Below are 57,671 nucleotides of genomic sequence, written 5' to 3'. Positions count from 1 at the left end.
ATACAGACTTAGGGATGGGGTGGCGCACAGGGGAGGTTGCTGGGTGGAAACGGATTGAATCTGACGAACATTTCTATGGTTTTGGTGAACCGACTGGTTTACTAGATCAGCGATCAAAAGTGAAAACCAACTGGGCATCAGATGCGATCGATTACGGCATCATGACAGACAGTATGTATCAGGCCATTCCTTTTTTCATCGCCTTGCGTCCTGGATTGGGATACGGACTTTTTTTTAATACTACTTATTGGAGCCGATTTGATCTGGGCGCACAGCAGCCTGGAGTCTGGCAGATGGAAACTCAGGGAAGTGAACTAGATTACTACATTATTTATGGGCCTGAACCTGCGAAAATTATCCAGACTTACACCCAGCTAACTGGACGGATGCCTTTGCCACCTCGATGGTCATTAGGTTATCACCAATGTCGCTGGAGTTATGAGTCACAAGATATAGTAGGAAAACTAGCTGATGAATTTCGTCAGCGTCGCATTCCTTGTGATGTTATTCATTTAGATATTGACTATATGAATAGCTATAGGGTTTTTACCTGGAGTCCCAAGCGATTTGCTGACCCTCAAAAATTAATCCACAATCTCAAACAAGATGGATTTAAAGTAGTGACGATTGTTGATCCGGGAGTCAAATACGAGCCAGAAGCAGATTACAAAGTCTTTGACGAGGGATTAAACAACAACTATTTCATCCGAAAAACTAATGGTCAATTGTTCCACGGCTATGTTTGGCCAGACAAGGCTGTCTTTCCTGATTACCTACGTCCTGAAGTTAGAGATTGGTGGGGAAATTGGCAAAAAAGTTTGACTGATATTGGTGTTGCCGGCATCTGGAACGACATGAATGAACCCGCACTTGATGACCGTCCATTCGGCGACCCTGGTAACAAAATTTCCTTTCCCCTTGATGCACCACAGGGGCCAATTAAGGAAATAACCACCCACAAGGAAGTTCACAATCTTTATGGGCTAATGATGGCACAGGCATCTTATCAAGGAGCGAAAATATCTCGTCCGACTGAACGCTCTTTTATATTGACGCGCTCTGGATATGCCGGCATTCAACGCTGGTCAGCTATCTGGACAGGAGACAATCAATCTCTGTGGGAACACTTGGAAATGTCCATACCAATGCTTTGTAACCTGGGTCTATCGGGCATTCCCTTTGTTGGTAGTGATATTGGGGGGTTTGCGGGGAATGCTACGGCTGAACTATATGCGCGTTGGATGCAGCTAGGAATGCTTTACCCCTTGATGCGTGGGCATTCAGCATTAACTACTGCACAGCATGAGCCTTGGGTATTTGGCGATCGCATCGAAAAAATTTGCCGCGAGTATATTGAACTCCGTTATCAGCTACTACCTTATATTTACAGTCTTTTTTGGTTAGCTGCAACTACTGGCGCACCAATTCTTCGCCCACTTCTGTATGATTTCCCCAATGACCCAAAAACCTTTTCTCTTGCCGATCAAGTAATGCTTGGCCCCTCGTTACTCGCAGCACCAATTTACCGTCCAGGCGTTGAACATCGTGCTGTGTACTTGCCTGAAGGTTGTTGGTATGATTGGTGGAGCGGGGAGACATTCACAGGGCCAACTCACATTCTTGCTTATGCGCCACTGGAGAAAATGCCGTTATATGTTCGTGCTGGCTCGATTATTGCGATCGCACCAGTAATGCAATATGTAGATGAACATCCCATAAACCAAATGAGACTGCGGATTTGGAAGGGCGTTGGTGAGTTTACCCTTTATGAAGATGATGGTCATACTTTTGAGTACAAAACAGGAGCCTTTTGCACCACAACTTACCGTGTTTATTCCGAGCAGCAAAGAACCATTGTTGAGATTGCAGCCAGAGAAGGTGAGTTCTCACCTATAACGCGTGAAACCACTGTGGAATTAGTCGGCGTTGGTGAACAGACTTTTGTGGATAATGGTACTGCACATCGGTTGGAATTTTCTACTTAGACAGATCCATAAAATTGATTCTGAAATTTGCATTTAGAATTCAGTAATATTCGTGAAATGGTATTACTCAAAGAAAGAATAATCCCTAATGAAGTCAAGTCGCTTCTCTACGAGACGCTACCGCGAACGCTCCAATTAAAAATTATTAATTAAAAATTGCAATCAGTCGGGGCTTTTACCCACCACTGATTGTAGACCAATGAATCAAAAATTCAGTGGGGGCTTGTACCCCAAATTAAAAAATATTATCCTCCTTAATTTTTAACTTTTAATTTTTAATTTTTAATTTTTAATTAAAAAAAGGTCAATCCCAACAACTTTTGGTCTCATCAACAGTCTTAATTGATTTATCTGTTGCTTCCAAAATAAAGATAGCCACTAAAGTAGCCAGGATAGCCAGCAAAGAAGCACTCACAAGCATAAAAGGAGAAGAAATAGGCTCTTGAGGAACTTGAGCTTCGGATAGGATAATTGCATTACCTAAGTTTTGATTTTCCGCTAAACGGCTTTCTTCTAGCTTTTGTTGCAAAAGTAAATAAGTAGATTGTGCGACTTGTGCTTTACGTTCTAACTGGCGTTGTTGTTGTTCTAATCTCGGAAGATAACTCAAACGTTGTTTGTAGCTAGCTTGTAAGTTAGATAAAGCAGCAGCTTGGCTTTCTAAACCTAGATGGGTTGACTCTAATTCTATAAGCTTCGCTGAGAGTTGCTGTTGTAGCTCTCCTAATTCATAGTTTTGATTTAGTTGTAGTTTATGCGTTCCTGTAACTTTTTTTATGCGTTGTTGCAGTAGCTCTTTTAAAGACTTTAACTTGTCTTCTAAATCTAGAATTTGCGGATGGGTGTCTTTTACAACAGTTCGCCTGAGTGTAAGTTGCGACTCTAATTGTTGAATTTCTTTAAGAATATCTTGTACACCTGAAATTTGGCTAAGGGAAGTCTTAATCATTGCCTGCCGAGAGTTCATACCCAATTGTTCGCGGATTTCTTTAGACTGTGCATCGACATCGGCAATTCTTGATTGAGCTTCACCAAATTTCTTTTGTAAATCTGCAATGTTTTCTACTGCCTTACTTGCTTCTTCTGGCAGGGAAACACTTCTATAGTTTTCTTTAAACTTTGCTATCTCGGCTTCTGCTTTTAGAACAGTTAATTCTGCATTCGGCATCTGTTTTTCTAAAAATTTGCGCGCAGCCGTAGTTTGATTCCTCTGAGCTGATATATTATATTCTAAATAAGCATCCATCAATTTATTAACAACTTCTGTTGCAATTTCCGGATTAGTATCTTGATAAGATACTAATAAAATATCAGTTCCATTAATATTATTCACAGTCAATTTTTTAAGAAAAGCCTGGAGTTTTATAAGCTCTCCTTTGTCGTCCTTCAAGTTAAGTTTTTTTATAGCTTTTTGCGCTATAGGTATAGAGCGTATAACTTCTGCTTCTGTATTTAAAGGATTAGTTTGATCCTGAGATACTGATTCTAGCTTGTTTATTTCTGCTCCTACTCCCGTTAGGGAAGAAGTTATATTTGTTTTGTGAAACAGCAGCTTTCCCTCTGCCATATACTTAGGTTGCCTTAATAGCAAAGGTAGCAATGAAATTAGCAAAGCTGGGAAAAATATTACTATAAAAGACAACCATCGGCGCTTCAAAATTTGCAAATATGTATTAAATGTAATAATGCTTTCTGTTTGAGATTCCATAAATTTCAATTGAATTTTTGATGATTGATGTAATTAAGCTTGAATGACTCAATATTACAAACAAGCAAAACAAATAAGATAGATAATTTGTCAAACCAATCTACTGATTAGATAAAGACATATAAGTATGAGTTTTAGAACTATTATGGCGAACTGCTAGAATTTCACTAATCACTTGCTCCAAATTTTCGTCTGTGAGATTAGATCCCGAAGGTAGGCAAAGACCGTGTGTAAATAAATCTTTAGCTACTGTATCTCCAATATATTCACACTCAGCAAACACAGGCTGAAGATGCAAAGGCTTCCATACAGGACGAGTTTCAATTTGCTGTGCGGCAAGTGCGATGCGGACTTGTTCTCGATCTGCTCCAAAAGTTGCTGGATCGATTGTTAAACAGGTTAACCAGCGAGTAGCACGGCCAAAAATAGCTTCCGGCATAAATTCTATGCCTGGAAGATTTCCTAAAACCTGTTGGTAAATCTTAAAGTTGCGTCTTCTAGCTGCCACTCGCTCACTCAAAAGATGTAATTGACCGCGACCAATACCAGCTAAAACATTGCTAAGGCGGTAGTTGTAACCAATTTCCGAGTGTTGGTAATGGGGAGATGAATCACGTGCTTGGGTTGCTAAGAAACGGGCTTTTGCTACCAATTGTGGATCGTCGGAAACCAACATCCCGCCGCCGGAGGTAGTGATGATTTTATTGCCATTGAAGGAGTAAATGCCAATGCGCCCAAAAGTTCCGGGGGAACGCTCTTTGTAGCTAGCACCTAAAGCTTCAGCTGCGTCTTCAATTAAAGGAACATCATATTGATTGCAAGCTTTCAGGATGGGATCGATATCTGCACTTTGACCATACAGATGCACAAGTACCACTGCTTTAGGCAATCTGCCAAAACGTGCGCGGTTCTCTAGGGCTTCCTGCAATAAGTCAGGATTCATATTCCAAGAAGTGCGATCGCTATCAATAAATACTGGTTTTGCTCCTAAGTAAGCAATTGGATTGGCGGTAGCTATAAATGTCAGGGTAGAGCAAAAAACTTCATCTCCAGACTGGACACCTACTAACCGTAAAGCCAAATGCAGAGCTGCTGTACCAGAACTAACAGCCGCCGCATACCCAGCCCCAGTTTCTTGACAAAATTCTTGCTCAAAAGCATTTACGTGTGGGCCTACTGGTGCAATCCAGTTAGTATCAAAAGCTTCTTTGATGAGTTCTAGCTCGCGATCGCCCATGTGTGGAGTCGAGAGCAAGATTGGTTTAGTCATGATTATTTTCAGTAGTTTGGATTATCTGATAAGTCTGCAACAATTCAGATTTTTTCATGAGAAATTATTCAAAGTATTCCTGATGATCTTAAAAACTTTTACACTTACTTGTTATTTAACATTTTGTAATTTATGAAATTGCAGATAAAATATACTTTTCACATTTTGAAGTAACTTCTGTTTTATCAGCTTATTAAATAAAAAATGGAATATACTACTTGGATCTGATAAAAAATATTTAACATTTGTATCAGATAAACTATATTCTAAAGAGCCGTTAAAAGCATCTTGAATAAACCTATGGAATTTAGCATAATATTTTTCTTCATAGGAAATTCTCTCAAAACTGATGTTATTTGATAGTAAATATAAAATATACGGAAAGTTTACACCAACTGAGAGAGAACCCATTAGAGATTGCCAAAACCGTGGATTGATTTCAATAACATTAATTTGTCCTGTCTGAGAATTATATCTTAAATCTAAATTAGCAACACCGCTCCATTTAAGTACATTCATAGTTTTTGTGACTATATCAATAACAGCAGAATCATGAACAAACTTCAATTTGTCAATTTTGGGAGTAAATCCTTCTGTTAATCCTAATTGCTGTTGTATTGTGTAAGCAAGAACTTGCCCATCCTGACAAAGAACACTACAACCTATGTCATGACCAGGTACATATTTTTGAACAATATATGCATCGTTGGGATAGTTACAAATAGCCTGAAAATTTTCTTCTTCTAAAGAATCAAATTTTTGTATATTTTTTCCACCACTTCCATCAACTGGTTTGAGTATTACAGGATAATTAAATTGGCTAATATTCTCAATCTCTTTAAGCAAAACTGTTTCAGGTGTTGGAATATTATGCTTTTGCAATAAAAGGTACAACTTCCATTTGTCAAATGCTGCATCTAAATTTTCTTCACTTGGTAATGCCACTATTCTACAAAATTTTGACAATTCATATCTATATTGTGAAACAAACTTAAAGCCTTCTTCGGAAGCAGGAAATATAAGATTTATTCCTTGAGTTTCGATTATCCTAATTACCTCATCTAAATACTCTAGTGAATTCATGCTATTTTCCGAAACAACTAAATTATCAATATATGCCGAATACTTGTAAAAATATAACCATTCATTGTGATCTAATATTTGGCCAGAGGAAACAATCACATTTATATTAAATTCACTATTAGCTTGTTTAAGACAGCGTATTGCATAGTACGCAAGAGGATTGTTGCATGGATCGGGAATTAAAACGGATGGTTGTTGAATTTTCATTGACTATGATTTATGTAAATTTTCAAAACTTAAATACTAGAAGCATTATCAAGCTTAATTGCTTAACCAATATGAGAGATGAAAAGCATAATTTTCCGAGCGTGGTCATTCAATGTGAACGATAAGCAGGAAAAAAGTCTGATTCCAATAATTCTGATGCTGTTTTACCTATAACTTTCGCTCTTAAGTTCACCAATTTATAATATTTTTCCTCATCAATTATTAAGCGTAATGTTAAAAACTTGTGAGTTAGTTGAGAGAAACCCGCTTTAAAAATATATAAACTATCCTCAGTTGAACTACCAACTCCACCCCCCAAATGCAAAAATTCATTCCCGCGTTCCTGTGCCCAATATCTTGCATAGTCGGTTTCTAAACTACCTGGTGATAAATGAACAAACTGATTTCTTGTTCCCCCAAGTGTGCTTTGCACAATTCCACAACATTCTGTATATAAACCAACACAAGCTATCTGATGTTCGTGTTCAACAATGCATAGATGAAGACTAACACCTAACAAATCATTCATTTGAGTAAAATATTCGGAATTAAAAGAGTAGTATCCTGTCGTTGCATTGACACGTTTCATGGTTTCTTCATAGATTGCAACAAATTCGTCCAAATAATCTTGGAATGGAACCATCTTGGCAATCATTCCGAGGCGCTTACACTTGTTAATTGTGCTACGATGACCCTTTCTGGTGTGAGTCCACAAGTTAGAAAGCCTCAAATCAACTGAGACTGTTTCGCCTGTAAGTTTCAAAGTTTCCGGTTGAGAGACTTTGGTGAAACTCTCATTGAGAATTGGATGTAAACGAAAGAAAGCGCAGCATATCCCCCTAGAGTGAAATTCCTGCTTCATGATATCTAGAGCAGCATCTAGAAATCCTGGTGTGTTAAGAGCTGCTTCACTGAGCAAGATTCCCGGATAGCCATAGGGGGAAACAACATCAAAAATATCTGCTGATTGTAGTCCTTCAAAGAGGATATCATTACATTTCCTGAGCAAATAAGGCACAAAAAACTTTTTTTCACCTTCAGTTATTAATATAGCTTCGGGGATAGTATCAGTTCTTTTAGACTCTAAATAGCTGTACTCAGGCAAATGGTAAAAATCATGGCGGATTTCTCGCAATGTTTTTAACCATAAATCATTTGTTAATTCAATTATTTGTACTTGCAAATTCATGTAATTTTCCCAATTTATTTGGCTATATTTGAGTATTTGCTATCTATCTTTTGCTGACCACAAAACAGGAAATATTGCTGGATCACTATAATCTGGATTGCCATTTGGCAGTTTGCGACAAATACTGTCAAGGAAGTGATGAATGCGTTTACCTGGGGGATTCCAAAAAGCTTGATAGCGGTTGTCATCATCTTGGAGATGTACAGCTATTGCTAAACGAAATAAATCGCTGTAATTAGGATAGCTGCCATGAATAGTTCTACAGTTATGAAAACTCATTTGCCCTTTTTCTAAAATCATAGGAACTTCGATAATCTTGCGTCCTGTTTGGGCAAATTTTTGTTCTATATCTTTAAGATTTTGCTGGTTGAAGTAGCGTAAATGTTCGTTACCAGACCATTTGTGACTACCATCAATGACAACTAGCGGCGCTCTAGACTCATCGCAGTCATGAAAAGGAATCCAAGCCGCGAGTAGCTTATCTGAAGTACAGGTAGAGCAGTAAGCACTGTCTGTATGCCAGCCAACTACCCCTTTACCATTTTGACTGTGTGGAGCTTTATAAACTAACTGGTCTTCAAATAAGCGAATACCTTTGCTTTTAGTTAGCCTAGCAGCAATTGCTCCAATAATTGGCTGAAGTGCGAACTCTCGGAGGACATTATTTTGCAAAGAAACGAATTCGTTATTACGAATAGCATTCTCATCTCCTAGCTTCCAGTTGCTATAACCTGTACTAGAAGGAAGCTTTGCATCTCGCTCTCCAAGATAGAATTTTTCGCTAGCTAAAATGGCTGCATCAATCATTTCATCAGGAATGACTTTTTTGGAGATATACCAACCGTGTTCTTCGTAAAAAGCAACATCTTGAGCAGTTGGTAAAAGTTCTAGTTGCGCTCGATCTAGATGTGGGCTGAAAATTTTAATCATTTAATTTTCCTTAAGTTAACCTTTAAATTCTTCAGAGGAGATGTGACCTTTTTGGTCGATTCCATTTTGTTCTAATACTTTGAACACCGTAAGAAAAAAAATCTTCACGTCCAACCACAAACTCCAATTATCGATATACCAGACATCAAGGTTAAACTTTTTTTCCCAACCAATAGCGTTGCGGCCTTTAATTTGTGCTAAACCTGTGATGCCTGGTTTCACTTGATGACGGCGTGCTTGTTCAGGTGTGTAACGGTCAAGATAGCTAACCAATAAAGGGCGAGGCCCCACAAAACTCATGTCACCTTTGAGAATATTCCACAACTGAGGGAGTTCGTCTAAACTGGTTTGACGAAGAAATTCACCAAAAGGCGTGAGGCGTTTCTCATCAGGGAGAAGATTGCCTTTGGCATCACATTCATCCGTCATAGTGCGGAACTTGTAAAAATTGAAAATACGAGCATTTTTACCGGGACGGGGTTGGATAAAAATAACTGGATAACCCATGCGGAAATAAATAGCGATCGCAATTATCAATATCACCGGAAAAAGAGCTAAAAGGGCGATTGCTGCTACAAATCTATCTAATATAGACTTGATTAATCTGCTGTTTTTTATAAAAAAATGTTTTTGTAAATAGTTGCTGTTCATAGCTGTAGTTTTCATTTTTTTAAAGATGAAAATCAGGAATCAATATCTATCAGTTTCATCGCGGAAATTGAGCGTAGATACTTTAGTTTTCCCTTTTCAATACTTTGTTGCTAGGAATTTTGAAGATATGTACGCCAAGTGGTTGAAATTCGGCATTTAATACTCCATCTTTAAGCGAAACTTTCTTGTTTTCAAATAGAACAGTTGCTTTAGTGGATGTATTAGACAGACCAGTAAAACTAACAGAAACAGGTTCATTTGCTGAGTTGACGGCAATAATGTAAGTAAATTGATTCCAAACAGTTGTCAGCAAATTAATAGAGGGAAAGCTGAGTGGATGCTCCATGCCATAGGTGTAAAACTCCTCTGTCCTTGCTGGGCCAGCGACAATCTTAAAGCTCACATTATCTAGCCTCGTGCCATACAAAATAGCCGAGCCCAATTGCTCTGGCCCTACGATCTCTCCAGCAGCCTTATGATATGTCTGCAAAACACTTTCTAGACTTGGATGGTCACGCTCATGCCAGTAAGAAAAAATTAGAATCCCTCTAGCACCAGACACAATAGACTGCCAAAAGTCGTGGTATGCCCCTTTGTTTGTGGCGATCGCATTGCCAGATTCGTGAAAAAGTTCCAGAATTGCTACAGGAGTTTTTTCTCCATTCAGATAATCTGGGCCTATCGTGGCTTGTGCTAGCTTGATCGCCTTTAGTGTGGTTTCCATCCGCCATCGCACCCATGCATGTGGCACCCCTATATAGTTTGTGTAAACGCTGGAGGGAATGATATCCAAATAAGGTACATACTGCTGGACACTTGTAGCATCATAGTGACCGGGGATGTACATATAATTTGGTCGCTTTTTTGGGTCATATTTGCGTGTCCAACTCGCATAATTGGTGACTATCGCCATTTCTCCATCTCTCCAATAGCGCCGTTCTTCAGGAAATTCCCACCACGCTACTCGATCGCTCTTAGCAAGAGCAGTTATCTTCTTTGCCGCTTGCACTTCTGGTATCGGCTCAGATTTACCTGGCAGGCTGGCAAGAGCAAGCATCTTACCCTTAGCTACAGTCTCAAGAAAAGAAGGGGTAAAATGATATGTCTGGGCGATTTTCCATCCGAATTGCCGCACTCTCTGCATATCTTGTGCTTCGTGTATGGAGTATAGTCCTAGCGGAAATTGCTTACTCTTAGGGTATATATCTTGTCCAACAACTTCTGTATTTGTTGCCGTAAAGACGAGGGATGCAACAACAATTCCAACGGCTGCTAGTAACTTATCAGCACAACGTAAGAATTTTATTTTCGACCAATGTTTCCACTTTTTAAATGCCAGAATGCGTTTCATTTAAAACCTTCTGAAAAACATTTGCTAGTTTCTTGTACAAAATATCCCGATCAAATACTGTGTCTGCAAGTTTTCTTGCAGCAGCCTGAGCGCTTTGCAAGCACTCAGAGCTATTTAAAAATTTTGCAAGTTGAATTGCAGCAACTTTTGGATCGTTGCTAGAAATGCTAATACCAGCACCAGACTGTTCGAGAATTTCTTTTTGCCAACCGCCATAGTTAATTACGACTGGGCGACCTGCTGCTAGCGCATCAAAGAATTTATTAGCTGAATTATGCTCCATCTCAGGAATCGGCTTAAACAAGGAGGTGGCAACGGTACATGCAGAAAGGAGTGCTGGCATTTCAGCTTTAGGAATAGGTGGCCACATCCAGAAGTTTTTTTCCAAAATCCCTAATTGACTACTAGCTTCTCTGACTTCACTTTCACAGGCACCTGAACCAACCACCAGAAATTTAGCTTCAGGTATGATATTTCTCATGTGACTTGCTAAATAAGCCAAGTAGTTGACTCCATTTATATGCCCGAATGTACCAGTGTAAACAATCAAAGGCCCGCCAGATAATTCGGGATGCTGACGGAGAAACTCTAATCCAATTGTTTCTGAAATGTTAAAACGTACATTATCGCAAGCATTAGGAATCACTTCTACTTTCTCAGCAGGAATACCCTGTTTGACGATGCCTTCTTTCATGCCAGGAGAAAGCGCCACAATATGAGAAGCATTTTGATAAGCTATCAGTTCTAATTGCCGAGCCAAAAATATAGCTAGTGGTGAGCGTACAGCTTTCATAGCTATTGGCATTTCTGGCCAGAGGTCTCTGACTTCAAAAACATAAGGAGTGCCATGCAACCATTTTCGCAATAAAGCTGGTATTGCAATAGTAAGCGGTGTACTAGTAGCAAAAGTGAGGTCAGCTTTTTCTTCTCGCAGGACTTGTAAAGAAGACCGAACAGCAAAACTCAAAAATGCCAAAATTCTCCGCGAGAAGCTCATGTAATTACTGTACTTCAAAGGAATAACATTTAATTTAAAACTAACATTTTTGGTGTTGAACAATTTCAGGATATTAACGGCGGGAATTCCATGAATTTCCGAGTCACCGCAAAACATACAAACTTGCCATTTATCTTGGACAAGACGAGTCGAAAACTCCCAGGATCTTGTGCCTCCAGAAACTGTGGGAATAGAAAAATATTGATGTAAATAAATTAAGGTACGAGTATCCATCAACGTTGAACCTCTAGAGAATTATTTGACTTAACACTTACATCTGTAATTTTGTAATTTGGATGCAATAAGTTGAAATATTCTCGAAGTGACTGCTTGCCAATCTGGTTCCAGGAATATTTTTCTTCTACTAAATTTTGTGCCGCCTGTCCTCTTTTTGGGAATTCTAATCGCGCGGCTAAAACATCTTGCATCCGTTTAGCGATCGCTGCTGGAGTATCTTCCACAGACCATCCAGCCCCAGCCGCTTCCACTTCACCTGCAATATTAGTACCAAGTGTGAGTAGACAAGGTATTCCATAAGATAAAGCCTCTAATACTGCTATTGGATGTCCTTCAAAACGGAAGGTATGTATCAACAAATCAAATTCATACATAAAATTGATTCTCTCCTGTTCAAACTATAGATTTGAATCTTTATTAGACCCTTTGATTTTTTGTAGCTATAGTAGGAACTTGGTTTTGTATCAAAATTGGTAGTGCTAATATTAGGCTTATAATTGAATAGTTGTCATATAATGTTCCAGACAATAGAGAACCTATATAAATTGGTGAACAAATTATAGTTATAATTTTCCAGTTTCTATTTAATTTACCTTTCCATAAAAGTATTCCATACATTGCAGTAAATCCTATAAGAATAACACAGGGTAAAAAGCCGCCATTATATAGCAGGTCTAGATAAATATTGTGAGGATAGGAATATATATATTGGCTTCCTTCTCCGAATAAAAAATTATCTTTTATAAAAAAAGATGTCAAATTTTGCCAATATCCTTCCCTGACTGCAATAGAACTAGAGGAGGCACCACGGTCATAAAACCAAAATACTCTAGAATCAATAATAGATTTAGAAAAACTTGAATTTATAGCGAGTACAAAAGGAGAAAATATTATAGCTATACTAGCAAACTTTAGCCAATTCAATCTGATATGTAGTACTGTGTAAAGAAAAGATAATGTCATAAAAACTCCTACTACTGTTGCACCTCTAGAACCTGTTTTAACCATTAGAGATAATGCAATGGTTAAACAAAAGATTGTAGTTATTAAGCTAAGAATTGAAACTTTTTCTTTCTTACTAGAGTAATTTTCATGAACCAATACGAGATTTAGCAAGAAAATAGTTCCAATAATTCTGTAGTAAATATTGGGCCCAAATATAAAGGATTGTCTTGGCTCGTTTCCAGAAAACTGTTGAGATAATACTCCAAGAAAAATTAGTGTAATGGCAGGTAGCCATCGAACTATCTTACAACCTGGACTATTACTGAGCAATCGCTCGATTACATGAGTGCCAAAAACAAGACTATTAACATATAGAATTCCTGATATAGCGCCAAAATAATAGTCAAAATTATATTGATAAAATTGAATAAAAATAGGTAAGAGAGCGAGAAAAATGAATATTTGAGCCGAAATTTCTGCTGGGCTTAAAATAAAGTTTCTTCTCAGGACAAAAATTATTGTCCAAAAAACAAAAAATAAAGGAATTTCATACACCGTTTTATTTTCTCCAGGAAATGTCGAACAAAAAATCAAAATTAAGTCAATAGGTAAAAGAATTACGTTATTCCAAAAATCCTGATTTAATGTTTTTTTAATGATCACATTTGACATTAATTTGTACCAATATTATGAGTTTGAGAACACACAAGGTAGTCCTGCTGCGTACTCGTGTTAGATACGTTTGGAATTAGGAGCGTACAACCAGGATTGTGACGGATGAGAACATAGAATAACCTTGCTACCAAGGGCACGGATTTCTTCATCGTAAGGGCCGGGCTGGGCTGTGTTAACCAGAAAATACATCTGGAAGCGATCGCGATCAATGTGCCGCAAAATGTACATTAGCCAGGTTTCGATTCCACCCTTGTTCATCCCTGCAACAATATGGAGGATACGTATTGAATGCTCATCGACCTTCTGGATATCTCTAGAGTTTGTGTAGTGCATAGAAGATAACTCCTAAACTAAAAATTGTTTGGACAATAGTTGCAATAACTAGTGCGATCGCTGCCCCTAACAATCCCAAACTGGGTAGCAGCCATAGACAGGTTATCGTTGAGATAGTTAGTACAATCACAAACAAAGGCATTTGGATGCGAAAGTACTGACATGCCGTCATTCCATAGCTCAGGAAAGACGATACATAGTTAATTCCAGCTGCAACCATCAACCAGACAAACAAATTTGTTTGCTCGGCATATTCAGGTCGATACAGAAGAGTCAGGATCTGACGTCCAGCTACAACAGCTATGAAAACACCTGTTCCGCCCAATAAGGCAGCGATTCCTACCAGCTTGAGTAGGAGTGTATGGAAAGCAATAGCATCTTTAGCCGCGTAATACTTAGCTAGCCTAGAAATGCTTGACTCTCCTAGGGCATTTACTACTATGTTTCCTGCCACCATCAGGTAGGCAATGGCTGCAAAAATCCCCAATTCACGCTCACCTAAATATCGCTCAATAAAGTAGCGGGGAATATTGGTATTGAGTGAAATTAGCATCATCACCAACCCCAGAGGCAAACAGAGCCATACCAGCTTTACTAGGGTTTTTCGATGCCAACGCGGTTGCAATTGTGACCTGTGTAGCATCAAGATACCACTACGAATGTCGTAACTTAGCAACACCACTGCCCAAGCAAAGACTAACCCAAGTACACCCCACAGAATATGGCCAGACATATATACTCCAATGCCCAGTAGTAGCAGTGATAGAGGGCCTTTAATGATCAACGATATTGCAATCCGATCCATGCGTTCGTGCTGCTGAATCAGTCCATGAAATATGTCGCTAATAGACTCGAATGCCTTTGCCAAACCCATCAAGAAGATAACTAGAGATGTTTCCCATCGAAAGCCGCCTAACAAACTAATAACCGTAATGATCGCAAGTGCTAAAGCTGTCGAGATTAGTCTTAGCCCCAAGTAATCGCTAAAAGAATACTGTTTTCTGGCATCTGTTGCTTGGACAATTCGCAACTGAAGATTTGTAAACATGATTATAGGTGCTGTTATCGCCAGCCCTAAGGTAAACTTTCCTACCATCTCTGGACTGCCAAATTTAGCCAGTATCACCAACATTCCCCACTGGCAAGCTGCATAAACTAAATTACCGACGAAAGTCCAAGAAAAGTTGCCGCGCAGTGTTAGTGGCTTATGTTGTTGCATCTGCTTTAGTCATTAACCTCATCCAATTTTGCAGTTTGATACCAAACACAACAAATATTTTCTGTAGAAACGAAATCCAAAAGAGATTGGCCTGTATAAATTCCAATTGACCATTTAGTTTGTCTTTTTACCAAAGTTATTGCTAGTTCCTTGAAAAAGGAAAAGTATCTCTTTTTTAAGGTAAATACTCTATTTATTTTTCGTAATAAGCCGTGAAAGCCATAGATCGTTTCCATGTTGATTATCTAAATTAAATGTAGAGTTATTTGATGAATGAGCCATCGACTTAGAGTCCAAATTATCTATTTTATTTAGCTCCTCCCGATTCCACTTTCGCAAGTTTGTTTTTATTTAAATATGTGATTACAGCACTACTCTTTAGACTGTTTCTTCGTTCATTATTTTCTAAATACTTAGGTTTGTATCCTGACACCAGTTGTTCCAGTAATAACATGATGCATTTAATATCATTTTTACCTGCTGCGGCACACAATTTTTCTACAGTCATGGTGAGATTTTCTGAAACAATCCGACTGCCATTTTTCACTACTATCAATTTCTCATGTTGAGTTTGTTCGTACTCTTCTCCCTCGATAAACAGTTCTTCAAATAACTTTTCCCCAGGTCTTAAGCCTGTAAATAAGATGTCAATATCTTTATTTACTTCATATCCCGAAAGGCGAATTAATTCTTTAGCCAAGTCAACAATTTTTACAGGTTCGCCCATATTCAGCATTAAGACTTCACCACCACGACTCAATACCGCAGCTTGTAAAACAAGTTGCACTGCTTCTGGGATGGTCATGAAATAACGACAGATATCGGGATGGGTAACGGTTACTGGGCCACCTGAAGCAATTTGTTTTTTGAAAGTTGGAACTACACTACCGCGACTACCCAAAACATTACCAAAACGCACAACAACATAAGGTTTACCGCTTTCTTTTGCAGCTTGCAGAACTAACATTTCGGCAACTCTCTTACTAGCACCCATGACACTAGTGGGATTAACAGCTTTATCTGTGGAAATCATCACAAAATTTTGAACATTGTATTGCAGCGCCATATCCAATAAGTTTTTTGTTCCAAGCACATTGTTAGTGATTGCTTCTGATGAATTTAATTCCATCAGAGGAACGTGCTTATGAGCAGCCGCATGAAAAATCACGTTAGGTTGAAATTGTTCAAAAGCTTGTTTTAGGCGAACGCTATAACGAATATCGCCAATGAAAGTATAAATACGAGGGGTATATCGCTGTACTTTCCCATCATTTTTGAGTATTTGGATCAGTTTTTCTAACTCTTGTTGGATATTAAATATAGAATTCTCCCCGTGTCCCATAAGTATCATTTCCGCAGGATGACACTTGAAAATTTGACGGCAAAGTTCACTACCAATTGATCCTCCTGCACCTGTAATCAGTACTGTCTTACCTTTGATAAATTTATGCACTTGCTCAACATCAGTCTGTATGGGTTCTCGCCTGAGCAAATCTTCAATCCTGACATCTCGAATGCTATCTACCCGTACACGATCGTTGAGGATTTCATATATTCCAGGTAAAGTACTAGTTTGTATTCCAGTTGATTTGCAAATATCTACGATTTCTCGAATAACATGGCCAGCAACCGTAGGCATGGCGATGATAACTTTGTGGATTTGGAGAGATTTCAAAGTATCAGGAATTTGGTGGCGATTGCCTACGACTGGGAGACCACGAATTTGAACATTTAATTTCCGTGGATCGTCGTCAATGAAGGCAACAGCATGAAAGCCTAGTTTAGGTTTGCTTTGCATATCTTGCACAAGGGAAACTCCGGCATTACCAGCACCAATAATTAGCACCCGCTCTCGTGGATTAAATACTCCTTGACGTTGGATAAATCTTTCTACAACTCGAAAACTGAAACGTAACGTTCCTATGAAAATACATGACAGTAATCCATCAATAAATGGCAGCGATCGCGGCAGGTTATCTGTTACAAAAGGCAATATGTGATTAAGAAGATTAAATGTCATGCTTTGGATGACTATTGCACCTACCATCAACATAGCTATATATGTCAGTTCCTCAACACTGGCATAGCGCCAGTATCGCCTATAAAAACCAAAACTCCAAAATACAATTAGTTTAACTAATAAAAATAGTAAAGTTGCGATTCCTAGTTGTGATATGTTTGCTTGAATATCGAGATAGCCGTCTAAACGGATAAGCAGCGCTAATAAAGGAGTAATTGAAAAAATAATGATATCAAAAATTAACAAGTGCGTATTTTTTAGCTCTAGCAGCTTTTGTAATAAATTGGCACCAAATTTTGGAAAGATTCTAAGTAAGAGTTTCATACTTCAAAAAGCCTCCTGAGCAAGCTACAGAATCATCCGTTTTGTACATAAATATTATCCGTTCAGAGAATATTGAATATCGCCAAATAACTTGAAAAATGATGTTTGTTGCCTGGAACGTCTTGTTAAATAATCATTTCTAGAGAATTGACATAGGTAAGTGTTTTGTCCATTTGATAATTTATAAATGAACAAAAATTTAATTTTTAAATCAATTCCTAATTTACTAATTTCTGATTTTTACATCCATATTAGAGTTGGCTTGTCTAGAAATGGATATAGCTAATAATCAAAAAAATGCCCATGCACATTTCTACTGGTCTTTGCCCAGTTTACTGGAATATGCTTTATTCATGGCTCTTAATAGTGCTGTATCTACTTGTTTACAGCTTATATCCTAAGAGCTTTTATGACTAGACCTCTTGCAAAAAAGTTTTGTGGTAAATTAAAGGGTTAAACAAATTGTCAAAAAGTTAACTAGCATTTTGAAGGTCATAGTTATAAATACTTGCAATTAAGTTATGCTTGAGTTGTCTTCAGCAATTGTTCAATTGTTATAATCTACCTTGATAATTTTAGACAAGTTATGTTCTGAAAAACCGGATATTTAAAGTAATATTTTCTTGTATATATTACTACAGGTTACTTCTGTTTGATTTTTTTTGTAATTTAGTGGCGTTGCTATCTTTATGCAAAGAGTGAATATCATCTCTAAAATTTACACCTAATAACATCACATTGCTAATTGATCGGAGTTAAAATTAGCGTAACCTAAAAATTAAATTTAGTAATAATTACGTTGTATTTAGCTAAATGTAACTATTGTTATTACTATATTGAACTATAAAATCTATACCAAATTTTAGTTCTATGTGTCATGCCAATTTGGCACAAGTTTTTTTGTAACTGGGAGTTTAGACCAGCGCGAACGTATCTTAGGTGATTTCTAAGAAGGAATTTACCAATATAAAATTCAGGAAGTTACCCTCCTGACTTAGAGGTTGTTTTAAAAGTAGTTGGCTGTGATTTTAGGCACTTATTGATCCCCCCTAACCCCACTTAAAAAGGGGGGAAATGGAATCAAAGTCCCCCTTTATAAGGGGGATTTAGGGGGATCTAAAAGGATTTGATACATCACTAAGAACTTTTCAAACATCCTCTTAGGCATCCACATAGCAATTACATTAGAGCAGTTAGCTACGTTGGGGAGTTGAACTATTGTGGAAGTTTTTAAAGATGCACTTAAAACTTGACAAATTAATTACCAAAAACGTCTTTGATTTTTCATCTACTTTTACTTGTCTCAACACTAATTTATTTGTAGTCGCCCAAGCGCTTACCATTATAATTGCGCTTTGGTTACTACTTGTATCATAAGAACCGCGTAAAGTTTTCCCATCAATTACAACCACTTCCTTAGAAGTTATCTTCTGTATTGATTTTATCCAATCTAGAAAACATGACTGAAACTGTTGGGGATTTATCTGTGCAAATACTCGTGCGAATGTATCATGTCACGAGATACCATTTGGTAGGTCTAGAAATGTTTTTAATCACTCATACTTGGCACATCCATAAGTCTCTATTGCCACCCAACCATCTGCCCCAAAAATCACAGCACACACGGCAATCGTTATGATATCCATTAAGTTGTGTCGCTTTGTTCGATCTATTCGTGGATCTTCTATTCTCAAAAAATGGTCAGCAATTGTTATTTTTGGCTTCAGCTTCATAGAGAGGAGAATCAGAATGAAATTCTTTTTTAGAGCAACTGTTAAAATACCATGTTCTTTAACTACTCCCTCTATAATGATTATCATTACTATATAGGTGAATATTTAATTTCCTCAAAGCCTTATTTGATTAGGGTTTTCCTAAATTCTACTCTGATTCAGGCTCGTCAATATTTAGATGCGTTTGCCCTGTTAGTAAGTGCAAAGCGGCGCTATGATCCTGATAATTTGCTAACTCCAAGTCCAGGGATTCTTGAAGCATCAGCACCCAAGCAAGAAACGATTACTTGAGATTTAATACAAACCATTGAAATTAGTTTTTTGACCGTTACAAACTATGCCTAATATATTCAACCGATAAATTTTCAGGTTATCTAAAGCTATTTTTAGTATTGAAGAATTTGTTTTGTGAATTCGAACTACTATCAAGAGTCCATCAGTGTGGGGTGCTATCAGGCTAGCATCAGCTAATCCCACTAGGGGAGGTGCATCATAAATCACTAAGTCAAAATTCTTCTGAAAATCTGTCATTAATTGCTTCATTTTTGAAGATGAGAGCAACTTTGCGGGATCGGATGGTACTGGTCCAGCTGTGATTACAGATAGTTTGCTCATAGAAGGTAGTTGTCGAATTACTTCTCCCACTGGCAAGTTTGTAGAAATTAAATTGCTTAATCCCCAGAGATTATTTAAATGTGAGAGATTGTGAATTGTGGGTTTACGAAGATCAGCGTCTACAAGTAAGACTCGTTGCCCCATTGCTGTAGCTATCTGAGCTAGATGAAGGGCTATGGTAGACTTGCCATCACCAGGCATAGCTGAACTAATAACTATGGAACGAAACGGGCTATCAGAACTGAGTAGTTTAATATTTGTATAAACTACCCTTAAAGCTTCGGAAAAGTTGGAAGAATACTCACCATGTTCTTCCTTTGGTAAAACACTCAGTTTAGCAGTCTCCTTAGAAAGAAAATTTGGTATCCTTAATAAAGAAAAAATTTGCTGAGAAGTGTGGTTTTGCTGAGTTTGAATTTGCTGTTCAAAAGGAATATTTCCTAACAATGGCTGCTTAACTTTTCTTTTCAGATCATCGACAGTATGATAGGCATTATCTAGCTTTTCCATTAGTAAGACAATACCAACTCCTGAGATGATACTTGCAACTAATACTAATACAAAACTGCGTAGGGTATCAGAAGAAGAAATAGGAATGTCCGGTGTAGTTGGTACTTGAAGTAATTGCCAGCCCAGCTCTGTTTGGGATATTTGAATTTGGAGATTCTCGCGGGTTGATAAAAACCGATTCAAACTCTCATTTGCAAATTGCAATTTACGCTGTAATTCAGTGTACTGTCTTGTTAGAATTGGCAGTTGGTTGCGTCGCTGTGCAAGTTTCTGTTCTATTTTGGTAAGTTCTTGACTTTGCACTTCTAATTTCTGAAGTTGCATCTCTACTTCTGCAAATTTTACACCCAATAATTGCTGTGCCTGTTTACCTAGCAAAGGTAAAAGACTAGCTCGTTTCTCTTTCAATGTTTGAATGGTTGGGTTTTTGTCCTGTAAACGAGTTGATTCAGTTGCAATCTGAATATCAAATTGACGTATTTGAGTAATTAACTGCTGATATAAAGGAGCATTATTCAGCATTGCTGTTGCGCCATTTTTTTCTTTTAGACTTGTTAAATTAGCACGAGCTTGAGCTAACTGTAGATCAATCTCTTGTCTTTTTTGAGATAATTCAACCGTTTGTGATGAGATTTGCTCTGCTTGGGATTCTGGATTGTCAAAATTGTAGTTTTGTCTAAAAAATTGCAACTCTTTTTGGAGTTGATCTACCCGATTTTGTGTTAAAGGTAATTGGTATTCAACAAACTGAAGTCCTTGACGTAATTTGGTTTGCCTCCTGATTTTGCTGTAGTCTAAGTAATCTTTAGCGAGCCTCTGTAGTACGGCTTGAGTTTGATCTTGATTGTTACTGTGATAGCTAACTAATATAATCTTGGTTTCACCTAATCGAGTAATTTTTAGAGAATCGATCAGAGAATAATAGTTTAATTCTGGATAAGAAGCTTGTAGCCGTTTAAGAGTATCTCTCATCAGTTCAGGACTTTTAAGAACCTGAATTTGGCTTTCATAATCTAAACTAGACATCTGTGAGTTAGAGTCTTTGACAACATCCACATCTGTGGAGTCATCATTCACAGGTTCCACTAACAGTTGAAAATTGCCTTCATATTCTGGGGGTTTCTGCTTTAGCACTAAGCTAATAACTGCAATTGTCATAACAGTAATAGTTACACCTGTCATAACTAGCGCTCTTCGCCGTAAAACACCCAGAAATTTTTGCACACTCCATTCTTCTTCCTCTTCAACCCACGGAACAAGTTGATTTTGTTGATTTTGAAGAGATGGAGATACAGAATTATTACTGCTATCAGAACTGGAAGGTTGGGAAGGATAATTTTCTATCATATTCTTAAATATTTGGTAATAAGTTAGACAGAATTTAGTAGAAAGAGTTTTATAAGCTTCTGTGAGATAAATTTCGATACGACCAACAATCTATACTATATTTGATATTTACTTAATAAACTTATGATGAAATTACAAGTCTGTATTCTTTAATCCATTACACAAATAACGCAAGCTGCTAGTTAGGCTCGTTAAATAGTATGAAATAATACAAGCAATTTAGTTTAAGTATAAGAAAGTACAAAATTTTAAATTTTCTACTTAATAAACGTGAATTTTGCTAATGATATCCAAATTATTCTCTCATAAAAACAATTTATTTTTGGATTCAGTGGAAACACAGGCAATAGTTAAGTGCTTAAGTTAATAATTAAGGGATATAAATTATTGATGCTTGGCATCAAGTGGAGTTTTCGCCATACTTTTACTACGGCTGTGGCAGCTTGTAAATGCTGATTTCTACCAAATTCTAAGTAAATGCACCGAATAATTAATTCCTCGGTCGATCTCTTTCTTTGCATACTTTGCAGTTCATTAAATAAACATTAAGTATGTTTTAATACAAACGCAGTACGACCTTATTTATTATACTTTTATTTTCCCAGTATATTATCTAAGTCCTGTTCAACAATCAAACAGGAGTCCCGATAGCCCATAAAACTATTATTTTATAAAGTTTTAGATTAGATATACTTTAAAAATATAAATTTTTAATGAAGTAAATGATTCGATATGGAAACATGATATTGTGAAATTCTCAGTGTTGCATATAAAAAGTAATAAAGCCTAAAAGCTTTAGTTATAAAGTTATATGTAACTAGAGAAGCTCAAACAAAAACTAAACACTACTCAAAACAAAACATTCTAGAATCAAATTGTGAATAGTAATCATAAATCCAAATATCTCAGTTGACTGAATGTTACTCAAACAATAGAGACTGCCACCAACTATTAAATCTCTTTTTAGAAGTTTAAGTAAGTACCTGCTCAACCTGTCAAGGACTTGCTTTACCACATAAAAATATTACCTTCTCTCTAAAATAATTTGTTCTCGGCTAGAAGTATTTTCATCATTTTTGTGTTCTCGTATCTGTTAGAGAAGTGTGTATATAAACTAGAAAGAGTGTTCTGTTAGTTAGCCTTAATAGGTTATAAGATAATGCCTAAATGTGCAAGGTTCAGAGGTCTTTTAAGCTATTGTGGGGTGACGAACTATACTCTACTTGGGAGCGTGAACTAAACAAACTACAAGGTTTTCAGTTTAGTTAGGGTATGCCAAGCTGTGGCTAACGTGCCGAAACAAAACTAGTCTTGATAGTAGTTTATATCAATGAATTAGTTTTACGAAAATTGTAGTTTGTTGAGTCAAGCTTTCTTAGTGAATATTAAGCCAGATTTGTAAATTCTTACAATATAGTCTAGATGTGTTTTCTAGATTATTTCGAGTTTATACGGGTTTTGGATAACAGTTTTTTCTATTTCAGACGAGGCCATAGACTATGAGACTTAATCAATGGATTAATCAAAATTTTTTGAAATCCATTTCTACTCCTTTAGATGCAAAAAAAGATACAAAAAACAAGCCTTCTGTAAAAGCTCAACAATCAATTAAGTTATCTGTAGTTACCCAATTTTTCCCTCCGGATTATGCCGCTACAGGGCAGTTGATTGAAGAATTGGTGAAACAGTTAGGGCAGCAAGGAGTGGATATTGAAATTTTTACAAGTCAGCCAGGATATGCATTTCGTTCTGATACGGCCCCAGCAGTTGAATGGGCTGACCAAATCCGAATTCAGCGATCGCGTACTGCTCAACTCTGGCCGGGAAGAATTCGTGGCAAAGCCATTAATGGTGTGCTATACACCTTGCGGGCGACGCTCTATTTGCTGAGAGGTTCGCGTCGCAACAATGTATTATTGCTAACTACAGCGCCCCCATTTTTGCCAGTGATCGGATATCTAGCCTATATCTTATTCAAGTTACCTTATGTATGCGTATTGTACGATTTGTACCCTGATATTGCGATCGCGCTAGGTGTAATTTCAAAGAGTAACTGGCTGGTGCGATTGTGGCGTGCAATCAATAAACAGGTTTGGTTAAAAGCCAAGGGGATCATAGTACTTAGCCCAGCGATGAAACAACAGGTAGTTGCACATTGTCCCCAAGTAGCTGATAAAGTTTCTGTAATTCACAGTTGGGCTAACCCAGAAGCGATCATACCGATTGCTAAGAAAGAAAACTGGTTTGCCTGGAAGTATAACCTAGTTAACAAATTTACCGTACTCTATTCTGGCAATATGGGTCGTTGCCATGATATTGACACCATGTTGGAAGCTGCAAAGCAATTGCAAGATGAGCCAATTCAGTTTATCTGCATTGGTGGTGGTGCCAAACGCCAAGAATTAATTATGGAAGTGGAGCGGTTAGGACTGACCAATTTTACATTTCTACCTTATCAAGATAAGCAGGTATTACCTTATTCTCTAACAGCTTGCGATCTATCAATAGTCAGTGTAGATGCAGCTACAGAGGGTTTAGTTGTTCCCAGCAAACTTTACTCAGCTTTAGCCTCTGGTCGACCAATAGCAGTAATTTGCTCCAAGACTTCATATTTGAGACAACTCGTAGCTGATGCTAGTTGTGGTAGCACATTTGACAATGGAGATGGTCAAGGTCTAGCGCAATTTATTCGCTTTCTGAATCGAGATCCCCAAATAGGAGAGCAGATGGGCAAAGCCGGTCGTCAGTATTTGCGATCGCACTTCACACCTAAAGTGATCTCTAAACAATACTTGCATGTTTTACAGCAGGCAGTATTTGATGAAATAATCACCATGTCTCGAAGCGATGTAAAGTAATCATATTTAGGTTTATTAAATTTCTATGATTTTGATAAACCTTAAACAATTCGATCCACAAATTTTTGGTTGCATGGTATAAGACTATTAGGAGAAAAATAGAGCATTAAAATCTTTTAATCTAGTCAAAAACTAACTCTTTGCAAAATCATTTTTTTCAATTGCAGAGGAAGTAAATTAATTAAAAAACAAGGTAAAATAAAAACAAAATCATCATTTATTATTGAATATTTTTGCAATATTTTTTAGGAGTAGGGCTTTGATGGTCTTATTGATCTCAGTCCCTCCAACATAGCCTTCCTTGCTCATGGTTTTTGTCTATACAGGAGGTGAAATTACAGATGAGGTGTGACCGAAATCGGAAACGTTCCAAGCGAAGAGCAATTTACTGCCCGATTCATAGTTGCTATATAGATAGCGTCAGTCAAAAATATAAAATGTTTGCTGACCAAGCAGGTCAATTACAGCAACGAGGTATGAGTCGACGGAATGCTTTGATGTTAGTAGCGAACCAAACCACAGTTCCTATAGAAGGGGAATGGTTAGAAGCTTTCTGGTGTGAAGGATGTCAGCAAACAACTTGGTATCACATTCGTAAGTGTGATGATAGTAATTATGAAATTTTGGTAGCACCACAAGAACTATGGCGGCAAGTCACAGGAGTGATTGATTCTCTAGGGAACCCTTCCGTTGGTGAGTTTACTCGTAAAAGCGCCAGGCAATTTGGTTATCAAGGTCTTAGAGGTTTCCAGTTCGTAAGTTAAGAATTATTAGTTTCATTTAGTTAAAAATATTAATCTTCAATCAAGAACTATGAATAGTCCAAAAATTGTCTCCCAACAGGAGTTAGTGATTGAAGCTGGACGTACAGAGCAGCAATATTGGAAAGATATATGGCGCTATAGAGAATTATTCTATTTTCTTGCTTGGCGTGACATTCTGGTGCGGTATAAGCAAACAGTGATTGGTATGCTCTGGGCACTCATTCGACCATTTTTGACGATGATCGTGTTCAGCGTCATCTTCGGAAGTTTGGCAAAATTACCTTCAGAGGGGTCAGCACCGTATCCAATACTGGTATTTGCTGCTTTGTTACCCTGGCAATTTTTTTCCAATGCTCTAAGTGAGTGTAGTAACAGCCTAATTAGTAATGCCAATTTGATTTCTAAAGTCTACTTTCCGCGCTTAATTGTGCCTGCCAGCTCAGTAATTGTCAGCTTTGTGGACTTTCTAGTTTCTGCAATGATTCTCTTAGGGCTAATGGCCTGGTATAATTTTGTTCCCACTTGGCGGATATTATCATTACCGCTATTTATTGGCATTGCCTTTGCTGCTTCATTAGGAGTAGGACTGTGGTTGGCAGCTTTAAATGTGGAATATCGAGACTTCCGGTACATTGTGCCGTTTATTGTGCAGTTTGGTCTATATGTATCACCCGTCGGTTTTAGTAGCAGCATTGTACCAGAGCAATGGCGTTTGCTCTACTATTTGAACCCAATGGTAGGCGTGATTGATGGTTTTCGCTGGGCAATTTTAGGGGGAGAATCCAAACTTTACTGGACTGGATTCACGTTATCTCTAGGACTAGTTGCTTTGTTACTGGTAAGTGGCATTTGGTACTTCCGAAAAATGGAACGGACATTTGCTGATGTGATTTAGGAGGGATTTGAAATATTTGATCATAACCACATCAATTAGTTAGTCTACTACCCACTCTAAAGATTTTGTACTTCAACTTTTTTATATTAACTAACGTGTTAAGAAAATTAAATTTCTGAACAGCAATGACTCAGCAAAACGATTTCGATAAAATACTTTTAGCCCAATCTCAGACCACCTCGCAAACTTTATTTACAACTCAGGTTCCTGGGTTTGAATGGAGTGATGGCGTATCCTATGAACTTGGAATGAAGTTCCAAAGTGCCAAGAGTGGTCAAATTACCGCAATCCGCCATTGGAAAGCGGTCAATGAGACTGGCAATCATATAGGCAGAATTTGGTCGGCAACAGGATCTATACTAGGAAGTGTTACTTTCTCGAATGAAACTTCTTCGGGTTGGCAGCAACAGGATCTCAGCACACCTGTAAATATATTAGCCAATAGCACCTATATAGTGACTGTCAGTTGTAATAGCTATTTTGGTGTAACTAATAACGCATTAGCTAGCCCAGTTGTAAATGGCGATCTCAGTTCAGTTGCTGATGGCAACAATTCAGTCTTTGGTAGTCTGAATTCTTTCCCAACTAATTCCTATCAGAACAGTAACTATTTCCGCGACATAGTATTTGTGGTTGGTAACAGTCTGACTAAAGTAAGCGGCGATAATCAAACTGGTACGGCAGGTTCTGCCTTAGCGAACCCGTTCGTTGTGAAAGCTACAGATAGTAATGGGAATCCTCAGTCAGGAGTGACAGTCGACTTTGCTATCACCAGTGGTGGAGGTTCGGTTTCATCCGCTAGTGCGGTAACTGGTAACGATGGTCAAGCCAGCACAGTGCTAACTCTAGGGACAACAGCTGGCATAACAAACACTGTGAGTGCAACAGCTTCTGACATAGGCAGCGTGACCTTCAGTGCCAGGGCTAACCCAGCAAACACTAATGCGATTTATTTAGAAAACCAAAAACCTGGTACTACAGATTGGCGGATTCCCCAAGTAGGTCAATCGGATATTGCTGGCTATGCGACAGCAACTAGTGTAAACAAGGGCGGCTCGTTGCCAATCAAAGTTTCTCTAGCACAGGCCGGAAATTACACGATTGATGTGTACCGCTTAGGTTACTACGGAGGACAAGGCGGTCGGCTAATACTGAGTAGCGGTCAGCTTAACGGAATTACCCAGCCCGCATGTAATTTCGACAGTTCTACCCGCACAGTCTCATGTGAAAACTGGTCAACTTCCTACACGCTACAAGTTGGCAATGACTGGACTAGTGGTTTGTATATTGCCAAGCTAACTGACCAGAGAAGTGGGAGTAAGTCCCAGGTAGTGTTTGTTGTTCGTAATGACAGTGAAAGGTCTGACATATTATTCCAGAGCAGCTTCAATACTTTGCAGGCTTATAACCTCAGTGGTGGTTACTCTCTATACCCAGAACAGAGTACTGGAGGTCAAAGGGGGTTTAAGCTTTCCTACGACAGACCATTCGCACAACATAGCACGTTAACTGGTAGTAACCCTTATAACAACATTATCTTGTCTTGGGAGTACAATATGGTGCGGTGGCTGGAGTCCCAAAGCTATGACATCTCCTACGTAACTAACGTGGATGTCCACGCCAACCCAAGTTTGCTGCAACAGCATAACGTATTTCTGTCAGTCGGTCACGATGAGTACTGGTCGCTAGAGGAGTTTAATAGTGTCCAGTCCAGCAGCATCAACAAGGCTTTTTTCTCAGGGAACAGTGTCTATCAGCGAGTGCGGTTTGAAAACTCTAGTATGGGAGTAGCTAACAGGGTTATGGTTTGCTACAAAGATGCCTCAGATCCTGTGGCACCAACCAACAAATTCCGCAGCCCAGAAAACAACAAGCCAGAGAGTGCCTTGAAAGGCAATATGTACATTGGAGGTAGATGGCGGGATTTCTTTTCTGATGGGTTCGATTTTGTGGTAAAAAACAGTACTCACCCCTACTATGCCAACACAAACCTGAATGATGGGGATAAATTAAGTGGTTTGGTGGGCTTTGAATGGGATGCAATCAATTTAAATGCATCTCCAAGTGGGTTGGTCGTTCTCGGCGAATCCATACAGTTGCAAAACTTTGATCAAGCTGAACTAGAGGGTTTTCCTGCTGGAACAGACCCACGGATTTGCCAAGCAGTTTGCTTCACTTCTGCTAGTGGTGCCAAAGTCTTTTCGACTGGCTCTATTCAGTTTATGTGGGGGTTAGACAGCGAGGGCGTTAGTGGACCACGCGAAGATACTCGCGCCAAGCAAATGGTTGTCAATATCTTAGCAGACATGGGAGCTAAACCTTTGACTCCCGGTTCCGGCATAATTGTGCCTTGAAAAACCGTAACAAAATTCACAAATATTATGCTCTACCCTTGCTGGAATACTGTCTGTACCACCTAAATGGATGCACCACAGTTATCTTTCATAATTGAGCAAATACTAATCCCAGTTGCTTAGGTAGTGTAGGTTATGAATTTGAGAATCAGACGACGAAGATTTGGGCAGTTGGCTATCGTCAGCGCTGTCACCGCAGCAAGTGCTAAATTTACATCTAAGGTGTTTGCACAAGAGTCGGAGCAGCTTTATGGAGTGACCCTTTCTTCAGCTAGCAAAAGTAAAACACAAGACTTAGTTGACGCTGCTACTGCTAACACCATACCAGGAATTATCTTTCAGTCTATAAACTTTACCACTGGTCAGGTGTTATTAACTGCCGAAATCGCCGCCGACAGCGTTACTAACTCCCTAGAAACCACTGAGACTGTTGCTAAAGCCTTGGTTGTTAAAAAGCCCAGCGAGCGGATAACTGCTTTTACTGTCCTACCCGATAACACATTTGTTATTGCCGCTGTTGCAGCCACTAAGAAAGGCGATTTCAGTCGCCTGATATCTATTACACCTCCTAAAAAGAGTGGAATTAAGCCTCCAAAAGGCTTGAAAATCAAAAAAAACAAGGATAAAAAGTATAGTACTGTTGAAGGGTTATTATCAACCACTATAAAAGGTAAGCAGGTACTACTTGGTGTAATTAGTCTTGCAGAAGGTAGCCCCCCTTTTGAGTTGGCATTTATTGACCAAAACTCAGGGCAAGTAGATTCTAGTGTTACAACAGGTCTACCATATATTTCCCTCAAGGAGAGGCTCGGTAATCTTGCTCAATCTCCATTAGATGGAAAAATTTACGCTACTAGTGTCGGCGGTGAAGGTAATCTAAGTTTAGTGCAACTAGACCTAGAGAACAGGGCAGTAGTTAGTGGAAGAGGAAAGATTATCAGACTGGTGGAATTAAGCTTCAAGAACAAACCTCTGGAAAATGACTTGGCAAGTTTAGCCTTTTCTTCATCAGGTCAACTATTTGCACTTGCTGACCCCAAATATGAGGGAACAAATTCCCTATTTACTGTGGATATAAAAACCGGAGCTATGACTCTGGTGAGAAAATTTGCGGTCGATAAAATTTTATTTGCGCGAGCCTAAGAAGTCCTTGTTATCTCAGTGATTATCATATACAAGTATGAAAACATATTGCTGCTTAAGTAGTTTATAGTATTTTATGCTTAATCTCTGAGAACCGATTCACGAAGCAACCGGCAGAGATTTGCATGCTTAGATGTTTGGAAGTTGAAAAATATGCTCCACATTCGTTTACCTGGTTTTGCTATCAAAATACTATACGGGGCTGTATTCATATTTTTTCTGGCTTTTACCTTTACTCTTCCTGTGTCCGTACAAGCCAGGAAATATAGAAACTACATCAATACCCAACATCCCGTGGGAACTGTGGTCAAAGCCTCCGGCCCCTGCTTCAATAACAGCGATCGCTATGTAGACTGTGGTAATGGCACGGTGACTGATACTGTGACTCGACTTATATGGCTCAAGAAGGCAGATTGTCTTGAAGCAACAGATTGGGCAACAGCCAATTACAAAGCAGCTGAGATTAAGAGCGGCGACTGCAATCTGTCGGATAACTCTTCTTCTGGCGATTGGCGTTTGCCGACCAAAGACGAGGTTACGGCGATATTACCTCCTTCAAATCTAAACTGTACTACTCCGACATTGGTAGACCAAGAGGGTTCAGGCTGCTTTGCACAGGGGACACAGTGGGCTACTGGCATCCAATTCAACTACTGGTCTAGTACTACGGGACCTTACCAGGAGGCTGGGAATTCCGCCTGGGCAATCTTCCTAAACTTCGGCGGCGTTGTCAACACCAGTAAGCCGAGCCTCGTCTACGGTTGGCCTGTCCGTGGTACACCATAGTAGCTTGGGTGTTTTAAAAGAAAAGTTTTCGATCTACTGAGAGTAATTTAATAATGTCTGATACAGTAATTAGGGTTGAAAACCTCAGTAAAAAATACGTGTTGAGTCATCAACAAGAAGGAAGTAGCAGATATAAATCTTTGCGAGAATCCATCAGTGATAGAGTCAGTTCACTGGGTAAAAAATTGGTGAAGTCTTCTGGCAAAGAAATATATAATCCAGCCCGTGAAGAGTTTTGGGCATTGAAGGATGTGTCATTTGAAATTAAACAGGGCGAGAGCATTGGAATTATTGGTCGCAACGGTGCAGGAAAATCAACTTTACTCAAAATTTTGAGCCGCATTACTGAACCAAGCAGCGGCTGTATTTCTCTAAAGGGTAGAGTCGCAAGTCTTTTAGAAGTGGGCACAGGTTTTCACCCAGAATTGACAGGTCGAGAAAACATTTATCTCAACGGTGCCATTCTGGGGATGAGCAAAACAGAGATTAAAAGAAAGTTTGATGAAATTGTCGCTTTTGCTGAAGTGGAGAAGTTTTTAGATACACCTGTTAAACGCTATTCATCAGGGATGTATGTGCGTTTGGCATTTGCCGTAGCGGCGCATTTAGAGCCAGAGATTTTGATTGTGGATGAAGTTCTGGCGGTAGGAGATGCCCAATTTCAAAAGAAGTGCTTGGGAAAAATGAATGATGTTTCTGAAAAAGAAGGGCGTACCGTCTTGTTTGTTAGTCACAATATGGCAGCATTAAAAAGTCTATGCGACCAAGCCATACTGCTCAAGTCAGGATGTTTAGTAACTCATGGAGAAGCTCATCAGGTCGTATCTCGTTATTTGGAGTCTGACAATGACTCTAAATTTCTTGAAAGAATCTGGGATGATATTGAAACTGCTCCCGGAAACGATAAAATTCGCATACATCAAATCAGTGTAATTCCAGATATTGATGACTCAGTAGATGAGATTACGGTTAAAACCCCTCTCAGGATTGAATTTGAGTATTGGAATTACCTTGATGGTGCTCATTTAAATTTGAGCTTACACGTCTACACACTGGAGGGAGTTTGTGTTTTTAATTCAATCTCAAGATCGATTCCTTGTACTTCAGGTCTAATCAGAGGAGTTTGTTACATTCCTGAAGATTTTTTTAATGATGGAAGTTATCAAATTACGATGATGGTCGTTCAAGATACTTCAACTGTACTTTATACATGTGAAAATTTACTGAGTTTTACTGTGCATGATATTGAGAGAGAATTCAAATGGTATGGCAAATGGCAAGGAATAGTTCGCCCTAACTTAAAATGGAGGTTTGCTCCCGTTGAAATATTCGCATCTAAGTCCTGCTAAATTTTTGACTAAAAAATGTTGAAGATGAATTAAGACATAGATAATTCAACGAAGATTTTTAGTAAATTTTTATGATATCAAAGTTACTGTTCTGGGGTGCTTCGGGGCACGCTTTAGTGGTTGCAGACATAATTCGCTTACAAGGAATCTATGAAATTGTTGGTTTCCTTGATAATGTGAATCCACAACGTAATGGTGAAAACTTCTGCGGATCTCAAATTCTGGGAGGACAAGAACAGTTAGATTATTGTAAGGATAAAGGGATTAAGTATATAATTTTTGGATTCGGAGATTGTCAGGCGCGATTAAAGTTGTCTGAATTAATTTATAGAAAAGGTTTTTCCTTAGCAACTGCTATCCACCCAACCGCAGTAATTGCTGCTGACGTGTCTATAGGATCGGGAACCGTAATTGCAGCTGGAGCGGTTATTAATCCCGGATCAAAGATTGGTCAGAATGTCATTATCAACACTTCTGCGAGTGTTGATCATGAGTGCGTTATAGAAGATGGAGCGCATATTTGTCCAGGTGTTCACTTAGCTGGACGAGTAACTGTGGGGCGTGCAGCCTGTGTAGGAATTGGAGCGACGATCATCGAACGCGTGCGGATAGGTGCAGGTGCCCTGATCGGGGCTGGTGCGGTTGTCGTCAATGATATTCCTGATGGTGTCTTAGTCTATGGTGTTCCGGCTAGAGTAATAAGAAAAATTGACTTATAAGGAAGATTGATTTATTTGGTGAGGCTGATTATGGAATTTTATAAAAAAATACAATACACTTCTCCTGAAGAAACTAAAAAAGCTATCCAAGAAGCACTCGATAAATATAAAATAGTTCATTTTTTAGGGTTTGATTTTCAAATAAATATTCACGACTATTTCACGGAACTAAGTGATTTTTTAGGACTAGTGATTAGCATGGATGAAGATAAAGATACAGGTAAACGAACGGGCCAACGTTGGATAGATATTAGCTACGATCCCGCACGTCCAAATAAGTACCGCTCAAGTAAAACTAGGCAGCCCCTTCATACGGATAATTCTTATCTTAATCATCATGATGCGGTGAATTATTTTTATTGCTTATCTCAGGCGCAAGTAGGAGGTGCTACTTTTTTCTTAGATAGCGAATTGCTCATTAAAGTTTTGGAGCTAGACAATGAGCATCAGTTACTAGAAGACCTAAAAAAAATTCCTGTGTCTTTTTCAAAAGAAGGTGTCAGCAAAACTAAGCCCATTATTACAGAAGACGAATTAGGAATTCGCTTAAATTATAATTATTATCCCTTAGATAAAGATAATACCCCAGAAGCTAAAGATTTGGTTGAAAGATTTCAGCACTTCCTTGAAGATCGCGTTCACCATAGTGGAATTTACACGAATATCATATTAACAAAAGGAGATGCTGTATTTTTCCATGACGAAAGAGTTTTGCATGGTAGAAATGCATTTTTTACTCCTAACAAAGGCGACCGTATTCTCATGAAAGGTTCTGTGATTTTGCATTCAAGAAAACACAAAAACTTAGAACTTTTTTGCCCAGCATGAAAACAGAAACTGCTAAATTAGGTTTTGGTACTTGGCAATTTGGCGGCGAAAACCTTATTGCTGGTCAGCATAAAGGATGGGGGTATATTGACGATAAAGAAGCTATTCAGGCAGTTCATCTTGCTCTTGATCACGGTATACAATTCTTTGATACAGCTGATTCTTATGGAGAGGGTAAATCTGAAGAAATTTTAGGTAAAGCTTTTCAAAGCTATCCGAGTGGGAATTTTCTTGTTTGTACGAAGTTTGGCAATCGAAAAGATAATCAAGGTAATTCTTTTCAGGATTTTTCTCCTGAATGGCTCGAAAAAGCTGTAACTAACAGCCTTGAGCGTTTAAATATTGATTGTATTGATGTTTTACTATTTCATAGTCCGCCAGATAATTTTGATTGGAAAAATTACGATAAGTTTATTCTAGAACGACTCAAGCAGAAAGGATATATTAAGGAATATGGTGTGAGCTCAAAAACTATCAAAGGTGCATTAAAGGTAGCAGAAGATAAATTTGGAAGTACGATTGAGGCAATATTTAATGCATTGGATCGGCGTGCTGAAGAATATTTATTTAATAATTTAGATCATGAATATCAATTTATAGCTAGAGTGCCTTTAGCTTCCGGTTTTCTTAAGCAAAAATATTTGTACCAAACTCCCGAATTTGCCGAAAATGATTGGCGGTATTATTTGCCCGAAAGAGATAAAAATTGGTTACTGGAAAGTGCCAGAAAATTGGCTTTTCTAGATGAATTGCCAGGAGGAATTACAGTTTCAGCGTTGCGCTATGTCTTATATCATTCAGGTGTTGGAGTCGTTATACCAGGAATGAGAAATCCTCAACAAGTGAAAGCTAACTTGCAAGCTGTAGAATTTGGCGCACTCGACCCCGAAGTCGTTGAGAAAATTAAACAAGCTGTTAGTGATGTACCAGCACACTGGAAATTTTAGCTTTTAAGTTTGGTTCATAAAAATCATTAATAGCAATTGTTCGAGAAGTCTATTGGTTCTCTATCTCACCTAGTAAACAGACATAAACTAAAAGGTTATTTACAGCAAATGATTAACAAAACTCGATTGGAACACTTAGCAATATTCGGTGCGACTCCTGCCTTTAATGAAAAGCTACATGTGGGTCGTCCTAACATTGGGAACCGCGATCGCCTGTTCCAACGAATTAACGACCTGCTAGATAGAGGATGGTTGACCAATAACGGTGGCTATGTTCAGGAGTTTGAACAGCGCATGGCTGACATGATTGGGGTCAAGCATTGCATTCCTATGTGTAATGGAACTGTCGCTTTAGAAATTGCTATTAGAGCAGCAGGACTCACGGGAGAGGTTATCATTCCTTCGTTCACCTTCATTGCTACTGCTCACGCATTACAGTGGCAAGAGATAACTCCAGTCTTTTGTGATATTGATCCTCATACTTACACTATCAATCCGTGGCGGGTTGAGGCAATGATTACACCCCGCACGACCGGAATCATTGGCGTTCATCTGTGGGGGCAACCTTGTAATGTAGAAGCCCTAACAGAAATAGCTTGCAAGCATAACCTCAAGCTGATGTTTGACGCAGCCCATTCTTTTGGCTGTTCCTACAACGGACAAATGATAGGTAACTTTGGCGATGCAGAGGTGTTCAGCTTTCATGCAACTAAATTTTTCAATACCTTTGAGGGTGGAGCTGTCGCCACCAATAATGATGAACTCGCTGGCAAAATTCGTCTGATGAAAAACTTTGGCTTTTCTGGATTTGAGAATGTCAGTTATATCGGCACCAATGGCAAAATGAGCGAAGTTTGTGCTGCAATGGGGCTAACAGGTTTGGAAAGTTTAGACGAATTCGTGGCTGTCAACTATCAAAATTACAAACAATATCAACACGAGGTAAGGAATATTCCAGGTGTTAAATTATTAACCTACGATGAGACTGAAAAATCCAACTATCAGTATATTGTGCTGGAAATTGACCAGGAAATTACTCACGTCAGCCGAGATCAATTTGTAAAAATATTCTGGGCTGAAAATATATTGGCTCGACGCTACTTTTATCCTGGATGTCATCGTATGGAACCCTATCGCTCCTACTTTCCTCATGCAGGACTACTGCTACCGGAAACTGAAAGTTTAGGCAAACGAGTACTGGTTCTGCCTACAGGTACGGCGGTTGGTACAGAGGAAATCAATAAAATCTGTCAGATTATTCGGTTGGTAGTTCAGCATAGTCGTGAAGTCAAGGAGAGACTAGTTGATGCATCTGAGGAGTTGATACGGACACGTCGATGACAAATATATTCCACTTAGGAAAAATCAGACAATGAGAAATCGCGATTAAACAAACAAAGCCGGCCTCCGCAATTTAGGATAATTCAGTCCGCGACAGCTGACTTAGTTTGTATAGCCCCAGACTTTCAATCTGAGGGCAATTTGTTTGAGTCAACATTATTTAGACAGTACTCCTATGAAACTAAGTGTATTAATACTCGCCTACAATCATGAAAAATTCATTACTCAGGCGCTAGATAGTGTTCTAATGCAGCAAGTTGATTTTGACTATGAGATTGTGATTGGCGAAGACTGCTCTAAAGATAATACGCGAGATATTCTCATTGGATATCAACAAGAACATCCAGAGAAAATCCGCTTGTTACTACCTGAGAAAAATTTGGGAATGCATGATAATTTCATTCAAACTTTTAAAGCGTGTCGAGGTAAATATATAGCGCTTCTTGAAGGAGATGATTACTGGACTTCACCGTACAAACTACAAAAACAAGTAGATTTTTTAGATACACATACTGACTATACAATCTGTTTTCATAATGCCTTATATCTTTATCAGGATGGCAGTACAAGGTGCTTTTTGCCTCCAGACAATTGGAAAAATACTTTTACTCTTGAAGATATACTTAGCTCAAACATTATGTCATTTGCTTCAATAGTGTTTCGACAGGGTTTTATACAAGAATTTCCAGACTGGATGTATGATATAAACTTTGTTGATTGGATATTGCAAATTTTACTTGCTCAACACGGAAATATTGGATACATCAATGAAACCATGAATGTATATAGAATTCATCCTAATGGGAATTGGTCTTGGAGAACTCAAATAGAAATGCGCTTGGAAATTTTGAAAGCATATCATTACATCGAAAACTATCTAGACTCTAAATACCAGAATAAAATAAGAATAGTCATGTCCGAAAATTATAAATTATTATGTATAGATTATATGCAAAATAATGATAGAGAAAATGCTCGCAAATTTCTAAATAAATTCTTATTGCAAGACTTTTTAAACAATCTTATGTTAAGCGATCTATCATTAAAAACTTCGTTTTTAATGAATATCTATCTTCCAGCTTTATACAAAATTTTAAAAAAAGTAAAGTATACTTTTATAAGTAAAGTAGTATCTGAAAAAATAATTTAAAAAATTCTATTTAGTGAAAAGATATTACAAGTCAATAGCCTTATATTGCTATTGTTTTTTTAAAAAATAGCAAAGGCTGTCTAGCTCAAGATATTAATTCGTGTTTCCTGGTAGGAAAAATCAAAATAATTAGCGATCTCGTCACATCAATCAAAGTTACGAAACAAAACTATAATCCAATCAAATATATGAATGTCCTGCATATTAATCAATCCGATATTGGTGGCGGTGCGGCGATCGCAGGCTATCGCCTTCATCAAGGTTTATTGCAGCAAGGCGTTAACTCAAAACTGTTAGTTGGCAAAGTTAAAACTGATAGTAGCCTTGTTGCTGCCGTAGGTCATAAGTATCGCGTAGAAAACCAATTATTGCGTTTGACTAGACGCTTAGGATTAAATTACCTCCATTTACTAAGCACGTTTGACATCTGGAAACATGATTTTTATGAACAAGCTGATATTATTAATTTCCATAACCTGCACACAGGGTATTTTAATTATTTAGGTATTCCTGGATTAACCAAAAGTAAACCTGCTATTTTTACCCTCCATGATATGTGGAGCTTTACCGGACATTGCGCCTATAGTTACGATTGCGATCGCTGGCAGCAAGGTTGTGGTCAATGTCCCTACCCTGAAACTTATCCAGAGATAGCAAGAGATAATACTCGTTTAGAATGGCAACTGAAAGACTGGGTTTACAGTAAGTCTAATCTCACGATAGTGACTCCTAGTCAATGGCTGACTGAGCAGGCAAAAAAAAGTATACTTAACCGTTTTTCAATTTATCACATACCATATGGTCTTAACACTGATGCTTATCAACCTTTAGAAAAAGACAAATGTAAAAATATTTTAGGTATTCCTGCCGATAAAAAAGTTATCATGTTTTGTGCAGATGGCTTAGAGGATTCTCGTAAAGGTGGGGATTTACTTGTGCAAGCGATCCAAACTTTACCTAAAGCGTTAAAAGCGGAAACACTATTACTAACTTTGGGTAGTGGAGGCGAAAAAGTTCTTGAAGTAGTGGGAATACCAACTTTAAACCTGGGATATGTAAGTGGCGATCGCATGAAGTCAATAGCCTACTCTGCGGCTGATGTGTTTATCTTCCCCACTCGTGCGGATAACTTACCTTTGGTACTGCAAGAGAGTATGGCATGTGGTACGCCAATGGTTTCTTTCAAAGTTGGTGGTGTACCTGATTTAGTCCGTCCAGGAATAACTGGTTATTTAGCTCAACCAGAAGATACACAAGATTTTTGTAATGGTATTGTCCAATTACTAGTAGACAGAGAGCAACTGCACAAAATGAGTGAAAATTGTCGAGCGATCGCACTTCAAGAGTATACCCTGGAACTGCAAACAAAAAGATACATTGAGCTATACCAACAGGTGTTGCAATCGCCATAAACAAAAGAGGGCGTTTCCGTTCTTACGAATTTTCGTAGACTCACAGTCTGGACATTGTACAGTAGATGACCTCAATTCATATCTCTACTAGGCAATGTCCAACATCTTTATGCAGTTTTTGAGGAGGAATCGGTTAGCTCTAATACACATTAGATTTAGATAAAAAACATTAAGTAACACCTGTCAAAAGGACTTATTATAACATTTTAATCTAGACAAGCTAGTAGTATTTGTGAGTTATCACATCGATATTTGTATAATTTTTACATTCCCAACAAACATTCAATTATTCCCACCACAGCCAGATAATTGACTGTGAAATTTACTCAATTATTTTATTTATGAAACAGCATCAACACATTCTTGTTTCACTAGGTAGCGCTCCAAAACAAGGACCTGGTAGCCTTATTATTATTGATCGTCATCTAAAGCGCCTGCCAAGCAGTTGGCAAATATCTATCGTTGCACCAGAGGAATCTTTTGCTGATACAAATATGCCTGATTCATGGCAGCTTCTTTCTATACCAATGCGTAGATGGTGGTGGCCTCCTTATCGTCGTCAAATACCAAGATTACTTGAAACTAGATTTTTGTGTTGGCAGATGGAGTGTGAAAAGATTTTTTTAAGAGAACGCCCAACAGCAATTGTTACTGTTCTTCATGATATTTATTCTGTGTTTGCTGCCTATCTCTCTAAAATTTGGCAAGTTCCATTGTCTGTAATTGTTCATGATCAAGAAGAGCTTTGGGCAAAATCTGAATTAGAGTATCATTGGATTAAACGGAATTGGCAGGCTGTGCTTAATCAAGCTACAAGAGTTTGGACAGTATCATCAGAACTTGCTAATACCTATAATATTATGGATACTAGTAAAGCCAGTATTCTTCTTCCCATTCCTGAAGGAAGGCAACAAAAATTCGTGGAGTGGAAAGATAGATTTAAAACTTCTCCTGTTGTTGCTTATGCAGGTAGTATTTATCCCAGCCAAGTATCTAGTTTTTTTAGAATTGCTTCCTTGCTTGAAAAAATTAACGGTACTTTGCTACTCGTTACTCCTCTAAATCGTCCGGGTATACCAGATTTAATCAATAATTGTCCAAATATAGAGCATCGAGAACTATTCGCTACTAATGTAGAAGTTATAAATTTTTTGGCGGAAAAAGCTAGTTGTATATTGGTACCTTATCCTCTTGATCTTGCTGAACACCCTTGGGCAGCTACTTGTTTTCCTAGCAAGTTAGTCGAGTTTTCTCATCTAGGTTTACCAGCTATTATCCTTGCACCGTTAGATACTGCTTTAGGGAATTGGGCAATAAGGCATAAGTGGGATAGCTATCTGACAAAGATGGATGAAGAAATGCTTTTACAAATTCTCTATGAGCTAACAGAAAAAGAAAAATGGACTAAGATGGCCAACCAGTGCCAAAGAGTTTCTCAAGGGGAGTTCAATCCTGAACTTATTCAGTCTCAGTTTGAATCAGAACTTGCAGTAAGTAGCAAAATTAATGGGTTAGTAAAACAGTCAATCAACTAGTTTATTTCTGGAAGTTAAATTAATTTATGAGGCTACTTTTTATCATCCCTGAATATCCTCCCCATTCTGGGGGTGGTATTGCTACTTTTTATAGCAACACATTGCCAGAGATTGTTGCTCAGGGTCATCAAGTTGATGTTTTAGTAGGAAGTGCCTTTACATCCAAATTGCCAAATTATCAGAAAGATGGTGTTAACGTTGAGTTTTTAAATGAAAACTTAATCTCGTCCAATTTATACAAGTTCAACCGTTACCAAGCCATCCCAGAATTTCAACGCCATTTAGCAGCAGCTTGGACTGCTTGGGAACAGGTAAATGAAGGTCAGGGTTATGACTTAGTGGAAACAACAGATTGGGGTATGCTGTTTGCTCCCTGGATAATATCAGCAAAAAGTCCACCTACTGTTGTGCAACTTCACGCCAGTATTGGTCAAATAGATTTTCACGATCCCCAAGTTGATAGCCAACTGCAAGGCAATTTAGTTCGCTTATTAGAAGTAAACTTACTCTCAGTTGCAGATCAATTACAGACCTACAGTCAATCTAATGCTCAAGCCTGGAAACAACTAATTGGGAGAGATGTTAGCTATATTCCTCCGGCTATGCCGCTTGTACCTAATATTCAACCATTCAAAAAATCTGCTCATGGTTTAGTAGTAGGAAGGATTCAATACTGGAAAGGCACAACAATTGTTTGTGAAGCTTTGCGATTATTAGGAGAAAAGGCACCCATAATAGATTGGATTGGTCGTGATACAACTTATCGTGATTCCAACACTTCTATGGCTGCTTATCTTGCCCAGACTTATCCCGATATTTGGGGAAACAAGGCACAGCCACTCGGCACTTTCTCACCAGAAGAAACTCGCCAACTTCAAGCAATGGCAAAGTTTATAATTGTACCGTCTATTTGGGACGTATTTAACTACACATGTGTAGAAGGAATGGCACAAGGACAGACTGTATTGTGTTCCCTGGGTGCTGGTGCAGCAGATTTGATTACTGATGAAGTAAACGGGCTAACGTTCACAGCAGGCGATGCCCAAAGTTTAGCCAATAGCTTGGATATTTTACTGAGTTGGAGTCAAGCAAAGCAAGAAAAAATTGGCAAAGCTGCTCAAGAGACTATACAAACTTTCCTTAATCCCAAACTTATTGCTCAACAAAGACTGGAAGTTTATGAGAAACTGATTAAACATGGCAGACATTCCATTTCCCCCAACTCTTGGTTAATTGAAGCTGTTTCCCCTCAAAAATCTTTAGAAAAACCTTTAGCATTTCTAGATCGCCTACCTTTACGGGAGTTAGCAAACTATTTGCTAGAACGCAGTCTTAAAAAATTGGTAAAACGCTAGCCATGAGCCATCCTTCTTTAGCACTATGTATTCCTGCATACAACGCTACAGCTTACTTACCTCGATTACTTAAGTCTGCTTTAGCTCAAACAATCCAATTTGATGAAATATGGGTGTACGACGATTGCAGTACAGATGAAACAGGAAAAATTGCCGCAGAGTTTGGGGCAAAGGTGATTAGAGGTGAGATAAATCGTGGCTGTTCTCATGGTAAGAATGTCTTAGCAGCGCAAACAACTTGTGAGTGGATTCATTTTCATGATGCCGATGATGCTTTATATCCTAATTTTGTAGAACAAGCTCATCAATGGATGGCGTTAGAGAATCCGCCAGATGTTGTGCTATTCAATTATGAATGGCGACGGGATGATACTGGAGAGTTGCTCGGCATTTACAAGTTTGATGATGCTGAATTGAGACGAGATCCGATCGCATACACAATTCAAAAACAAATTAATCCCTTCTGTGGGTTGTATCGTCGTTCGGCGTACTTGCAAGCGGGTGGTTATGACACTGATCCATTAGTACTTTACAATGAGGATGTAGCATTCCATTGTCGGATGGCGATCGCAGGTTTAAAATTTGCGGCTGAACCGACAACTACAATCATTAATTACTATCGAGCTAATTCTATGTCCTCTGCTAACCAAATTAAATGTGCCCAAGCACAATTTCATGTTATGCGGAAGGTATCTGAATCTCTCAAAGGGGAATACTCTGATGAAATTTCTCAAAAACTTTGGGGAATTGCTGGAGTTTCTGCTGCTTATTTAGACTGGAACACTGCTGATAGCTGTGTGAATCTAGCTTTCTCCCTCCACAGTAAAACTCCTAATAATTTAAGTGCTTTATTCCGGCTATTGTGTAATTTTAATCCTTATTTTGCCATTCGCTTTAGAGAATGGTTAATCAGATTCCTTAAGCCACAGCTTCGCCAGCAAATAATCACTGGGTCTGAGAGACTCTAAATTTGTTGCTGGATGTGGATTGGCAAGATTTTACGGGCTATCTAATAGTTTTAGTAGGTAATGCTCAAGAATCAGTTAGGAATCAGCATTTCGCTCTTTAGAATTGGCTACAAATAACAATTAAAATGTCAATAAGTCCATTAGTCTCAATACTCATACCTGTTTACAATGCCGAGCCATATCTGCGAGAAACTTTAGACTCAGCTCTAAATCAAACTTGGCGAAATCTAGAAATAATATTAGTTGATGATGGCTCTAAAGATGACAGCTTGGCGATAGCTAAAAGCTACGAATCAAAGGGTGTAAAAGTGATTTCTCAAGGTCAAAATAAAGGACAAACGGCTGCTTTAAATAGATGTTTGGCAGAAGCAAAGGGCGACTTTATTCAATACCTTGATGCTGATGACATTTTAGAACCACAAAAAATTGAAGTACAAATTAAGCGTCTTTTAGAAGAACCTAGCGGTACTCTGGCGATCGCACCCTGGGCAAGATTTTATCAAAATGATTTGTCAACCGCTAAATTTGTACCCAACAACGACTGGTGCGACTTTGATGATCCCATCGCTTGGCTGGTGGAATGTTGGACAGGTCACGGAACAATGCCCCCAAGCTCTTGGCTATATCCACGAGAAATTATTGACAAGACTGGCTTATGGCATGAGGAACTAACACTGAATAATGACATGGAATATTTTACAAGAGCCGTACTTGCCAGTAGGCGCTTAGTTTTTTGCCCTGAAGCTAAATGGTACTATCGCTCAGGAAACCCTAGCTTAAGTGGACAACGCTCTGAAAAAGCCTTGTGGTCTCAATATGAAGTCATTCGACTCAGTACAGAACGATTATTAAGCGTTGAAAATAGCGATCGCACACGTTATGCCACTGCTTGCGCTTGGCAATACTTTGTTTTTCTTGCTTATCATCGTTTACCAGAGTTAGTGCAATATGCAGAGAAGAAAATTACTGAACTTGGCGGTTGTGATCTCAAGCCAGACGGTGGCTCACTATTTAGAGTCTTGAGAGATATTTTTGGTTGGAAGGCTGCAATGAATTTGCAAAGATTTTACTATCGATATCGCTATCAAATAAATTATTGAATAGTTTATTAACTCCAGTGTAGTCATTTTTATAATTTTAATTGCTATAAAAAAGAGGAAATCACTTGTCAGACAAAACAAAGAAAGGTCTTTTTGTAACTTTTTCCGTCTATGTTAATAGTGCTTTTGGTGGAGTGCAGCGCTGCACAAAGGAATATCAAGAAGTTATTGAAGCGGCAGGATGGAGCTTAGAAGTTTTAGCGTATGAAATAGATCGCCGATGGCAGGCGAGAATTTTCCGCAAACTTAAACCATCGAGCTTTTATAATCGCATTCCGCAGTCTTTTATTGATGCCTTAATTGCACAAGTTCAATCAAAACATATTCCTTACGTATTTCTCAATCAAGTGGATGCGTTATGTATTGCACCATACTTAAAAAGTGCCGTACCAGATGTCAAGATTGTCTTGTTATCTCATGGGGCGCAATTTGTCGATGATTTTCTGGCAGCGCAGAATCAGACTTCAATATCTTCAAGGAAGCGATCGCACCTAGCTAATACAATTCTTGATGAGATGCAACTTAGGCAACATATAGATCATGTATTTACATTAAGTGAGCAAGAAGTCGCATTTGAGCGTTGGCTAGGCGCAAAGTCCGTAAGTTGGCTGCCTCGCATTATTTCACCAAAGCCTCTAGACTGGAAACCGATTGCTGGTCGTGCAGGGTTTGTTGGCACATTAGATCATCAACCAAACTATGAAGGACTGCTAAGTATCTTGACTAACTTGCAAACTAGGAAAGATTTTGAAGGAACTATCAGAATAGTCAGTAGTTCAAAAGAACTTGGCAGATATTTAGAAGAGCGGTTTCATTTCGTTAAATATCTAGGTCGCCTTGATAACGAAGACCTTAAAAATGAAGCATCAACTTGGACATGGTTCATTCATCCTTTATTTATATGGTCTCGCGGCTGTAGCACTAAGCTAGCCGATGCGCTGGAGTGGCAAATACCTGTCCTAACCACTGAAGTAGGTTGTAGAGGATACACATGGCAAAAAGGCAATGTGATTAAATTCGATGCAATAAACGAGTATTCTTCTTATTTATGTGGCAAGGACTCAGAATATGATATATCTTTAGTCAGACAAAAACTAATCCTAGCCTCAGAAACATCTCCTTCTGTTCTTGATGTCGCTGCACTAGCTAAACTAGCTTTGAACAAAATAAGCTAATCGGCATTTTAATTTTTGGGCTGAGTCCCTAACAGCAATGGCTTCATAGCGATCATCTTACAATTTTGATGCGTGACAGATGCTCGTAAAAAAAACTAGTCATTATCTAAAGTTATGAATAATTTTTTAACATCATTAAAAGAAGAAATTAAAAATCAAATCTATAAAAGAGGATGGATAGTTTGTAAACTCAAGAGGTTGTCAACAGGTGTAGATATTTCCGCAGATTTCATTTTTTACCACGTCATAGTTCTCTAAATATCTGATAAACGTTGGGCAACCTAAAATGCGTATTCTACTCACTGCCGATCCTGAACTACCAGTACCACCAAAATTGTATGGTGGTATTGAGCGCATTGTTGATTTATTGGTTACAGGATTACAAACTCGTGGTAACACCGTGGGACTAGTTGCTCACCCTGACTCAACCTCAAAAGTAACTAAATTCTTTCCTTGGCCGGGGAAGCGATCGCAAAACAAATTTGATGCGTTGCAGAATACAATCACCCTAGGGTCAGCAGTAAAGAAGTTTCAGCCCGACATTATCCATAGTTTCTCTCGCATCCTCTATTTATTACCTCTGTTACCATCTAGCCTCCCCAAGGTGATGTCTTATCAGCGAGATCCCAACCATCGCACCACTCGCTGGGGTACAAAGCTTGCTAAGGGTTCTCTGACCTTTACAGGTTGTAGTGATTATATTTGTAGCATCGGACGAACTGCCGGGGGAGTTTGGCATACCATCCACAACTGTGTGGAACTAGAAAAATACACTTTCCAACCACAGGTAGCTCCCGATGCACCACTGGTATTTCTCGGCAGAGTAGAGCAGATTAAAGGAGCGCATAATGCGATCGCTATTGCTAAAAAAACTGGACGCAGCTTAATCATTGCTGGTAATCACGCCACAACTGGGGAAGCAGGTCAATACTGGCAACAACAAATTCTCCCTCACTTGGGAAAAGATGGAATTGAGTATGTTGGGCCTGTCAACGATGCTCAGAAAAATGATCTATTAGGACAAGCTGCTGCCATGATTGTACCAATTGAATGGGAAGAACCTTTTGGTATTGTCTTTGCTGAAGCCTTGGCTTGTGGTACTCCTGTAATTTCCTGTCCCAGAGGTGCATTGCCAGAGATTGTGCGTCAAGGTATTGACGGTTACTTAATTAACAGTATTGACGAAGCAGTTGTTGCTGTTAACCAATTACTAAATATTGATCGTTATCAATGTCGTCAACGGGCTGAAAAACATTTTTCAGCTTCTGTTATTTTAGATCAGTACGAAAAACTTTATCATAACCTTTTGTTTTAGTTAAAAGAAGATGAGCATACAAACAATTTCTTTACCTTTACCTCTAACTTGGATACAAGCGCTGGATTTTAAACATAAATTGGGAATTTGCGAACGATTGTTTGGTGAGGCGATCGCATTAAAAGGCATTTGTTGGGTGGAAACCGGAGCAGGAATTCCCTGGAAGCTTGATTTGACAAATTCCACCCATCGCTGGATTGTTTATGGCAAATATGAAGGAGCAGCATTTCTAAACTGGGCGAAAAAATTTCTCCCTAGCGATGGTATTGTTGTAGACTCAGGTGCAAATATCGGCCAAATGTTAATGTACTTAGCTCAGTGGCTACCGCAAGGTAAAATACTAGCATTTGAACCCGGTACTGAAGCAGGCAACTGGCTAAAAGAATGTTTAGCAATTAACACCACTCTGCCCGTAGAAATAATTAAGGCAGGACTTGGTGCATCTCTGGCTCAATTACGTCTCAACCATATTGGAGATAGCTTGGGACATGGTGCTTGGAGCCAAATATCTGAAACTGAAGGTGAAAAAATTCAGATAGTACGTCTAGAAGACGAATTAGCTGCACGTTCTATTACAACAGTAGATTTGTGGAAGTTGGATGTAGAAGGTTATGAAATTTCAGCCTTACAGGGTGCAGAAGCATTTTTAAAGGAGCAACGGATAAAAGCTATTTACGCAGAGATGATAGATGAAAATGGGCAGCGAATTCGAGATTATCTTACTCAGTTTGGCTATAGCTGTTACCTGTTTGACTCACGAGGTAAAATATATTCTCCAAGTCAATTGCCAAGTCATACTAACGGACTTTTCCTGCCTAATTAAATTGTAATATGCAATGTATCCTAGTTTAAAGCGTAAAGTTTTAATCATCAGTCCCCACTTCCCGCCCATTAATGCCCCCGATCATCAACGGGTAAGAATGTCTTTACCCTACATGGAACAATTTGGTTGGGAAGCTCACGTTCTCACGGTTCAACCAGACTATGTTGCAGGTATTCAAGACTCTCTACTAGCGAAAACAATTCCCGATCGCATCCCTGTAACTTATACAAAGGCATTACCTCTGCAACAAACTCAGCGTATTGGCTTAGGTAGCCTGGGTATACGAAGTTTTCCCTATTTACTCAAGGCAGGCGATCGCTTACTTCAGCAAACAAAATTTGATTTAATATACTTTTCAACAACTGTATTTATCACAATGGCTCTGGGTACCCGATGGTATCGCCGCTTCCGCATACCTTACGTCTTAGACTTTCAAGATCCCTGGTTAAGCGATTACTACAAACAGACAAACACACCTCCACCAGGGGGACGCTGGAAATATGGGTTTTCTCAACTCCAAGCAAAACTGCTGGAACCCAGAGCTATGAGCAAAGTCAGTCATGTCATTAGCGTATCACCAGCCTATCCAAAAACTCTACAACAGCGATATCCACATTTGCTTTCAGAACAATTTACTGTTTTACCCTTTGGTGCGCCTGAGCCTGATTTTGAGCAACTACCCTACCTCAATATTCAACAAAAAATATTTAATCCTCATGATGGTAAACGTCATTGGGTTTACGTAGGTCGAGGTGGTAACGATATGGCTTTGGCACTGCGGACTCTATTTCTCGGCATCCAGTCAGAGCGTCGCCATCACCCTGAAAAATGGCAAGCAGTTGAATTACATTTTGTAGGTACTAGTTATGCACCAGGAAATCGCGCTGTCAAAACCGTAGAGCCGATTGCTCAAGAATTAGGTGTTGCCGACTTAGTTCGAGAACATGTCCATCGTATTCCTTACTTTGAAGCCCTACAAGTTCTTGTCGATAGCGATGCTATTCTAATGATTGGTTCTGATGACCCAGACTATACCGCTTCTAAACTCTATCCTTGCATTCTAGCCCGCAAACCCGTTCTGGCCATTTTTCACCAGCAAAGTTCTGTAGTCAATATATTACAGAGTTGCCAAGCTGGTAAATCTGTAACCTTCACTTCCCAAAACAAACCAGAAGATTTGCTCCCCAAGATAGTTGACCAGCTCAATTGGTTATTATCTATCCCAAAAGGTTATAAACCAGAAACTAACTGGTCTGCTTTTCAAGCTTATACCGCTAGAGAAATGACTAAAAAGCAATGTAGTATATTTGACAATTGTCTTACTAATGCCAAAATTAACAAATCATTATGAACGGATACTTTGAGTCTAATCCTCAACCTTGGGAATACTTTCCTCGCCCCCCAAAGAAAAAACAAGATCAGCTATTGAGAGTATTTTGGATAATCGCTTTAGGGCTTTTTGCTTTTGAAATCTTCTTCAATGAAAATACCTCTTTACTTAGTAAAGCTGGAGCAATATTGATTACCATTGCTTCTCTAGTACCTAGCTATCTTTGGTGTTCAGGTCGGGCTCATGGAATGCCTATCTTCCCATTCTTTGCTCTCACTTTCCTTTGGACTTATGCCTTACCACTTGTCAGTAATCATCCAACCGTTATTACTTATTCTCCCAGTAGCCATTTGTTTGCTGGTCTGACGGTCGCTGGATTTCTAGGACTAGGAACCTTAGTCTGGTTCCGATTTGTCAAATCTATTCCTCCAATGCCTAAGTTTTATCGGAGTTTGAACATTCGTAAAGGCATTAACTTTTTCTTATTTATATTGATAACCAGTGTTTTATTTAATGTATATAGTAATGCTGGCTGGCTTGAATCTATTAATGGAGGAACAATTGCTGTAGTGCGCGGTACAATTTTAGGATTAACCGCACTAGGTGTTTTTGTCCTTTCTTATCAATTAGGAAAAAAAGAATTATCAAAATTACAGTCTAGATTGTTTATATTATTTCTAATTGCCAATTTAGTGACAAGTACAGTTACATTGCTGCTTGTCTCTGCTTCTAGTATCGCTTTGCTCGCTATAATTTCCTTTGTTATTTCTCGGAAAAAACTACCTATAATATCAATTATAATTCTTCTGGTTATATTGAATTTTTTGCACTATGGCAAATCCGAGATGAGATCGAAGTATTGGTTTGCTAAAAATAGCTCTTGTTATGTTCAACCCTGGAATTATCCTGCTTGGTATTCTGAATGGATAGGCTATTCACTAACTTATATAAATAGAAATAAGAGTGAAGATAATTTACCTAGTAATTCCGAAGAAAAAGCTTCTTTTGTTGAACGATCTAGTGTAATCCAAATGCTACTTTTAGCTCAGGACAAGAGTCCCGATAGAATACCTTATTTATACGGAGCGACCTATGCAATTTTACCCGAACTTTTAGTCCCTCGGATATTAAACTCTAATAAAATCAGGTCTCATGAAGGTACAAGCATTTTAAACGTACACTATAAACTACAGACATACGAACAAAGTGTGAAAACTACTATTGGCTGGGGTTTGCTAGCTGAATCCTATGCCAATTTTGGATTAATTGGCTGTGGAGGACTGGCTATTATTTTGGGTGCAGCTTATGGAAAAGCAACTCGTTGGAGTATGAATGCTCCAATTTTATCATTCCAGTCTCTGTTTGCTGTACTGATGATGTCATACTCCTTCCAATCTGAATTTTCTGCCGGAGTATATGTTGCTGCTTTATTTCAATCAAGCACAACAATTGCTGGTATTTCGTTAGTTTTGATGAAAAAGCAGCGGGTTTCACGACATGCTTTTCAGGGGGGACAAATGAATTAAATTATGAATACGATAAAACTGGCAATTATCACATCTCACCCAATACAATACTACGCACCTTGGTTTCGTTACCTGGCTAGTGCTGGTGATTTGCAGATTAAGGTATTTTACTTGTGGAACTTCGGTGTTACATATCAGATTGATACAGGCTTCCAGCAAGCCCTACAGTGGGATATTCCCCTCTTAGATGGATATGAATACGAGTTTGTACCAAATGTTAGTTATAAACCAGGAGTTGATCATTTTTGGGGGTTACAAAATCCATCTTTAATCTCACAAGTGAAAGCTTATAATCCTGATGCAGTCCTCTTGATGACCTACAACTACGCTAGCATCTATAAATTTCTCTGGAAATGGAATTCATCTGAGATACCATTGCTATTTAGAGGTGATTCCCATCGACTACTACAGCCTAGTGGAATTAAAGCATGGGCGCGTCAGCAGTTTATTACCCAGATTTATCGCCGCTTTGCTGCTTGCCTCTATGTAGGTAAAGCTAATTATGGCTACTTTCAATATCATGGTGTACCCAGTAATCATCTATTTTTTTCTCCCCATGCTGTTGATAACGATCGCTTTTTTACTCAAGCTGAGAGTGCCAAACACCAGGCAACTATATGGAAACAAGAATTAGGTATCCCATCGGATCATGCAGTGATTCTATTTGCAGGTAAATTTGAATCCAAAAAACGTCCTTTGGATTTGCTACAAGCTTTTTTGGCAGCAACCCTGTCTCAAGTATCACTACTATTCGTCGGTGCAGGTTCTTTAGAAGCAGATTTAAAAACCGCAGCCGCCCATCATTCAAATATCTATTTTGCTCCTTTTCAAAATCAAAGCTTGATGCCTCGCACCTATGCTATTGCTGATTTAGTTGTGTTGCCCAGTTACGGCGCTTCAGAAACTTGGGGACTGGCAATTAACGAAGCAATGTGCTTATCTCGCCCAGTAATTGTCAGCAGCCACGTGGGTTGTGCCCAAGATTTGATTCATCACAAACACAATGGGCTTGTATTTCCGGCTGGTAATGTATCAGCTTTAGCCAGTAGCCTGCAAGACGCATTTTCTGATTGCCAGCGTTTGCGGCGCTGGGGAGAGGAAAGCCAAAAAATTGTGTCTCAATACAGCTATACTCATGCAAGCAAGGGTTTAAAACAGGCGCTTGATTATGTATGTCGCGCCAAGCAAGGAGAAGTTACAGCTAAATAAATAAAAAACTTATCTAAAAAGTTTCCTACCCTGAATTTGCTGATAGTTAATAACAAAAAGTGAGTAAGAAAAACTTTAGTAAACATAACCAACACTATCATCTCTGGTTTCCTGGCCTATTCAACTCAACAGGTGGAATTGAATGTTACTCTTCTTTGTGTTTAAAAGCATTTGAAAGTCTCTACCCCGATTGTGCTTACGATGTTGTAATTAAGCACGATACAAATGTGCCATCCAAGTCACCCAATTTGTGTTTTCATGCAACCGGTAATTGGCCTTTATCCCTACGTACTCCAATACTTGCAGCGCAAATGATTGGTCTTGGTCTTTGGCAACGACCAAAACTCATCTTTTCTACTCATCTCAACTTTAGTGTGATAGCGTACCTATTGAAACGATTAATTGGCATTCCCTATTGGGTTGCAGCGCATGGAATCGAAGCCTGGGACATCCAAAATCCTACCCTTAAAAAAGCCCTCAAGAATGCTGACTTAATTTTAGCCGTTAGTAATTACACTCGCGATCGCCTACTCAAAGAACAAAATCTCCAGCCAGATCGAGTTGTTGTGCTGCCTAATACTTTCACTCCTAATCGCTTTAGGATTGCACCCAAACCAGATTATCTCCTTCAAAGATATGGCTTAAATGCACAACAACCAATTATTCTTACTGTGGCTCGGCTTTCTCAATCAGAGCAATACAAAGGCTATAATAAAATCCTTAGCGTCTTACCCCAAATTCGTCAAGCTATCCCAAATGTACACTATGTTATAGTCGGTAAGGGAACTGACCGACCAGCGGTTGAACGGTTAATTGCCGAATCTCAACTTCAAGATTGTGTAACCTTAACTGGCTACGTTCCTGACCGAGAACTGGGAGATTATTATAATCTTTGCGATCTGTTTGCTATGCCAAGTAGAGGTGAAGGATTTGGTATTGTTTACCTAGAAGCCCTGGCCTGTGGTAAACCTACTTTGGCAGGGAATAAAGATGGAAGTGTTGATGCTCTATGTCAAGGAGAATTAGGCGTACTGATTGACCCTGATGATGTAGAAGCGATCGCTGAAGCTATAATTCAAATCCTCCAAGGTAAATATTCTAACCCTCTAATATATCAACCCGAAGAATTAAGAAAGCGGGTAATTGATAAATTTGGTTTTGAACGCTTTCAACAACGCCTTAATTATTACTTAGAAAAGCAGTTTTCCCAAACTTGATATTGTGTCTTTGCTATTGAATAGAATGAATTTTACATAAAAGTAAGTAAATGATGGTAATTTAAGGTGAGCTTCCAAAGAACAGCCTTCGTTATGCCTTAAGGAAAACAATCAAGTTTCCTAAAAGTTTGAAGATTCAAAAACTTCTTTCCAGAGCTTGCTTTTCTAAGAAACTTATGCGAATCCATAGGTACCTCTGTCGTACAAAGAGTAGCTAGCGTCAAGAAAGATTGTAGATTCTTTGCCGCTAAATTAAGCTAATCTACTATTACTTTGCATATTTATATTTTCTGTATTTCTTAAGAGGTCTTAAATGTGTGGTATTGCCGGAATTTTAACTAAAACAGAAATAAATCAGGATCTGGCAAATTTGGTGCTAAAGATGCAAAATGCTATTAAGCACCGTGGCCCAGATGATTTAGGTACTTATATATCAGAGGATCGACGAGTAGCCCTTGCTCATACTCGTCTGTCAATTTTAGATCTCAGCCCTGCTGGACATCAGCCAATGTCTACACCTGATGGTCGGTACTGGATTACTTTCAATGGTGAAATTTATAACTTTTCACAACTGCGGCAAAATCTCATTTCTCAAGGAGAGCAGTTCCAGTCCCAAACAGATACTGAAGTTATCCTCAAGCTCTATCAAAGAATGGGTTCTAAGTGTTTAGAACATTTAAGAGGTATGTTTGCTTTTGCTATTTGGGATGACTGGGAAAAAACCTGCTTTATGGCTCGCGATCCTTTAGGAATCAAGCCATTATACTATTGGGAATCTGGTTCTACTTTAGTCTTTGCTTCAGAGCTTAAAGCTATCCTTGCATCTCGTTTACCTGCCCTTAACTTGAGTCCAGAAGGATTATATGGCTATCTGGTATATGGTTCAGTTCCAGAACCATATACCCTGATTGCAGATATTCATTGTTTAGCAGCTGGTCATTGGTTGTATTGGCAAGGCGATCATGTCATAAAACAACAGTATTGGCAAATTAACTTTACTCCACAAGCGATTTCACCAAGAGAAGCCCAAGAAAAAGTTCGTAATGCTTTAGTTGATACAATCGAACATCACTTGGTAAGTGATGTGCCTGTTGGCATTTTTCTTAGTGGTGGAATTGACTCTACAGCTATTCTAGCTCTAGCGACAAAGGTGCAGAATAAACAAATATCTACATACTCTATAGCTTTTGAAGAAACCCAATGGAATGAAGGCGAAGTTGCAAAAAAAGTTGCCAATTTATTTGGAGCAAAACATACAGAATATAAAGTTACGGCCTCTGTTGCAAAACAGTTCTTTCCTGAATTCCTACAAGCTATTGATCAGCCCAGTATTGATGGATTTAATACTTTTTTTGTATCACAGATTGCCCACGAAGACGGCATGAAAGTAGTCCTATCTGGGCTAGGTGGAGACGAAATTTTTGGTGGATATAAATCATTTGAAAAAATTCCCCAGATGCTAGCATGGGGTAAAACATTGCAAACAATTCCTGTTCTAGGAAAAAATATAGGTAAAGGATTATCGCGTTGGGGAAAATCACCAAAACTAAAACGCCTGGGTGATTTTTTGGAACAGGCTCCAAGTTCTGCATCTGCCTATTCTGCTTTCAGAGGAATTTTCTCTCACCAAGAAGCATGTGCAATTATGCAGCAGTATATTCCTCATCAACCTTTAACTACTTATATCTTTCCATCAGCCGATACTCATAAAGCAGATTTGACAATAGAAGATGAAGTAAGTTTGTTAGAAATAAGCTGCTATATGCGTAATCAGCTGTTAAGGGATAGTGATGTAATGAGCATGAACTGGGGATTAGAATTACGGGTTCCCCTAGTTGATCGTAATCTATTTGAGGCAGTAGCTTCTATTCCTAGTAATATCCGTTTAGCAATTGGTAAAAAACTATTAATTCAATCAGTTCCTGAATTGCCAGAATGGGTTGTTAACCGTCCTAAAAAAGGATTTTATGTTCCCGTTGACAAGTGGATTTCTGGGGATTTACAAAATCATTTTAATAATGTAAAGGTTCCCGATAATATTTCTCTTACTCATTGGTATCGGCACTGGAGTTTGATGATGTTACAACATTGGCTAGAGCGAACTTATGCCTAAAAAATTGTTCAATTTTAAAGGTAAATTGTGAGGACTGCCAAAAAAAGTTAGATTAATAATTAAAAACCTCACAATTTTGAATAAAAATGAAAATTCTTCATATTATTCCTTCAATAGCATCAGTAAGAGGTGGCCCAAGTCAAGCAGTAATAGAGGTAGTTAAAGCATTAAGAGATGAAAATATTGAAGCAGAAATTGTTACTACTAATGATAATGGTAATGATTTGCTTGATGTACCCCTTGGTAGGCGTATTGAGTACAACCAAGTGCCAGTAAATTTCTTTAAGCGATTTTCTCCTAAAGTTGGCTCCATCAGAGAATTTGCCTTTTCTAGAGAGCTAACTATATGGTTGTGGCAAAATGTTTCTAAGTATGACTTACTACACGTCCACGCTATTTTTTCCTATCCTTCTACAGTAGCAATGGCGATCGCTCGCTTCCAAGGAGTTCCTTACATCGTTCGCCCTTTAGGACAGCTATGTGAATGGTCTTTACAACAAAGCTCTCGCAAAAAGCAAATTTATCTCCAACTCATAGAAAAAGCCAATCTCAATTATAGTAAATCCATACATTTTACCTCAAAGCAAGAACAACAAGAAGCTTCGCAATTAAATCTAAGTTCACCAAGTTTTATTTTACCGCACGGTGTTGATATTCCTAATATTAACCCTAACGCGCGTCAGCATTTGCGGCAATACTTAAACTTACCAGACGATGAACCAATTATTTTATTTTTATCTCGCCTACATCACAAAAAAGGTTTAGAATACCTAATTCCAGCTTTAGGAAAATTATCAGATTATCGCTTTACATTTGTGTTAGCAGGTAGTGGTTCACAAGAATATGAAAGTGAAATTAAATCACTTCTCGTATCCAATGGCATTAAAAACCACACCCATATTACAGGATTTGTTAAGGGAGAAATCAAAGATTTAATAATGCAAGGGTCAGACTTATTTGCTCTCACTTCCTACTCTGAAAACTTTGGGGTAGCAGCTTTAGAAGCTTTAGCTGTCGGTCTTCCAGTCTTACTTACTCCTGGCATTGCTTTAGCTGATCTGGTTGCACAGCAACATCTTGGCTATGTTACAGAACTACAGGTAACTGCGATCGCTGCATCTATACAGCAGGCTCTAGATCATCCTCATGAAGCAAAGGAAATGGGCGATCGCGCCCGTAAATTTATATTAGAAAATTATACTTGGGATCGTATCGCATCAAAACTAATTTCAGTTTATACTGATATCATTGAAAGTCAGACTGTTTCTACTGCCCGTTAAAATAAATGATAAATAATAGGTGATTAAACATATAAATTCAAAGATTACTAACCAATGCGAATACGAATATCAATCTTCCAATCAATCACATCATTATCTTTCTCTCATAAAACCTCTGATGGAGATGATATTGGAATATAATTACAAACATTAAATTTAAGTTTGCAGGTAGATTTACCTTTATTTGGAAATCTATGCTTTTTTCTAGTACTTTACTTGGGAATTGATCTGATTCTGAGAGATTTATTTTTATGCTAAAGCTGATTACTCCTCTTATTCTCACGTATAATGAAGACCCAAATATTGAACGCACACTCCAGCAACTCACTTGGGCAGAGAAAATCATAGTTATTGATAGCTATAGTAGTGATAAAACTCTAGAAATTCTTAACTCCTATCCACAAGTTCATGTATTCCAACAGAAATTTGATACCCATGCTAGGCAGTGGAATTATGGTTTAGAACAAGTTCAGTCGCCGTGGGTGCTTTCTCTAGATGCAGACTATATAGTAACTAATGAGTTAATTTCTGAAATTGCTGCTCTACCGATTGATGGAAAGATTGATGGCTATTTTGCCAGATTCCAGTATTGTGTGTTTGGTAAACCAATGCGTAATTGTATACTTCCACCTCGTCAAGTACTTTTTCGTAAAAGCAAGGCTAAGTACATCGATGATGGACACACACAACTTTTGCAGATGTTTGGTAACTCTGCAACACTTTCTGCCTATATTCACCACGATGATCGCAAACCCCTAAAGCGTTGGTTATGGGCACAGGAGCGTTATATGGTATTGGAAGTAAAAAAATTACTAGAGACTCCTACTAGTGAACTTAGTTTAGGCGATCGCATCCGCAAACAAAAAATTATTGCACCTTTTATAATTTTATTTTATTGCTTGATTATCAAAGGCGGTATTCTAGATGGTTGGCATGGTTGGTACTATGCCTTTCAACGTGTTCTGGCAGAAATACTCTTGAGCATTCGACTTATAGAAGCTGAGAAATTTAAAACTTAATTAGTCAGTAGTTATTAAGAATTTATTTTAATATATTATAAATATTTACAATACTTAGATACATTCAGTAAGCATCAGTAGGAGATTCAGTCCTACAGCTACAAAGGTTGACCACTAAATCTACTATTTGGTGGGGTTTTAAAACCATCTATTCAGCGTTCGACTGAGCCTTGTCGAAATGTCACACCGAAGTCAAAGTCCGCCAGTCGTATAGAATTCATGTTGAATTCTAGCTCATGAATGCTATTTCGATAAATTTAACCACCGTATGCGCCTAAATCAATATACTGTTAACGACTACACTCCAGGAGCACCATACTGGAAGCAACTTCTTTGGTATTTTATTGGATCGCCCTTAGTTGAAACTTATTGGCTACCATTTTCAGTTTTTAAGATTTGGGTACTCCGCAGTTTTGGAGCTAAAGTCGGTCAAGGTGTCCGCATTAAACCTGGAGTGCGGGTAAAATTTCCCTGGCGGTTAGACATTGGTGATTTTGTTTGGATTGGGGAAAATGTATGGATAGATAACCTCGCTTGTGTCACCATTGAAAGCCATGTTTGCCTATCTCAAATGGTCTATCTCTGCACCGGGAATCATGACTGGAATCATCCCGATTTTAAATTAATTGTTGCCCCAATCAATATTCAAGAGGGTAGTTGGATTGCTGCCAAGTCTGTAATTGGGCCAGGGGTCACTGTTGGTCGAGGAGCAGTACTAACATTAGGTGGAGTTACTGGAAAATCGCTACAGTCGATGACCATTTATGCAGGTAATCCGGCTCAACCCATCAAGCAACGAAAGCTTTAATAAGACATATCTTAAAACAGGCAAAGCCTCTGTGCAAAAAGCTTCAAGCAGGCGATCGCAGATTGCACTCTTAACGTAAATTTAAACTGATAATGGTACTTTAAGATATTTTTCGTTGTAAATAGGTCAGAATCTAAGCTTATAAATAATCAGACAAAATTACAAAATTAATTATATATGGTTCTCGAACGGTTTGATCCCTGATATACTCTCTGCGTAGTAACAAAAGAAGGATGCCTAGCCTAGATTAATGAAAAAGTGATAGTCATCACATTTTGAAGTAATCACATTTTCAAAATTTTTCACCCGAATAAATACTGAAGTTGTTAGTTCAATCTCTAATCTATTATCTCTGGCATATTTCAAGAGTCATTAGTAGATGTAGTAACTGGCAGCCTGTTGACTGCGGCTAGTTTGTTTGTGTTTTGTTTTGATTCAGCAACGCCGTTTAATTTCAGAGGATAAATGATGTGAACCCTAAATTAAGCAGATTTTTTCTGCACACTGCTATTACGTTACTGTTACTACTGAGTTTATCCGGCATTAATCATGTATTAAATATTCCGGTTTTGGAGCCACTGAAGGTTGTGGCGGCTACCAGCACATTGACTATTCCGTCGAGCGCGCTGGCACCTTGGCCTGTATTTAAGCGTGTAGATGCTCTCAACTCATCGTTTCGTTCTGGACTAAATACAGCCTGGGGAGACTATTGGGAGCGTAGCGAAGATCCTTTTGATATTGTGTATACAGAGCAAACCCAGGAACTAACCAACACCGCCAATGGTAACTATGCAATATACAACAACCTTGACTTAGGTAGTGGTGTAGAGGCGTTGATGCTGCGTATCGCTTTACCTTCTGGGACAAACAGCGTTGAAGTGCGCTTAGGTTCAGTTAGCGGCTCTGTAGTGGGAAGCTGTACCATCAACAGCACTGGTTCTCTGTCAAACTATCGTACAGTTCCGTGTCCTTTGAATAAGAGCCTTGCAAAAGGAAAACAAAACCTGGTCATTAGGTTTCCAG

46 protein-coding genes and 1 pseudogene (1 of these 47 running past the window's edge) are annotated in these 57,671 nt (G+C 38.5%); 31 read left to right on the top strand and 16 right to left on the bottom strand.

Annotated features, from left to right (window positions below):
• Window positions 1–1,985: the 3' portion of a glycoside hydrolase family 31 protein gene (locus IQ274_RS10735; protein ID WP_194142235.1), read on the top strand. 358 nt of this gene lie to the left of the window's left edge; only the last 1,985 of its 2,343 coding nucleotides appear in the window; its start codon lies beyond the left edge, outside the window; it ends in the stop codon at window positions 1,983–1,985.
• A gap of 304 nt (window positions 1,986–2,289) precedes the next feature.
• Here the strand turns inward: IQ274_RS10735 and IQ274_RS10730 are convergent, their stop codons facing one another.
• The 14 genes and pseudogenes from IQ274_RS10730 to IQ274_RS10665 all read right to left on the bottom strand — a co-directional run.
• Window positions 2,290–3,693, bottom strand: a complete 1,404-nt coding sequence (locus IQ274_RS10730) for a GumC family protein (protein ID WP_194142234.1) — start codon at window positions 3,691–3,693, stop codon at window positions 2,290–2,292.
• A 100-nt stretch (window positions 3,694–3,793) separates the two neighbouring features.
• Complete coding sequence (locus IQ274_RS10725) at window positions 3,794–4,963, bottom strand: DegT/DnrJ/EryC1/StrS family aminotransferase (RefSeq protein ID WP_163929161.1); 1,170 nt, start codon at window positions 4,961–4,963, stop codon at window positions 3,794–3,796.
• A 111-nt stretch (window positions 4,964–5,074) separates the two neighbouring features.
• Window positions 5,075–6,253, bottom strand: coding sequence for an ATP-grasp domain-containing protein (locus IQ274_RS10720; RefSeq protein ID WP_194142233.1), 1,179 nt, complete (start codon window positions 6,251–6,253; stop codon window positions 5,075–5,077).
• Window positions 6,254–6,362: 109 nt separating this feature from the next.
• Window positions 6,363–7,442 carry a FemAB family protein gene (locus tag IQ274_RS10715; protein ID WP_194142232.1) on the bottom strand — a complete coding sequence of 360 codons (1,080 nt, stop codon included), beginning with the start codon at window positions 7,440–7,442 and terminating at the stop codon, window positions 6,363–6,365.
• A 39-nt stretch (window positions 7,443–7,481) separates the two neighbouring features.
• Complete coding sequence (locus tag IQ274_RS10710) at window positions 7,482–8,372, bottom strand: phytanoyl-CoA dioxygenase family protein (protein WP_194142231.1); 891 nt, start codon at window positions 8,370–8,372, stop codon at window positions 7,482–7,484.
• 15 nt (window positions 8,373–8,387) lie between these two features.
• Window positions 8,388–9,038, bottom strand: coding sequence for a sugar transferase (locus IQ274_RS10705; RefSeq protein WP_322745222.1), 651 nt, complete (start codon window positions 9,036–9,038; stop codon window positions 8,388–8,390).
• Window positions 9,039–9,105: 67 nt separating this feature from the next.
• Window positions 9,106–10,374 carry a hypothetical protein gene (locus tag IQ274_RS10700; protein WP_194142230.1) on the bottom strand — a complete coding sequence of 423 codons (1,269 nt, stop codon included), beginning with the start codon at window positions 10,372–10,374 and terminating at the stop codon, window positions 9,106–9,108.
• Window positions 10,352–11,605, bottom strand: coding sequence for a glycosyltransferase family 4 protein (locus tag IQ274_RS10695; RefSeq protein ID WP_194142229.1), 1,254 nt, complete (start codon window positions 11,603–11,605; stop codon window positions 10,352–10,354). Before IQ274_RS10695 ends, IQ274_RS10700 begins: the two co-directional genes overlap by 23 nt.
• Complete coding sequence (locus IQ274_RS10690; RefSeq protein WP_194142228.1) at window positions 11,605–11,982, bottom strand: glycosyltransferase; 378 nt, start codon at window positions 11,980–11,982, stop codon at window positions 11,605–11,607. Before IQ274_RS10690 ends, IQ274_RS10695 begins: the two co-directional genes overlap by 1 nt.
• 43 nt (window positions 11,983–12,025) lie before the next feature.
• On the bottom strand, window positions 12,026–13,225 hold the full coding sequence (locus IQ274_RS10685) for an O-antigen ligase family protein (protein ID WP_194142227.1): 1,200 nt from the start codon (window positions 13,223–13,225) through the stop codon (window positions 12,026–12,028).
• Between the two features lie 60 nt (window positions 13,226–13,285).
• Entirely contained in the window at window positions 13,286–13,561 is a 276-nt protein-coding gene (locus IQ274_RS10680) for a hypothetical protein (RefSeq protein ID WP_194142226.1), read from the bottom strand.
• On the bottom strand, window positions 13,542–14,780 hold the full coding sequence (locus tag IQ274_RS10675; RefSeq protein ID WP_194142225.1) for a lipopolysaccharide biosynthesis protein: 1,239 nt from the start codon (window positions 14,778–14,780) through the stop codon (window positions 13,542–13,544). Before IQ274_RS10675 ends, IQ274_RS10680 begins: the two co-directional genes overlap by 20 nt.
• Window positions 14,781–15,087: 307 nt before the next feature.
• A complete protein-coding gene (locus tag IQ274_RS10670; RefSeq protein WP_194142224.1) occupies window positions 15,088–17,124 on the bottom strand; it encodes a polysaccharide biosynthesis protein in 2,037 nt (678 codons plus the stop codon).
• 1,259 nt (window positions 17,125–18,383) lie between these two features.
• Window positions 18,384–18,857: pseudogene (locus IQ274_RS10665) on the bottom strand (ISAs1 family transposase); the annotation flags it as partial.
• A 51-nt stretch (window positions 18,858–18,908) separates the two neighbouring features.
• Here IQ274_RS10665 and IQ274_RS10660 point away from each other — a divergent pair.
• Window positions 18,909–19,148 carry a hypothetical protein gene (locus IQ274_RS10660; protein ID WP_194142341.1) on the top strand — a complete coding sequence of 80 codons (240 nt, stop codon included), beginning with the start codon at window positions 18,909–18,911 and terminating at the stop codon, window positions 19,146–19,148.
• Between the two features lie 3 nt (window positions 19,149–19,151).
• Here the strand turns inward: IQ274_RS10660 and IQ274_RS10655 are convergent, their stop codons facing one another.
• Window positions 19,152–21,329 carry a GumC family protein gene (locus IQ274_RS10655; RefSeq protein ID WP_228058138.1) on the bottom strand — a complete coding sequence of 726 codons (2,178 nt, stop codon included), beginning with the start codon at window positions 21,327–21,329 and terminating at the stop codon, window positions 19,152–19,154.
• Between the two features lie 350 nt (window positions 21,330–21,679).
• Complete coding sequence (locus tag IQ274_RS10650; RefSeq protein ID WP_163929024.1) at window positions 21,680–21,850, bottom strand: hypothetical protein; 171 nt, start codon at window positions 21,848–21,850, stop codon at window positions 21,680–21,682.
• Between the two features lie 978 nt (window positions 21,851–22,828).
• Here IQ274_RS10650 and IQ274_RS10645 point away from each other — a divergent pair.
• The 29 genes from IQ274_RS10645 to IQ274_RS10505 all read left to right on the top strand — a co-directional run.
• Entirely contained in the window at window positions 22,829–24,187 is a 1,359-nt protein-coding gene (locus IQ274_RS10645) for a glycosyltransferase family 4 protein (protein ID WP_194142223.1), read from the top strand.
• Window positions 24,188–24,528: 341 nt separating this feature from the next.
• Window positions 24,529–24,951: a hypothetical protein gene (locus IQ274_RS10640; RefSeq protein WP_114081653.1), complete on the top strand. Its 423-nt coding sequence runs from the start codon at window positions 24,529–24,531 to the stop codon at window positions 24,949–24,951.
• Window positions 24,952–25,000: 49 nt separating this feature from the next.
• On the top strand, window positions 25,001–25,846 hold the full coding sequence (locus IQ274_RS10635) for an ABC transporter permease (protein ID WP_163929022.1): 846 nt from the start codon (window positions 25,001–25,003) through the stop codon (window positions 25,844–25,846).
• Between the two features lie 125 nt (window positions 25,847–25,971).
• Window positions 25,972–28,200, top strand: a complete 2,229-nt coding sequence (locus tag IQ274_RS10630; RefSeq protein ID WP_194142222.1) for a N,N-dimethylformamidase beta subunit family domain-containing protein — start codon at window positions 25,972–25,974, stop codon at window positions 28,198–28,200.
• A 135-nt stretch (window positions 28,201–28,335) separates the two neighbouring features.
• Complete coding sequence (locus IQ274_RS10625; RefSeq protein WP_194142221.1) at window positions 28,336–29,343, top strand: hypothetical protein; 1,008 nt, start codon at window positions 28,336–28,338, stop codon at window positions 29,341–29,343.
• 153 nt (window positions 29,344–29,496) lie between these two features.
• The gene (locus IQ274_RS10620) at window positions 29,497–30,129 is read left to right on the top strand and encodes a DUF1566 domain-containing protein (protein ID WP_163929019.1); all 633 of its coding nucleotides are present in this window, start codon (window positions 29,497–29,499) and stop codon (window positions 30,127–30,129) included.
• Between the two features lie 53 nt (window positions 30,130–30,182).
• Window positions 30,183–31,478, top strand: a complete 1,296-nt coding sequence (locus tag IQ274_RS10615; RefSeq protein ID WP_194142220.1) for an ABC transporter ATP-binding protein — start codon at window positions 30,183–30,185, stop codon at window positions 31,476–31,478.
• 71 nt (window positions 31,479–31,549) lie between these two features.
• Complete coding sequence (locus IQ274_RS10610; protein ID WP_194142219.1) at window positions 31,550–32,197, top strand: acetyltransferase; 648 nt, start codon at window positions 31,550–31,552, stop codon at window positions 32,195–32,197.
• Between the two features lie 30 nt (window positions 32,198–32,227).
• Window positions 32,228–33,025: a TauD/TfdA family dioxygenase gene (locus IQ274_RS10605; RefSeq protein ID WP_163929016.1), complete on the top strand. Its 798-nt coding sequence runs from the start codon at window positions 32,228–32,230 to the stop codon at window positions 33,023–33,025.
• Window positions 33,022–33,972, top strand: coding sequence for an aldo/keto reductase (locus IQ274_RS10600; protein WP_194142218.1), 951 nt, complete (start codon window positions 33,022–33,024; stop codon window positions 33,970–33,972). Before IQ274_RS10605 ends, IQ274_RS10600 begins: the two co-directional genes overlap by 4 nt.
• A 108-nt stretch (window positions 33,973–34,080) precedes the next feature.
• Window positions 34,081–35,313: a DegT/DnrJ/EryC1/StrS family aminotransferase gene (locus IQ274_RS10595; RefSeq protein ID WP_194142217.1), complete on the top strand. Its 1,233-nt coding sequence runs from the start codon at window positions 34,081–34,083 to the stop codon at window positions 35,311–35,313.
• Window positions 35,314–35,488: 175 nt separating this feature from the next.
• Window positions 35,489–36,463 carry a glycosyltransferase gene (locus IQ274_RS10590; protein ID WP_194142216.1) on the top strand — a complete coding sequence of 325 codons (975 nt, stop codon included), beginning with the start codon at window positions 35,489–35,491 and terminating at the stop codon, window positions 36,461–36,463.
• 188 nt (window positions 36,464–36,651) lie between these two features.
• On the top strand, window positions 36,652–37,875 hold the full coding sequence (locus tag IQ274_RS10585; protein ID WP_163929012.1) for a glycosyltransferase family 4 protein: 1,224 nt from the start codon (window positions 36,652–36,654) through the stop codon (window positions 37,873–37,875).
• A gap of 341 nt (window positions 37,876–38,216) precedes the next feature.
• Entirely contained in the window at window positions 38,217–39,410 is a 1,194-nt protein-coding gene (locus IQ274_RS10580; protein WP_194142215.1) for a hypothetical protein, read from the top strand.
• 26 nt (window positions 39,411–39,436) lie between these two features.
• The gene (locus tag IQ274_RS10575) at window positions 39,437–40,765 is read left to right on the top strand and encodes a glycosyltransferase family 4 protein (RefSeq protein ID WP_194142214.1); all 1,329 of its coding nucleotides are present in this window, start codon (window positions 39,437–39,439) and stop codon (window positions 40,763–40,765) included.
• Window positions 40,766–40,767: 2 nt separating this feature from the next.
• Window positions 40,768–41,733 (top strand): glycosyltransferase family 2 protein, encoded by a 966-nt coding sequence (locus IQ274_RS10570; protein WP_194142213.1) that lies wholly within the window; start codon window positions 40,768–40,770, stop codon window positions 41,731–41,733.
• A 125-nt stretch (window positions 41,734–41,858) separates the two neighbouring features.
• Window positions 41,859–42,833, top strand: coding sequence for a glycosyltransferase family 2 protein (locus tag IQ274_RS10565; RefSeq protein WP_194142212.1), 975 nt, complete (start codon window positions 41,859–41,861; stop codon window positions 42,831–42,833).
• A gap of 65 nt (window positions 42,834–42,898) precedes the next feature.
• Window positions 42,899–44,008, top strand: coding sequence for a glycosyltransferase (locus tag IQ274_RS10560; protein ID WP_194142211.1), 1,110 nt, complete (start codon window positions 42,899–42,901; stop codon window positions 44,006–44,008).
• 286 nt (window positions 44,009–44,294) lie between these two features.
• Window positions 44,295–45,323: a glycosyltransferase gene (locus IQ274_RS10555; protein WP_194142210.1), complete on the top strand. Its 1,029-nt coding sequence runs from the start codon at window positions 44,295–44,297 to the stop codon at window positions 45,321–45,323.
• A gap of 10 nt (window positions 45,324–45,333) precedes the next feature.
• The gene (locus tag IQ274_RS10550; protein WP_194142209.1) at window positions 45,334–46,146 is read left to right on the top strand and encodes an FkbM family methyltransferase; all 813 of its coding nucleotides are present in this window, start codon (window positions 45,334–45,336) and stop codon (window positions 46,144–46,146) included.
• A 13-nt stretch (window positions 46,147–46,159) separates the two neighbouring features.
• A complete protein-coding gene (locus IQ274_RS10545) occupies window positions 46,160–47,497 on the top strand; it encodes a glycosyltransferase (protein ID WP_194142208.1) in 1,338 nt (445 codons plus the stop codon).
• On the top strand, window positions 47,494–49,002 hold the full coding sequence (locus IQ274_RS10540) for a hypothetical protein (protein ID WP_194142207.1): 1,509 nt from the start codon (window positions 47,494–47,496) through the stop codon (window positions 49,000–49,002). The genes IQ274_RS10545 and IQ274_RS10540 overlap by 4 nt, the downstream gene beginning before the upstream one ends.
• Before the next feature lie 3 nt (window positions 49,003–49,005).
• On the top strand, window positions 49,006–50,211 hold the full coding sequence (locus IQ274_RS10535; RefSeq protein WP_194142206.1) for a glycosyltransferase family 4 protein: 1,206 nt from the start codon (window positions 49,006–49,008) through the stop codon (window positions 50,209–50,211).
• A gap of 59 nt (window positions 50,212–50,270) precedes the next feature.
• Window positions 50,271–51,428: a glycosyltransferase gene (locus tag IQ274_RS10530; protein WP_194142205.1), complete on the top strand. Its 1,158-nt coding sequence runs from the start codon at window positions 50,271–50,273 to the stop codon at window positions 51,426–51,428.
• Between the two features lie 313 nt (window positions 51,429–51,741).
• Window positions 51,742–53,541 carry an asparagine synthase (glutamine-hydrolyzing) gene (asnB, locus tag IQ274_RS10525; RefSeq protein WP_194142204.1) on the top strand — a complete coding sequence of 600 codons (1,800 nt, stop codon included), beginning with the start codon at window positions 51,742–51,744 and terminating at the stop codon, window positions 53,539–53,541.
• A gap of 86 nt (window positions 53,542–53,627) precedes the next feature.
• Window positions 53,628–54,821 (top strand): glycosyltransferase, encoded by a 1,194-nt coding sequence (locus IQ274_RS10520; protein WP_194142203.1) that lies wholly within the window; start codon window positions 53,628–53,630, stop codon window positions 54,819–54,821.
• 251 nt (window positions 54,822–55,072) lie between these two features.
• Window positions 55,073–55,840 (top strand): glycosyltransferase family 2 protein, encoded by a 768-nt coding sequence (locus IQ274_RS10515; RefSeq protein ID WP_190962382.1) that lies wholly within the window; start codon window positions 55,073–55,075, stop codon window positions 55,838–55,840.
• 268 nt (window positions 55,841–56,108) lie between these two features.
• Complete coding sequence (locus IQ274_RS10510) at window positions 56,109–56,648, top strand: WcaF family extracellular polysaccharide biosynthesis acetyltransferase (RefSeq protein ID WP_194142202.1); 540 nt, start codon at window positions 56,109–56,111, stop codon at window positions 56,646–56,648.
• A gap of 569 nt (window positions 56,649–57,217) precedes the next feature.
• A partial coding sequence (locus IQ274_RS10505; protein WP_194142201.1) for a carbohydrate-binding protein occupies window positions 57,218–57,671 on the top strand: 454 nt, incomplete at its 3' end.

It is taken from the genome of Nostoc sp. LEGE 12447, assembly GCF_015206985.1.
GTDB lineage: Bacteria > Cyanobacteriota > Cyanobacteriia > Cyanobacteriales > Nostocaceae > Nostoc.
The sequence above is the reverse complement of the archived record's forward strand: the minus strand, read 5'-3'. Positions and strand labels throughout refer to the sequence as shown.

What these genes read in the sequence shown, in the direction of transcription:
- IQ274_RS10685 (WP_194142227.1), bottom strand. Translation starts at nt 13,225, where the DNA reads ATGTCAAATGTGATCATTAAAAAAACATTAAATCAGGATTTTTGGAAT.
- IQ274_RS10630 (WP_194142222.1), top strand. Translation starts at nt 25,972, where the DNA reads ATGACTCAGCAAAACGATTTCGATAAAATACTTTTAGCCCAATCTCAG.
- IQ274_RS10720 (WP_194142233.1), bottom strand. Translation starts at nt 6,253, where the DNA reads ATGAAAATTCAACAACCATCCGTTTTAATTCCCGATCCATGCAACAAT.
- IQ274_RS10690 (WP_194142228.1), bottom strand. Translation starts at nt 11,982, where the DNA reads ATGTATGAATTTGATTTGTTGATACATACCTTCCGTTTTGAAGGACAT.
- IQ274_RS10570 (WP_194142213.1), top strand. Translation starts at nt 40,768, where the DNA reads ATGAGCCATCCTTCTTTAGCACTATGTATTCCTGCATACAACGCTACA.
- IQ274_RS10515 (WP_190962382.1), top strand. Translation starts at nt 55,073, where the DNA reads ATGCTAAAGCTGATTACTCCTCTTATTCTCACGTATAATGAAGACCCA.
- IQ274_RS10510 (WP_194142202.1), top strand. Translation starts at nt 56,109, where the DNA reads ATGCGCCTAAATCAATATACTGTTAACGACTACACTCCAGGAGCACCA.
- IQ274_RS10520 (WP_194142203.1), top strand. Translation starts at nt 53,628, where the DNA reads ATGAAAATTCTTCATATTATTCCTTCAATAGCATCAGTAAGAGGTGGC.
- IQ274_RS10595 (WP_194142217.1), top strand. Translation starts at nt 34,081, where the DNA reads ATGATTAACAAAACTCGATTGGAACACTTAGCAATATTCGGTGCGACT.
- IQ274_RS10565 (WP_194142212.1), top strand. Translation starts at nt 41,859, where the DNA reads ATGTCAATAAGTCCATTAGTCTCAATACTCATACCTGTTTACAATGCC.
- IQ274_RS10610 (WP_194142219.1), top strand. Translation starts at nt 31,550, where the DNA reads ATGATATCAAAGTTACTGTTCTGGGGTGCTTCGGGGCACGCTTTAGTG.
- IQ274_RS10645 (WP_194142223.1), top strand. Translation starts at nt 22,829, where the DNA reads ATGAGACTTAATCAATGGATTAATCAAAATTTTTTGAAATCCATTTCT.
- IQ274_RS10715 (WP_194142232.1), bottom strand. Translation starts at nt 7,442, where the DNA reads ATGAATTTGCAAGTACAAATAATTGAATTAACAAATGATTTATGGTTA.
- IQ274_RS10670 (WP_194142224.1), bottom strand. Translation starts at nt 17,124, where the DNA reads ATGAAACTCTTACTTAGAATCTTTCCAAAATTTGGTGCCAATTTATTA.
- IQ274_RS10590 (WP_194142216.1), top strand. Translation starts at nt 35,489, where the DNA reads ATGAAACTAAGTGTATTAATACTCGCCTACAATCATGAAAAATTCATT.
- IQ274_RS10545 (WP_194142208.1), top strand. Translation starts at nt 46,160, where the DNA reads ATGTATCCTAGTTTAAAGCGTAAAGTTTTAATCATCAGTCCCCACTTC.
- IQ274_RS10600 (WP_194142218.1), top strand. Translation starts at nt 33,022, where the DNA reads ATGAAAACAGAAACTGCTAAATTAGGTTTTGGTACTTGGCAATTTGGC.
- IQ274_RS10635 (WP_163929022.1), top strand. Translation starts at nt 25,001, where the DNA reads ATGAATAGTCCAAAAATTGTCTCCCAACAGGAGTTAGTGATTGAAGCT.
- IQ274_RS10680 (WP_194142226.1), bottom strand. Translation starts at nt 13,561, where the DNA reads ATGCACTACACAAACTCTAGAGATATCCAGAAGGTCGATGAGCATTCA.
- IQ274_RS10540 (WP_194142207.1), top strand. Translation starts at nt 47,494, where the DNA reads ATGAACGGATACTTTGAGTCTAATCCTCAACCTTGGGAATACTTTCCT.
- IQ274_RS10675 (WP_194142225.1), bottom strand. Translation starts at nt 14,780, where the DNA reads ATGCAACAACATAAGCCACTAACACTGCGCGGCAACTTTTCTTGGACT.
- IQ274_RS10725 (WP_163929161.1), bottom strand. Translation starts at nt 4,963, where the DNA reads ATGACTAAACCAATCTTGCTCTCGACTCCACACATGGGCGATCGCGAG.
- IQ274_RS10535 (WP_194142206.1), top strand. Translation starts at nt 49,006, where the DNA reads ATGAATACGATAAAACTGGCAATTATCACATCTCACCCAATACAATAC.
- IQ274_RS10585 (WP_163929012.1), top strand. Translation starts at nt 36,652, where the DNA reads ATGAATGTCCTGCATATTAATCAATCCGATATTGGTGGCGGTGCGGCG.
- IQ274_RS10730 (WP_194142234.1), bottom strand. Translation starts at nt 3,693, where the DNA reads ATGGAATCTCAAACAGAAAGCATTATTACATTTAATACATATTTGCAA.
- IQ274_RS10555 (WP_194142210.1), top strand. Translation starts at nt 44,295, where the DNA reads ATGCGTATTCTACTCACTGCCGATCCTGAACTACCAGTACCACCAAAA.
- IQ274_RS10620 (WP_163929019.1), top strand. Translation starts at nt 29,497, where the DNA reads ATGCTCCACATTCGTTTACCTGGTTTTGCTATCAAAATACTATACGGG.
- IQ274_RS10615 (WP_194142220.1), top strand. Translation starts at nt 30,183, where the DNA reads ATGTCTGATACAGTAATTAGGGTTGAAAACCTCAGTAAAAAATACGTG.
- IQ274_RS10650 (WP_163929024.1), bottom strand. Translation starts at nt 21,850, where the DNA reads ATGCAAAGAAAGAGATCGACCGAGGAATTAATTATTCGGTGCATTTAC.
- IQ274_RS10705 (WP_322745222.1), bottom strand. Translation starts at nt 9,038, where the DNA reads ATGAAAACTACAGCTATGAACAGCAACTATTTACAAAAACATTTTTTT.
- asnB (WP_194142204.1), top strand. Translation starts at nt 51,742, where the DNA reads ATGTGTGGTATTGCCGGAATTTTAACTAAAACAGAAATAAATCAGGAT.
- IQ274_RS10640 (WP_114081653.1), top strand. Translation starts at nt 24,529, where the DNA reads ATGAGGTGTGACCGAAATCGGAAACGTTCCAAGCGAAGAGCAATTTAC.
- IQ274_RS10550 (WP_194142209.1), top strand. Translation starts at nt 45,334, where the DNA reads ATGAGCATACAAACAATTTCTTTACCTTTACCTCTAACTTGGATACAA.
- IQ274_RS10580 (WP_194142215.1), top strand. Translation starts at nt 38,217, where the DNA reads ATGAAACAGCATCAACACATTCTTGTTTCACTAGGTAGCGCTCCAAAA.
- IQ274_RS10575 (WP_194142214.1), top strand. Translation starts at nt 39,437, where the DNA reads ATGAGGCTACTTTTTATCATCCCTGAATATCCTCCCCATTCTGGGGGT.
- IQ274_RS10695 (WP_194142229.1), bottom strand. Translation starts at nt 11,605, where the DNA reads ATGGATACTCGTACCTTAATTTATTTACATCAATATTTTTCTATTCCC.
- IQ274_RS10660 (WP_194142341.1), top strand. Translation starts at nt 18,909, where the DNA reads ATGTTCTTTAACTACTCCCTCTATAATGATTATCATTACTATATAGGT.
- IQ274_RS10625 (WP_194142221.1), top strand. Translation starts at nt 28,336, where the DNA reads ATGAATTTGAGAATCAGACGACGAAGATTTGGGCAGTTGGCTATCGTC.
- IQ274_RS10710 (WP_194142231.1), bottom strand. Translation starts at nt 8,372, where the DNA reads ATGATTAAAATTTTCAGCCCACATCTAGATCGAGCGCAACTAGAACTT.
- IQ274_RS10700 (WP_194142230.1), bottom strand. Translation starts at nt 10,374, where the DNA reads ATGAAACGCATTCTGGCATTTAAAAAGTGGAAACATTGGTCGAAAATA.
- IQ274_RS10655 (WP_228058138.1), bottom strand. Translation starts at nt 21,329, where the DNA reads ATGATAGAAAATTATCCTTCCCAACCTTCCAGTTCTGATAGCAGTAAT.
- IQ274_RS10605 (WP_163929016.1), top strand. Translation starts at nt 32,228, where the DNA reads ATGGAATTTTATAAAAAAATACAATACACTTCTCCTGAAGAAACTAAA.